42 protein-coding genes and 1 tRNA gene are annotated in these 52,963 nt (G+C 46.8%); 21 read left to right on the top strand and 22 right to left on the bottom strand.

Features of this window, described 5'->3' with window-relative positions; genetic code table 11:
* Positions 1-210: 210 nt before the first annotated feature.
* Positions 211-2,211 carry an OmpA family protein gene (locus tag FHS56_RS11700; protein ID WP_166921054.1) on the bottom strand — a complete coding sequence of 667 codons (2,001 nt, stop codon included), beginning with the start codon at positions 2,209-2,211 and terminating at the stop codon, positions 211-213.
* A 146-nt stretch (positions 2,212-2,357) separates the two neighbouring features.
* On the bottom strand, positions 2,358-4,178 hold the full coding sequence (gene htpG, locus FHS56_RS11695) for a molecular chaperone HtpG (protein WP_166921052.1): 1,821 nt from the start codon (positions 4,176-4,178) through the stop codon (positions 2,358-2,360).
* A gap of 155 nt (positions 4,179-4,333) precedes the next feature.
* Here htpG and nth point away from each other — a divergent pair, with 155 nt between their 5' ends.
* The 4 genes from nth to FHS56_RS11675 are packed head-to-tail and all read left to right on the top strand — an operon-like array spanning position 4,334 to position 9,845.
* On the top strand, positions 4,334-4,996 hold the full coding sequence (gene nth, locus FHS56_RS11690; protein ID WP_166921050.1) for an endonuclease III: 663 nt from the start codon (positions 4,334-4,336) through the stop codon (positions 4,994-4,996).
* A 12-nt stretch (positions 4,997-5,008) separates the two neighbouring features.
* Complete coding sequence (locus FHS56_RS12055) at positions 5,009-9,076, top strand: DUF445 family protein (protein WP_166921048.1); 4,068 nt, start codon at positions 5,009-5,011, stop codon at positions 9,074-9,076.
* Between the two features lie 39 nt (positions 9,077-9,115).
* Positions 9,116-9,508: a hypothetical protein gene (locus FHS56_RS11680; RefSeq protein ID WP_166921046.1), complete on the top strand. Its 393-nt coding sequence runs from the start codon at positions 9,116-9,118 to the stop codon at positions 9,506-9,508.
* Positions 9,483-9,845 (top strand): hypothetical protein, encoded by a 363-nt coding sequence (locus FHS56_RS11675; RefSeq protein ID WP_243844221.1) that lies wholly within the window; start codon positions 9,483-9,485, stop codon positions 9,843-9,845. Before FHS56_RS11680 ends, FHS56_RS11675 begins: the two co-directional genes overlap by 26 nt.
* 3 nt (positions 9,846-9,848) lie before the next feature.
* On the opposite strand, the gene FHS56_RS11670 is transcribed toward FHS56_RS11675, so the two are convergent.
* On the bottom strand, positions 9,849-10,688 hold the full coding sequence (locus FHS56_RS11670) for an alpha/beta hydrolase-fold protein (protein WP_166921044.1): 840 nt from the start codon (positions 10,686-10,688) through the stop codon (positions 9,849-9,851).
* Positions 10,681-11,889, bottom strand: a complete 1,209-nt coding sequence (locus FHS56_RS11665) for an exo-beta-N-acetylmuramidase NamZ family protein (RefSeq protein ID WP_166921042.1) — start codon at positions 11,887-11,889, stop codon at positions 10,681-10,683. Before FHS56_RS11665 ends, FHS56_RS11670 begins: the two co-directional genes overlap by 8 nt.
* A gap of 21 nt (positions 11,890-11,910) precedes the next feature.
* Between FHS56_RS11665 and FHS56_RS12050 the strand changes: the two genes are divergently transcribed.
* Positions 11,911-13,155: an ABC transporter permease gene (locus tag FHS56_RS12050; protein WP_208409688.1), complete on the top strand. Its 1,245-nt coding sequence runs from the start codon at positions 11,911-11,913 to the stop codon at positions 13,153-13,155.
* 13 nt (positions 13,156-13,168) lie between these two features.
* On the opposite strand, the gene FHS56_RS11655 is transcribed toward FHS56_RS12050, so the two are convergent.
* The 3 genes from FHS56_RS11655 to FHS56_RS11645 are packed head-to-tail and all read right to left on the bottom strand — an operon-like array spanning position 13,169 to position 14,492.
* Positions 13,169-13,900 (bottom strand): RluA family pseudouridine synthase, encoded by a 732-nt coding sequence (locus tag FHS56_RS11655; protein ID WP_166921038.1) that lies wholly within the window; start codon positions 13,898-13,900, stop codon positions 13,169-13,171.
* A gap of 28 nt (positions 13,901-13,928) precedes the next feature.
* On the bottom strand, positions 13,929-14,132 hold the full coding sequence (locus FHS56_RS11650; protein WP_166921036.1) for a hypothetical protein: 204 nt from the start codon (positions 14,130-14,132) through the stop codon (positions 13,929-13,931).
* A 36-nt stretch (positions 14,133-14,168) separates the two neighbouring features.
* On the bottom strand, positions 14,169-14,492 hold the full coding sequence (locus FHS56_RS11645) for a tetratricopeptide repeat protein (protein ID WP_166921034.1): 324 nt from the start codon (positions 14,490-14,492) through the stop codon (positions 14,169-14,171).
* 85 nt (positions 14,493-14,577) lie between these two features.
* On the opposite strand from FHS56_RS11645, the gene FHS56_RS11640 reads away from it, so the two are divergent.
* From FHS56_RS11640 to FHS56_RS11630, 3 genes are all read left to right on the top strand, one after another.
* Complete coding sequence (locus FHS56_RS11640) at positions 14,578-15,315, top strand: electron transfer flavoprotein subunit beta/FixA family protein (protein ID WP_166921032.1); 738 nt, start codon at positions 14,578-14,580, stop codon at positions 15,313-15,315.
* A gap of 39 nt (positions 15,316-15,354) precedes the next feature.
* Entirely contained in the window at positions 15,355-16,332 is a 978-nt protein-coding gene (locus FHS56_RS11635; RefSeq protein ID WP_166921031.1) for an electron transfer flavoprotein subunit alpha/FixB family protein, read from the top strand.
* A gap of 155 nt (positions 16,333-16,487) precedes the next feature.
* On the top strand, positions 16,488-17,069 hold the full coding sequence (locus FHS56_RS11630; protein WP_166921030.1) for a bifunctional nuclease family protein: 582 nt from the start codon (positions 16,488-16,490) through the stop codon (positions 17,067-17,069).
* On the opposite strand, the gene FHS56_RS11625 is transcribed toward FHS56_RS11630, so the two are convergent.
* The 3 genes from FHS56_RS11625 to FHS56_RS11615 all read right to left on the bottom strand — a co-directional run bounded on the left by FHS56_RS11625 (position 17,066) and on the right by FHS56_RS11615 (position 20,273).
* Positions 17,066-18,034 carry a site-specific tyrosine recombinase gene (locus FHS56_RS11625; RefSeq protein ID WP_166921029.1) on the bottom strand — a complete coding sequence of 323 codons (969 nt, stop codon included), beginning with the start codon at positions 18,032-18,034 and terminating at the stop codon, positions 17,066-17,068. The two genes, FHS56_RS11630 and FHS56_RS11625, sit on opposite strands and share 4 nt — an antisense overlap.
* Positions 18,031-18,225, bottom strand: a complete 195-nt coding sequence (locus FHS56_RS11620) for a hypothetical protein (RefSeq protein WP_166921027.1) — start codon at positions 18,223-18,225, stop codon at positions 18,031-18,033. Before FHS56_RS11620 ends, FHS56_RS11625 begins: the two co-directional genes overlap by 4 nt.
* An 83-nt stretch (positions 18,226-18,308) precedes the next feature.
* Positions 18,309-20,273: an OmpA family protein gene (locus FHS56_RS11615; protein WP_243844220.1), complete on the bottom strand. Its 1,965-nt coding sequence runs from the start codon at positions 20,271-20,273 to the stop codon at positions 18,309-18,311.
* 200 nt (positions 20,274-20,473) lie between these two features.
* Here FHS56_RS11615 and lon point away from each other — a divergent pair, with 200 nt between their 5' ends.
* The 3 genes from lon to FHS56_RS11600 all read left to right on the top strand — a co-directional run bounded on the left by lon (position 20,474) and on the right by FHS56_RS11600 (position 24,501).
* Positions 20,474-22,867, top strand: a complete 2,394-nt coding sequence (lon, locus tag FHS56_RS11610; protein ID WP_166921025.1) for an endopeptidase La — start codon at positions 20,474-20,476, stop codon at positions 22,865-22,867.
* Positions 22,868-22,981: 114 nt separating this feature from the next.
* Entirely contained in the window at positions 22,982-23,533 is a 552-nt protein-coding gene (locus tag FHS56_RS11605; protein WP_166921023.1) for a YfiR family protein, read from the top strand.
* Positions 23,530-24,501 (top strand): PorV/PorQ family protein, encoded by a 972-nt coding sequence (locus tag FHS56_RS11600; protein ID WP_166921021.1) that lies wholly within the window; start codon positions 23,530-23,532, stop codon positions 24,499-24,501. The genes FHS56_RS11605 and FHS56_RS11600 overlap by 4 nt, the downstream gene beginning before the upstream one ends.
* A 63-nt stretch (positions 24,502-24,564) precedes the next feature.
* On the opposite strand, the gene ald is transcribed toward FHS56_RS11600, so the two are convergent.
* A complete protein-coding gene (ald, locus tag FHS56_RS11595; protein ID WP_166921019.1) occupies positions 24,565-25,677 on the bottom strand; it encodes an alanine dehydrogenase in 1,113 nt (370 codons plus the stop codon).
* Between the two features lie 164 nt (positions 25,678-25,841).
* Complete coding sequence (locus tag FHS56_RS11590) at positions 25,842-27,737, bottom strand: tetratricopeptide repeat protein (protein WP_166921017.1); 1,896 nt, start codon at positions 27,735-27,737, stop codon at positions 25,842-25,844.
* Positions 27,738-27,864: 127 nt separating this feature from the next.
* Here FHS56_RS11590 and FHS56_RS12085 point away from each other — a divergent pair, with 127 nt between their 5' ends.
* Complete coding sequence (locus FHS56_RS12085) at positions 27,865-28,086, top strand: PspC domain-containing protein (protein WP_166921015.1); 222 nt, start codon at positions 27,865-27,867, stop codon at positions 28,084-28,086.
* Here FHS56_RS12085 and FHS56_RS11580 read toward each other — a convergent pair.
* The 5 genes from FHS56_RS11580 to FHS56_RS11560 all read right to left on the bottom strand — a co-directional run bounded on the left by FHS56_RS11580 (position 28,048) and on the right by FHS56_RS11560 (position 34,494).
* On the bottom strand, positions 28,048-29,112 hold the full coding sequence (locus FHS56_RS11580; RefSeq protein ID WP_208409686.1) for a glycosyltransferase family 2 protein: 1,065 nt from the start codon (positions 29,110-29,112) through the stop codon (positions 28,048-28,050). The genes FHS56_RS12085 and FHS56_RS11580 overlap by 39 nt on opposite strands.
* An 8-nt stretch (positions 29,113-29,120) precedes the next feature.
* Positions 29,121-29,498, bottom strand: coding sequence for a YbaB/EbfC family nucleoid-associated protein (locus FHS56_RS11575; protein ID WP_317165662.1), 378 nt, complete (start codon positions 29,496-29,498; stop codon positions 29,121-29,123).
* Entirely contained in the window at positions 29,495-31,555 is a 2,061-nt protein-coding gene (locus FHS56_RS11570) for a GAF domain-containing SpoIIE family protein phosphatase (RefSeq protein WP_166921009.1), read from the bottom strand. Before FHS56_RS11570 ends, FHS56_RS11575 begins: the two co-directional genes overlap by 4 nt.
* 4 nt (positions 31,556-31,559) lie before the next feature.
* Positions 31,560-32,480, bottom strand: a complete 921-nt coding sequence (locus tag FHS56_RS11565) for a ribose-phosphate diphosphokinase (protein ID WP_166921007.1) — start codon at positions 32,478-32,480, stop codon at positions 31,560-31,562.
* Between the two features lie 133 nt (positions 32,481-32,613).
* Entirely contained in the window at positions 32,614-34,494 is a 1,881-nt protein-coding gene (locus FHS56_RS11560) for a T9SS type A sorting domain-containing protein (RefSeq protein WP_166921005.1), read from the bottom strand.
* 334 nt (positions 34,495-34,828) lie between these two features.
* On the opposite strand from FHS56_RS11560, the gene FHS56_RS11555 reads away from it, so the two are divergent.
* On the top strand, positions 34,829-35,425 hold the full coding sequence (locus tag FHS56_RS11555; RefSeq protein ID WP_166921003.1) for a GNAT family N-acetyltransferase: 597 nt from the start codon (positions 34,829-34,831) through the stop codon (positions 35,423-35,425).
* Here FHS56_RS11555 and FHS56_RS11550 read toward each other — a convergent pair.
* On the bottom strand, positions 35,422-37,611 hold the full coding sequence (locus tag FHS56_RS11550; protein WP_166921000.1) for a glutamine synthetase III family protein: 2,190 nt from the start codon (positions 37,609-37,611) through the stop codon (positions 35,422-35,424). The two genes, FHS56_RS11555 and FHS56_RS11550, sit on opposite strands and share 4 nt — an antisense overlap.
* 212 nt (positions 37,612-37,823) lie before the next feature.
* Between FHS56_RS11550 and ruvC the strand changes: the two genes are divergently transcribed.
* The 4 genes from ruvC (at position 37,824) to pyk (ending at position 42,035) form a co-directional block, all read left to right on the top strand.
* Complete coding sequence (gene ruvC, locus FHS56_RS11545; RefSeq protein ID WP_166920998.1) at positions 37,824-38,381, top strand: crossover junction endodeoxyribonuclease RuvC; 558 nt, start codon at positions 37,824-37,826, stop codon at positions 38,379-38,381.
* A 90-nt stretch (positions 38,382-38,471) separates the two neighbouring features.
* A complete protein-coding gene (gene aspS / locus FHS56_RS11540; protein ID WP_166920996.1) occupies positions 38,472-40,226 on the top strand; it encodes an aspartate--tRNA ligase in 1,755 nt (584 codons plus the stop codon).
* Positions 40,227-40,374: 148 nt separating this feature from the next.
* Positions 40,375-40,447, top strand: a tRNA-Thr gene (locus tag FHS56_RS11535).
* Positions 40,448-40,592: 145 nt separating this feature from the next.
* Entirely contained in the window at positions 40,593-42,035 is a 1,443-nt protein-coding gene (gene pyk / locus FHS56_RS11530) for a pyruvate kinase (RefSeq protein ID WP_166920994.1), read from the top strand.
* 123 nt (positions 42,036-42,158) lie between these two features.
* Here the strand turns inward: pyk and clpB are convergent, their stop codons facing one another.
* Positions 42,159-44,774 (bottom strand): ATP-dependent chaperone ClpB, encoded by a 2,616-nt coding sequence (clpB, locus tag FHS56_RS11525; protein WP_166920992.1) that lies wholly within the window; start codon positions 44,772-44,774, stop codon positions 42,159-42,161.
* A 221-nt stretch (positions 44,775-44,995) separates the two neighbouring features.
* Positions 44,996-47,131 (bottom strand): prolyl oligopeptidase family serine peptidase, encoded by a 2,136-nt coding sequence (locus FHS56_RS11520; protein WP_208409685.1) that lies wholly within the window; start codon positions 47,129-47,131, stop codon positions 44,996-44,998.
* Positions 47,132-47,529: 398 nt separating this feature from the next.
* On the opposite strand from FHS56_RS11520, the gene FHS56_RS11515 reads away from it, so the two are divergent.
* Positions 47,530-48,258 carry an MlaE family ABC transporter permease gene (locus FHS56_RS11515; RefSeq protein ID WP_166921056.1) on the top strand — a complete coding sequence of 243 codons (729 nt, stop codon included), beginning with the start codon at positions 47,530-47,532 and terminating at the stop codon, positions 48,256-48,258.
* Here FHS56_RS11515 and FHS56_RS11510 read toward each other — a convergent pair.
* Positions 48,231-50,099: an ABC transporter ATP-binding protein gene (locus FHS56_RS11510; RefSeq protein ID WP_166920990.1), complete on the bottom strand. Its 1,869-nt coding sequence runs from the start codon at positions 50,097-50,099 to the stop codon at positions 48,231-48,233. The two genes, FHS56_RS11515 and FHS56_RS11510, sit on opposite strands and share 28 nt — an antisense overlap.
* A gap of 155 nt (positions 50,100-50,254) precedes the next feature.
* On the opposite strand from FHS56_RS11510, the gene FHS56_RS11505 reads away from it, so the two are divergent.
* From FHS56_RS11505 to FHS56_RS11495, 3 genes are read left to right on the top strand one after another with little or no spacing between them, the layout of a single operon-like run.
* Positions 50,255-51,118, top strand: a complete 864-nt coding sequence (locus FHS56_RS11505) for a TerC family protein (RefSeq protein WP_166920988.1) — start codon at positions 50,255-50,257, stop codon at positions 51,116-51,118.
* Positions 51,119-51,132: 14 nt separating this feature from the next.
* Positions 51,133-51,591 (top strand): hypothetical protein, encoded by a 459-nt coding sequence (locus FHS56_RS11500; RefSeq protein ID WP_166920986.1) that lies wholly within the window; start codon positions 51,133-51,135, stop codon positions 51,589-51,591.
* A gap of 2 nt (positions 51,592-51,593) precedes the next feature.
* A complete protein-coding gene (locus FHS56_RS11495; RefSeq protein WP_166920984.1) occupies positions 51,594-52,670 on the top strand; it encodes an ATP-grasp domain-containing protein in 1,077 nt (358 codons plus the stop codon).
* A 36-nt stretch (positions 52,671-52,706) separates the two neighbouring features.
* Here the strand turns inward: FHS56_RS11495 and FHS56_RS11490 are convergent, their stop codons facing one another.
* Positions 52,707-52,937: a hypothetical protein gene (locus tag FHS56_RS11490; protein WP_166920982.1), complete on the bottom strand. Its 231-nt coding sequence runs from the start codon at positions 52,935-52,937 to the stop codon at positions 52,707-52,709.
* Positions 52,938-52,963 lie beyond the last annotated feature (26 nt).

Genomic DNA, 52,963 nt, shown 5'->3' with positions numbered 1-52,963 from the left:
CCTCGCAAAAGCGGATGCAAATCTAAATACTTTTTTCTTCCCCTCCAAATTCTTGCCTCACTTTTTTTCGAACCGGGCTGCCTGCTGCTGCCCCCCTTCCCCTCATTTGCGACTGCAAAGGTAGAATGCCTCAATATTCTGTGCAAGCGTTTGAAAGAAAAAATTTTTGGATAAATAACAAATTATTGATTGTCAAGTCATTAAAAATGACTAAAAATCAATCACTATACATTCAGTACGACGGTTCAGCTGTCTGCCTTCCTCTGTGTCGTTGGAAGCTATAGGGCGCGACTCGCCATAACCCACTGCCTTTAAGCGGTGAGGTGCGATGCCATTTTCCACTATGTAGTCCACTACGGCTTGTGCCCGCCTATTGGAGAGGTCTAAATTTTTTTCCTCTGTGCCTATGGCATCGGTATGTCCTGCAATTTCGAGCTTCAAAGAAGGATGGTGGCGCAACAACTCTACCAAGCGCTTCAACTCCTGGATAGACTCAGGGCGCAAATCTGCTTTATCGAAGTCAAAAAACACCATCAGGTTGATTTTTGCCCCTTTGCGCAGTGGCTGAAGTGGAATGGTGCGCTCAATGACTTGATATTGCTGACTTTCAGGTATTTCAAAATACTCGCTATGAAACAAATAGCCTTCTTTTTCTGCGGTAATTAAATAACGTTGCCCTGCCCGCATCACTGACTCAAAAACTCCAAGTGGATTGTTTGTTTGAAACTCATCTTCCAAGCGGTCTTCATTTAAATTGAAGAGCTCCACTTTGGCTTGCAGTTTTTGCCCACTCAAGCCATCGATGACCGTCCCTTTCAACACCACCACCGGAGGTAACCCTTTTTGACTGGACAACTCGACCTTTTGAAGGTTCACTTGAATATTAGCCTTCAGGTTTTGATTTTGCTTTTTGATGCGTTCAAGAGAAGGCATCTTGATAGTGTAAATATCTTTCTCGCCATAGCCGCCTTCTTTGGCAGAAGCATAGTAGCCAGTTTTGTTGTCGGCAGAAAGGACAAAGTAAATATCATCGTCTGCGGTATTGATAGGGTAACCCAAGTTAACGGGGGTGGTCCATGCACCATTTTTATAGGTACTCATAAAGATATCAAAGCCGCCCATGGAAGTATGCCCCTGTGAACTGAAGTACAGTGTGGAATCGTCGTGGATAAAGGGAGCATCTTCGTCGTAAGGTGTGTTTATCTTGGAGCCAAGATTGATAGCCGGTCCCCAAGTGCCATCGCTTTGCAGGTGGCTACGGTAGATATCCAAACCACCGTAGCCGCCAGGGCGGTCGCTCGAAAAATAGATAGTTTTGCCGTCGGCTGTAATACTTATAGACGGTTCTCTATACTTGGTATTGATATTTTTGCCTAAATCTACTGGTTCAGACCAAGAGCCGTCTGCTTTTTTTCGAGACATGTAGATGTCGCCAGTTCCTTTTTGTCCAGACTTATAGATAAAAAGCGTGTTGCCATCGGGAGAAAGCGCAATACAGGCGTCATGCGAATTGGTATTGATAGGCGGCGGAAGCTTTTCGGGCGTCGTCCACTGCCCGTCTTTTTTGTAGGATACATAGATGTCTTCGTAATAATGCCCGTCAGTGGGGTCTATGCCTCCGCCAGTGGTGTTGTCGCGGCGCGAGGTGAATATAAGTTCCGACTCATCGGCAGAAATGACGGGCACATAGTCTGGAAAGCGAGAATTGATAACCGGACCGATGTTCTCTATTTTTACAGGCATCGGGTCTTGCATGTATTGTATGCCGTAGTTGCATTCGAGTATTTTTTTCTGTACTACCCGTTGACGTTCGGCGTTTTTTTGGGCTTCTTGCGTTTTCAAGTACTGCTCATACAAAAAAAGAGCTTCTTTGAATTTGTGATTGTATTGGTAGGCTTGTGCCAGATAAAAAGACAAAGACTCTTTATAGTCTGGGCGACGCTCGTACAACTCTTTCAAATAGGGCAGTGCCAAATCTTTATTGGAGGTGTTGAGGTAACATAAGCCTATGCGGAACAACAAGTGGTTTTTTTGTTCTTCGTCCAGCTCTTGCGAGTGTTGTATCAGATTCAAGTATTTGGGCAGCGCCGCAGTGTATTCCCCGTAGGCAAAATCTTCATCTGCTTCTTTCAGCAGGCGCTTCACCGATTGCGCTTGCAAGGAAGCGACTCCAAACAGAAAGGCTATAAGTATGCAAACAAGCTTCTTCATGGTGTTGATACATGGAAGTCAGGCTACAAATTAACAATTTTATTTTAGACTTTCTGAAAAATTTACACCAAACTTAAACGGCAAGACGAAAAGGGCAAGTTGGACATACCTGCCCTTTTGTTGTCATTACTTCAAGCTGCAGCCGCTTACTTTTCAACCAGTGATAGGCTGCGTTCAATAAATTCATGCAATGGCTTGCCTTGTAATTGCCCCTGCGACAGCAATGCCAAATCATAGGCATGACGCAAAAGTAGCTTGCGACGGTCGTTGTCAGTTTCTTGCAACACTTTTTGTATGAAGACATGATTGCCGTTGATGATAATCTGCCAGTCAGAGGGCAGATGCTTGATGGTTTGCCCTTGCAGTTGCGACATTTCTTTCATCCGACGAAGGAATTCGGGGAGTACAATTACTATAGGCAAATCGTGCATGGAAAGCGCCTCTACTTTGACAATCAGCTTGTCATCGTTCAGCGTGTCTTTCAGCAGTTTGATGATATTTTCCTCCTCTTCTTTGGTCAATGCATGCGAGGCAGTGCTGTCTTCTTTTTCAATAAGCTTTTCTGCTGAGTCGGCATCCACACGTTTGAAGCGGAAGTTGTCCAGTTTCATTTCCAATCGTTGAATGAAGTGGGCATCCAGAATGCCGTCCAAGAGCAGCACATCGTAGCCACGTTTCCGGGCTGCCTCTATGTAAGTATATTGCTTGTCGGTATCTTGGGCGTAGAGTACCACCACCACTCCGTGCTTATCTTTTTGCACGGTTTCTATCTTGCTCTTGTACTCGTCAATGGTAAAGTATTGCCCTTCTGTGTTTTTAAGCAAACAGAATTGCTGCGCCTTCTCAAAAAACTTATCGTCGGTAATCATGCCGTATTTTACGAAGAGCCCAAGTCCCTCCCACTTCTCTTCAAAGGCTTTGCGGTCTTTATGGAAGAGCTCCTGCAGCTTTTCAGCTACTTTTTTGGTAATGTACTGATTGATTTTACGCACGTTACTGTCTGACTGCAGATAGCTGCGCGATACGTTGAGCGGGATGTCGGGCGAGTCGATGACACCATGCAGCAGCATCAAAAACTCGGGCACGATGTCACGCACCTCATCGGTAATGAATACCTGACGGGAATAGAGCTGAATACGGCTCTTTTGCATATCGAACTGGTTGGTGATTTTGGGAAAATACAGCACCCCCGTCAAGGTAAAGGGATAATCTACATTCAGGTGTATCCAAAAAAGCGGGTCTTCTGCAAAAGGGAAGAGTTGTTTGTAGAAGTTTAGGTAATCCTCGTCTTTCAGCTCTTGGGGCGGTTTCACCCAAATGGGCTTGGTGTCGTTGATTTGTTTTCCATCGAACCACACGGGCACAGGCAGAAAACGGGCATACTTTTCGAGGATTTCCTGAATACGGAATTTATTCAAAAACTCTTCGCCTTCTTTACCTATATGCAAGATAACTTCGGTGCCGCGCTCTTGCTTTTGAGCTTCTTCTATCTCGAAGCGGGTATCGCCGGCGCAAGACCATTTCACAGCAGGCGCATCTTCGCGAAAAGACTTGGTAACCAGTTCTACCTTATCGGCAACCATAAAGGCAGAGTAAAATCCCAAACCAAACTTACCGATGATGTCGCTGCCTGCTTCTTTGTATCGCTGTACGAATTCGGCTGCCCCCGAAAAAGCCACTTGATTGATGTATTTTTTCACTTCTTCGAGGGTCATGCCTATGCCATTGTCTTTTACTATGATTTTTTTCCCTTCTTTGTCAAGAACAACTTCTACTTTCAGTTCGCCCACTTCTCCTTGAAACTCACCAACCGATGCCAGTCGTTTTAGTTTTTGGCAGGCATCTACGCCATTCGATACCAATTCCCGCAGAAATATTTCGTGGTCGGCATAAAGAAATTTCTTGATAATAGGAAAAATATTTTCCGTACTTACCTGAATGTGTCCCTGTTCTTTTACCTCTGCCATAGTACTTGCATTTTGATTTGGTCTCTGGCTCTGTTGCAAGCAAAGGGCGTTCCATCTGCAACAGGCTGACATTCTGTCATATTTACTCCTTGGCTTGATTATTTTGTATATTTTGGCTTGCTTTTTTGTTAAAAACCCCAAAAACAATAAGCTGCATGAAGCAGGAAGAGCGATACCAAAAAATATTGGAATACTTTCAGAGAACACAGCCCGATGCTCAAACCGAACTACAGTACGAAAATCCCTATCAATTGCTGGTAGCCGTGATTTTAAGTGCTCAATGTACCGATGAGCGCGTAAACAAAGTAACCCCCGCACTTTTTGAGCACTACCCTACCCCACAAGATTTAGCACAAGCCAAAGTAGAAGAGGTATATGAGTTAATAAAAAGCATTTCCTATCCTAACAACAAAGCCAAACACTTGGTAAGCATGGCAAAGATGCTGGTAGAGCAGTATAACGGGCAAGTGCCCAACGATATGAAAGAGCTGATAAAGTTGCCTGGTGTGGGGCGCAAAACTGCCAACGTCATTTTGTCGGTCATTTATGACCAACCCGCTATGGCAGTCGATACCCATGTATTCCGTGTATCTAAACGCATCGGTTTGGTAAACGAAAATGCCAAGACCCCTTTAGAAGTAGAACAAGAGCTGGTGAAACACATACCCCAATCGCTCATTGCACGGGCACACCACTGGCTTATCTTGCATGGGCGTTATGTATGTTTGGCACGCAAACCTAAATGCAATGAGTGCGGCATACGCGCCTACTGTCTCCATTATGAAAAGCGAGTAGCTCCATTTGAAAATCCAGAATAAACGTCTCTTGCCGTGGCTATCGACTGGCTTACGCTCATTTCCCAAAGTATTACAGGCGGTCTTGTGGGTTATTATACCAACGACCTGGCTATAGATATGCTCTTCCGTAAGCGCTTCGGCTTGGGCGGTATTGTACTTAAGACCCATCGCGAGTTTGTGAAGAATATCAGCCAGCTGGTAGAAGAAGACATCATTACCCACCAAGCAATAGGTGCCGCTTTCGACACGCCCCAATTTCGTAGCGAGCTACAAAAGACCATAAGGCAACTTTTGGAACAAGAAATACCAGCATGGATAAACCAAACCCCACGCTTAAACGAAGTACCTGACCTACACATAGCCGTTGAACACATCCTTTTTGACCTAGAACCTGCCATAGAGCTGGCACTCAAACGTATATTCCCGGAAGTAAGCCGTCATCTGGAGCTTTCTACACTCATCAGTGAGCGTCAGGTCAAGCACATGGGGCAACAGCTTGCCGCCATCCTGCAACGTATTCTGGCTAAGCACGAAAACGACACCGAATGGCTCGAGTATGTTTTTACTTCGGCACCCAACGGCATCTTGCATTTGCCGCTCGAAGAGCTGATTCAAAAAGAAATTGTGGCAGAATGGATAGCTGTGTTACGCCAACCGCTTCTGTTCGTGCCGGGCGAACTACGCTACAACTTCTCCAATGCGCTTGAAGAGAGTCTGAGGCAAATAGTAGCTACTTTGCTGCCCCCCAAGACGGTAGAAACGCTGGTCTATCGTTTGGGCGAAGAGCGCATAGCCGATTATATCAGCGAAGAGGAATTTGATGCTCTGTTCAAAGTAGTACGTAACAAGACCCTCCATTTGCTGCACCAGTCCACCGGCAAACGTATTCTCGAAACATTTTTAAAACTTCTTTATGGGCAACTGCTTAAAGTAGATACCACCCTCTTTGAATTGCTAAGTGAGCGCTTGGGCGCACACTTCCAGCAATTTTTATTACAACGCTTGCCCGGTGTGCTCGAAAAACTCATTGCCTTCATTCAAAATGAAAAGTACCTCATCGATGAACTGATTGACGAGACCTTCCGCCGCAATACCCAAACACTCCTTCAAGAGTGGCTCATCGATTTGTTTGTAGGCAGTGTGAGTGCCGAAACGAAGATAGTGGACAAAATCATTCACTATCTCGAAACGTACGATGCCCAAACGCTCGCCCAAGAAGGCGCCAGCTATTTACTCGACTACCTCCAAAAAAACAGCATAGGTAACATTGTAGCGCGTATCCCTAAACACCGCTTTGTAGAGGTGTTGACGCCGCTTGTACAAAAAGGAATTGCCGAAGAGCTAGAAAAACTGCAAAGCAAGCAACTCTATGCCTACTTAAAAGAGCCTTTGCGCAAATGGCTTCCGCTCAAAGAACTTGCCCCGGAAATAGGGCGTCAGGTGCAAAAGCAGCTGCCCCAATACATCCACAGCCTACTGACCAACGAAGCCTTTGAATCTCAATGGCAACAGCTGATAGAGCAGTTGTCGGTCAATCAGCTGTTGAAAAAACCGCTTGCCGCCCTGCTCGCAGAAACACAACAAGCACAGCTCATAGAAGACCTTGCACGATGGTGGTATAAAAGCATTCATTCACCACAACTTGCCTTCGACATAGAGCAGGCTCTTTTGGCAGAAATAAAAAAACGCAACCTTGAAACACTCATTCCCACAAAGCAATGGCTGCAATGGCTGCCCTCCTTGAGCCGCCAAACTACAGCTTTGCTGCGCACAGAATATGAAAAGATAGCCAATCAGCCGCTGCTGCCACTTTACAAACGTATTCAAAAAAACGAGGCAGTCGTGGATAGCCTCACCACCCGCACCCGCCAAGTCTTGGTCAACAATGCCGAACCGCTGCTTAAAGGGCGTATTGAAGAGCTGGTGCGTGGCAACCTCAGCAAGCTGCCCCCTGAGCGCATACGCGACATGGTAGAGCAGTTCATGGGCAAAGAAGTAAAACCCATCACCCGTTTGGGGGCTTTGTTGGGCGGCATGGCTGGTGCCGGTTTATATGCCTTACCCACCCTTCCGAACTGGGGGGGACAAATGGCATTGTCAGCGATTGCTTACGGCATTACCGGATACGGCACCAACTGGCTTGCCCTGAAAATGATATTTCGCCCCTACCGCCCCTATCACATAGGCAAACAACAGCTGCCTTTTACGCCCGGTGTCATTGCCAAAAACCAAGCCCGCTTTGCCGAGAACATGGGGCGCTTTGTAGGCGAACAGCTCCTCAACCAAGACAAGCTAATAGAGCGTTTTCGCGAAAACCGCTCTCTTTTAGAAGACAAGGCGGTACGGCTTATCCAAAAGGACGACTACCAAGTGCTAAGCCGCCTCATAGAAGACAACCGCCCTCAACTCAGCCAGTGGTTAAGCGAAAACACCCTTCAGCTCTTAGAGCAGCACTTTAGCGCTTTGCTGCGCCCCTTGATAAAAGACACAAGCGAGCGCTTGGGCAACACCAACTTAAAAGCATTCGACACGAGCGTCATCCGAAGTAATATTTTGGATTACCTGCAAAGTGAACGTTTTGCCGAGCGACTCAGCAAGCTGGCTATACGGCGGCTTCAGAAAATAGCGCAGTGGAACGAAGAAGATTTCGCACGCTTATATGCTTACCTGTTCCCGTTGCTTGTGCAACAATACAACCATTTTCTAAACAGCGAACAGCTTCAAGGCTTTTTGTTCCGCCTCTGGCAAAAGTGGCACCAAAAGCATCAAGATGCCAAGCTGTATGCAATTGCCCAAAAGATGCCCGGTAAAGACCGGTTGCCTTCTGCCGCCAAACAGCTCATAGGCAATTGGATACAAAATCCCCAATTGGCAAAGCGCGTAAGCATTATTCTACACAGCCGCCTGCAGAAAGAAATAGCCCCTGACCGCCCCATAGAAAGCCTGTTAGGTGGGCGCCTGATGATAGAGGTAGAGCATCTGCTCGAAAACACTTTGCAGAACTTCATGCAAAAGGCTATTCAATGGATGCAGGAAAACAAAAGGCGCCTTGCCGACGACATCTATGCCAAAGCCAAGGAAGAAAATGGCATGGCTGTACTCTATAAACGCACAATTAAGGATACGGTCTATGAGCTTGCCGATGAAGTAATACCTGCTTATCTTGAAAGCCGCCTGCCCGTTTTTCAGCAGCTGCTGCGCCAAGAAATACACCAAATAGGAAAATTGCACATTGGGGAATTGAACGCAAACATCGAGCAACACCGCTTGCAAGAAACCGTACAAGCCTTCTTGCAAAACAAGGATTTCCTGTATATAAGCCAAGAAATAGGTACTCTCTTCATCAGGGAAATAAGCAAGCAAATACAACTGTCGGACCTCGTATCCGATGCATCGCCAAGCCACATTACAAGATACAAGCCACTACTGCAATGGCTCACCCCCCCGCTGATGATTACCGGCAAGCGCCAAACAGAACTGATGCAAAACCTGCAATGGATAAGCCGCTTGCTGTACCGTTTATATGGGCGTGAAGGTCTTGCCGTATGGATAGAACGCCTGCGCCTTGAGAAAACACTGCCTGTTTTGTTGCATCCGCTACTGCGACAAACGCGCCTTCAAAAGCAACAAAAACTCTGGGTAGATGACTTTTTTGTCGTATCGAAAAATGTACCGCTCAAAGACCTGCTTGATACAGAACAACTGCGCCTCGATGCTCAAAATACATTGCAAAAATTATGGCAAACGAACAGTTTCAAAGAAGCGTTGCACAATGTCCTCACAGACATTTATGACAATATTCTTGAAAATTTGATAGACAACCTGCCTTTGGAAACCAAAGCTTTTTTGGTAAAAAAACTTACGCACTATGTCATGAACAGCCTCGAAAGCCACTTGCCTGCCCTGCTACAAAGCATCAATTTCCGCCACATTGTAGTAGAAGAAATCAAGGCAATGAACCCAAAAGAAATAGAAAAGCTGTTTGAAAGTTTTGCCGGGCGGTATTTTCGAGAGCTTATCAACTATGGTTTCAGCTTTGGCATTGTCTTTGGCTTACTACTAGACGCACTACTCCGCCTTGCCTTTTCCCTTAGTCATTGAAAACTACTAACTTTGCACAAAAAACAATAAAATACTGCCATGCAAAACAGCCCGGAATTGCAAATACAAGGAAAATATCTGGGAACCATCACCAAGGATTTTGCCAAAATCAGCCACCTGCTCAAAGAAGCCGCTTATCAAATGAAGAAGCGGGGCATTTCCCAATACCCTATTTTTCCCATATGCAAAGAAAAGCTAAAAGTAGGCAAGCTGTTGCTCGATAAGGAAGAAATAGGCAGCGAATGGAACTTTTACATCTCTTATGCTGAGATTTTTCGCCAACAAGGTTTAATCACCGATGAGCACTTCTCCGATTTCGAGCAAGTGTATAAGCCCATAGATGAGTATTGCTGCCTGTTTGTGGTCGATAAAGAATTCATCAATTTCGTCTTTTTGCCGTATCCCCATGACGAAGAAGAGCCACTGGCTTAAACCACCTTATGTGATTGCATGCCACTGGTTGCTTGCCAAGAACTATTGCGCCATGGCTTTGTATCCGTTCATTATACTGAAAAATGCCCGTTTGCGGCACGACCAGCGCCTTATGCTGCATGAGCGCATACACCTACGCCAGCAGATAGAACTGCTCATCGTCCCTTTTTATGTCCTCTACTTGGCTCATTACTTATATCTTTTATGCCGCCTGCGCAATCACCAGCGAGCCTACCGCAACATATGCTTCGAAAAAGAAGCCTATGCCCACGAAGACAACCCCGACTATCTGAAGCAACGCCCCCTTTGGGCATGGCGGCATTGTTGGCACCGATAAGCTTTAAAGCAGCGATTCCAGAAAATCCAAAATAGGCTTCACCTCGCTGCCCCAGTAAGCATAATCATGTCCGGCACGTGGAAAATGGCACACTATCTTTAGTTGCGGATACACCTTGTGCAGTACCTCGCACAGATGTTTTGACTGCTTAGGCGGCACCACTTTGTCTTCTGTGCCATGACCTATGTACACGGGAGTACGCCACTCCAAAATACGATGTATCACATTATCCACCGTTTTCCAACGCTCGGCAAAATCCTTATAGCTGCCATAATAGCCGCGCATCAGGTTATCGGAAGGCATTTGGGTTTGGTCAAAATCACCTGAAAGCAAGGCAGCTCCTTTCCAGAAATCTGGCATATCCAAACACAAAAGAGCAGCCCCTCGTGCCCCAGTCGATAGCCCCACAACAAAATTGTTTTGCCCCGGCTCCAACAAGCCGAAACGCGCACTTACTTCTTTTATGACCTGCTGTCGCAACCAAGGGCGTGTAGGATATTGGCGCCAGTCGGCGCGTGTTTCAGGGAACAGACGTTCAGCATAGACGCTCTTGCCCATTTCGGGCATCACCAAGGCAAATCCTCGCTCTAAAGCTTGGATGCACATGCTTGAACGCGCACACCAGTCAGTACGTGAGAAGTTCCACCCGGGCAACAGCAAAATACATCCCTTGGGTGGCTGCCCCGGCAACCACACATCTACTTTATGCCCGGCTATTTCCAAAGTGTGTTTTTCGACAGAATCGCTTGACATGATTTTATCCGTATTCACAAAGTCGCAACGCTTCGATGCCGTCGCAATATACAAGATACTACAGCTAAGCAAAAAAACAACCTTATTCATAGAGCATGTATTTTGCACGTAGGCGTTTGTACTTTTCTAAATCCTTTTGCCATGTCTCTCTAATTGCTTCGGCACTCATACCAGCTTGAATCTGCTTGCGCAGCTGGTCTGTTCCACAAAGTGTGTCGAAGTATTCATTGAAGAAACGCTCTTTTTCAGGGAAACGCTTGTAAAAATCAATCACATATTCGATGGCAAGCCCAGCAGGTGGTGGCTGCTGGCGCAAATCCACACCATAACATATCTTGCCTTCATAGAGCGGATGCTTGGCGCCTTCATTAGGCTGCGGGGTAAAGGTGAATTCTCCCATAGCCGGATGCGGATAACCGACCACTTGAAAAGGGAAGTCGGTGCCACGCCCTACGCTCATGACAGTGCCCTCAAACAAGCAGAGCGTAGGATACCACCGAATGGCATGATAGTTTGGCAAATTGGGTGAAGGGCGCACCGGCGGCTCGTAGCGCATACTGTGCTTGTAGTTTTCCATTTCTACCACCGTGAGCTTGCAGCTGTCAGCCCTGTTTATCCACTTTTCACCTACAATCATCTTTGCCAGCTCGCCCACGGTCAAGCCATGCACCACAGGAATAGGGTGCATGCCTACAAAAGAGCGAAAGCCGGGGTCTAAAATAGGACCGTCGATGTAATCGCCATTCGGGTTGGGGCGGTCCAACACAATGATGGATTTTCCATTTTCGGCACAAGCTTCCATCACATAATGCATGGTGCTGATGTAGGTGTAAAAACGCGCGCCTACATCCTGCATGTCGAACACCAGCACGTCGATGTCTTTCAGTTGTGTGGCTTGCGGCTTCTTGCTTTTCCCATAGAGCGAAACTATGGGGATAAGTGTCTGCTTGTCGCGCTCGTTTTGCACATGCTCCCCAGCATCGGCAGTGCCCCGGAAACCATGTTCTGGAGCAAATATTTTTTCTATACGCACTCCTCGGCTAATAAGGGTATCCACCAGATGGGTTTTCCCTATCCTCGAAGTATGGTTGACGACCAAGCCCACTCGCTTGCCTTCCAACAGAGGCAGGTACACGTTCATGCGTTCGGCGCCCAGCTGTAAGCTGTGTTCTATGCTTCGGTTCCTGCCCTTGTCAAGGCGCTGACTATGCCCCTGACAAAAAGTTAAACAAACGCTTACGACCAACAGGTATTTGAACGACAAAGGAAAGATGTGTATTTTTGGCAACATCGATATCATTTTTTAATTACTGTGTTTCCTTCCATACGAACACTTCGCTGGGCAAGTTGGGTAGCTACACGCTTAAGGCAGCGTGCGGCAGACCGTCAAGCATTCAGTCGTACCGCCACGCGCATTGCTACCGCCACCTTAGCCACAGGCATTGCTATTGCCTTGCTTTCTTTCGCAGTATTGTTGGGATTCAAACTTCAAATACAACAAAAGCTGTTTGCTTTTCACGGGCATGCCCGCATCATCAAATTTAGCAATAATCGTTCATTCGAACCGCCGCCGCTCAACACACAACGCCCCTGTCTGGACAGCATACGCCACTTGCCCGGCATCCGCCACCTACAACACTACATAGAAAAGGCTGCCGTATTGCGCGCCAATGACGAAGTATTGGGGGTGGTGCTCAAAGGCATCGGGCAAGACTTCGATAGCACTTATTTCGCCCCGAACCTCGTTGTCGGAAGGCTCCCTACAAGGCATGGTCCCAAAGAAGCATTAGAAGTGGTAGTCAGTCAATACATAGCCAAGGCGCTGCGCGTGCAGATAGGCGACACTTTGTTGGTCGCCTTCATACAACAGCCGCCGCGATTTCGCAAGATGACCATCGTGGGCGTTTACGACACAGGGCTCACACTCTTTGACGAACATTTTCTGCTTGCCGACATACGACTCCTTCAAAAACTTAACGACTGGGACAAACATACTGTAACCGGTATAGAAGTATTTCTTGAAGATTTCGATACTTTCCCCAAGTATTTTCCTGCAATAGACCAGCAGCTTGACCCCGACCTTTATCTGGAAACCACCCAAAACAAGCACTTCGATATGTTCGATTGGCTACTGCTGCTCGATACCAACGTATGGGTATTGTTGGGCATCATCGTAGCGGTTATTGGTTTCAATCTTGTGTCGGTGCTTTTTATCTTGATTATCGAGCGCACCTCCATGATTGGACTGCTCAAAGCCATGGGGGCAAGCAACTGGCAAATAAAAACCATCTTTGTATGGCAAGGGCTGCGCATTGCCTCGGCAGGCTTGCTTTGGGGCAACCTGCTGGGCATTGGACTTGCCGCAGTGCAATACTTCTTCCGCCCCGTGCCCCTTGACCGCAAACACTACTTCATGGACTACGTGCCCATCCAGTGGAACTGGTTGGCTGTGGTGGGGGTCAATGTGGGGGCTTTGTGCATCATCTTCCTGCTGCTGTGGCTTGCTGCTGGGGTCATTGCCCGCATACGCCCTATCAAAGCCATCCGTTTCGATTAGGCAGCTCGCCGTTTCATGAATTCCAATGCTCGAGATGTTTTAGCAACACGGCAAAGTCTTTGGGATAGGGGGCTTCCACTTCCACAAGGGTAGCGTCCATGTTCTGAAATGTTATTTTATGCGCATGCAAAGCAAAGCGCTGAATGACCGGCAGCTCTTCGCTGTCTTTTTTCAAATTGTAGCGTGGTTTCAACTGCGACAAATACAGCCAATGCCCACCGTAGGTCTCGTCGCACACAATGGGGGCACCAATGCTCGCCAAATGAATGCGTATTTGGTGCAAGCGTCCGGTTACGGGGAAGCACTGAACCAACGTGTAGTCGCGGTAATTGCGCAGGGTATTAAAAACAGTAATGGCGGGCTTCCCTTGTGCCCAGTCAATGCGCACGATACCCTTCTGAGGTTTAGGGAAAATAGGTAGGTTCACCACCCGATTTTCAAAAGCATGCACACCTTCTGCTACAGCATGATACTCTTTCTTTACCTCGCGATGCTCAAACTGAATCGCCATATGGCGATAGGCTTCGGGATGCTTGGCAATCACCAAGGCGCCGGATGTCTCTTTGTCTAAACGATGACACAACTGTGCCCCTTTATGATAGTCTCGCACCAAAGACAAAACACTCACCTTGCGGTCAACATCAAAACGCTCGTCCAAGCTGGATAAAAATGGGGGTTTATTGATGACAATATAATGCTCATCTTCAAAGAGAAGCATATCCTCTATTCGAAAGAACTTTCCCATGATTGTGTTTGATTGGTTTTAAGTAGGTTTATTCCACCTCTTCGTAATCGATATACTCGCCTCCTTGAAAAGACTTGCTTTTAGGTGGTATGTAGTCTATGTGCACACCATCTTTTTGCCTACCAGCTGCAAAATCTTTGCTATAATAACCAATAAAAAACTGCATAGCTATCTTGCCCATCCAATAGAGCAGATATCCGATACCGAAAAAAATAATCAAGAGTTTAAGCACAGCTTCCGGGTTTTAGACATCACAAAACTAACAACTTTACTCCTCTTCTAACAAGAAAGAGCGGAAAGCCGTTTGCAATTCTGTCAAAAGTTTGTTCTCCCCTACCCTGCGACATATCTCTATGCCCTGCTCAAATGCGGCACGTGCCCGTGCCGGCTGCCCCATGTTCCAATGCAAATGTGCCAAGGGATAATAAGTAGGTGCATAGTCCGGAAAATTCTGCTGCAAGTGTTCAAGGTATTGAAGCGCTTTTTCGGGCATAGCCTCGTAATATTCCATCGCTAAGGCATAGTAAAGAAAAGGGTCATCGGGCGAGACTTGCAGCATTTCTTCTAATTTTCTTATACGTTCGTCATGCATACTATTTTTGTATTTGAGCCATATTCCGTAACTTCACGGCTGCACAAGGAGTTATGCAAATACAAACAAAATAAAAGGCAAACCTATGAAAATATTAGTGTGTATTACGCATGTTCCGGACACCACCACCAAAATTAAATTCACTCCGGACAATAAGCAACTCGACAAAGCAGGCGTGCAGTTTGTGATTGGTCCTTACGATGATTATGCACTTTCCCGTGCCATAGATTTGAAAAACGAACTGAACGCAACAGTAACCATTCTGAACGTGGGTACTTCTGAAACAGAGCCTACCATCCGCAAGGCTTTGGCACTGGGTGCTGACGATGCCATCCGCATCGATGCCGAGCCCACCGACTCTTACTTCGTAGCCCAACAAATTGCAGCCGTTGCCAAACAAAACAACTACGACCTGATTTTGATGGGACGCGAGTCTATTGACTTCAACGGTGGCGTAGTGCACGGCATCGTGGGTGAAATGCTGGGCATTCCGGCGTTGTCGCCTATCATGAAGCTCGACATTGAAGGGCGGGTAGCCAAGATGGCACGCGAAATAGAAGGGGGTAAAGAATACCTCGAAGCCGAGCTGCCGCTGGTGCTGGGCTGTCAAGAGCCTATTGCCGAGTGGAAAATCCCTAACATGCGCGGCATCATGTCGGCGCGTACCAAGCCCCTGCAAGTATTGCCTCCATTTGCAGAGGATGTACTAACCGAAACCGACCGATTTGAGTTGCCTCCGCCGCGCAAAGAGTGCAAGTTCATCGACCCCGAAAACGTAGAAGAACTTGTTGACCTGCTGCAAAACGAAGCCAAAGTACTCTAATTTGCTTTTCTTTTTTGAACCTCAAAAACGGAACGAAATATGTCAGTTTTAATATTTGTAGAAACCAACGAAGGCAAAGTAAAGCCTTCTTCTTTAGAAGCTGTGGCTTATGGTGCCAAAGTAGCCGACATGCTCGGTAGCAGCGCTACTGCTCTGGTGTTGGGCGAGTTGGCACAAGAAGAGCTGGAATCTATTGGCGGATACGGCGCAAAAAAAGTAATGCATGCAGCCGACAGCCGCCTCAATCAAATCAACCTGCTGGCTTATGCCGAAGCCTTAGCACAAGCCGTAGAAGCCAGTGGTGCAAAAGTGCTTGTCATGGCTAAGTCTTCTTTGGGCGACCCTGTAGCTGCACGTGTAGCCGGTCGTTTCAAAGCTGCCTTTGCCGGTAATGTGATAGAATTGCCCACCAAAGAAGGCGAACACTTGAAAGTAAAACGCAGCGTATATACTGGCAAAGCCTTTGCTTACACCATTCTGAAAGGCGAAAAGCAAATCATTGCCATCAAGAAAAACATTCTGGCTATAGAAAAAACAGATGCCAAAGCAACGGTTGAGGCGTTTACTCCCACCTTAGATGATGCTCTTTTCAGCCGCGTGAAGACGGTAAAAGTAGAAAAAGCCAGCGACGAAATATCGCTGCCCGAAGCCGACATTGTAGTATCGGGTGGTCGTGGTTTGAAAGGTCCCGAAAACTGGGGCATGATTGAAGAGCTGGCGAAAGTGCTGGGTGCAGCCACCGGTTGCTCCAAGCCTGTATCGGACATGGGATGGCGCCCGCACCACGAACACGTAGGGCAAACAGGGGTGAAAGTAAGCCCCAACTTGTATATAGCTGTGGGGATTTCGGGAGCCATTCAGCACCTTGCCGGGGTAAACTCCTCTAAAAACATCGTGGTTATCAACAAAGACCCCGAAGCGCCTTTCTTCAAAGCAGCCGACTATGGCATTGTGGGTGATGCTTTTGAAGTAGTGCCTAAATTGACCGAAGCACTTAAAAAACGCTTGGGCAAGTAATCTGCTCAAGCAATAGCATATTTCCAAGAGGCAGCCTTGTACAAGGCTGCCTCTTTTTGTATTTTTAAGCCTAAAACTGTTAAACTCTTTATATTTGCAAGCCAAGAAGGCTCGGCACAGTTTTTTTGACCACAAACTTAAAAAAGAGGACCACCGTGCAAGTAGAGTTAGAAATATTAGGTTTATCGAACAGTCAGGCGCAAACGGGCTCTTTTGCGCTCATCTTGGGCGAAGTAAACGGCAAGCGTCGTCTGCCCATCATTATCGGCATGTTCGAGGCGCAGGCTATTGCCATAGAAATAGAGAAGATACGCCCCAATCGTCCGATGACCCACGACCTGTTTCGCAGTTTAGCAGAGGCGTTCGATATATCGGTGCAGAAAGTCATCATCTCGGATTTGCGCGAAGGTGTTTTTTATGCCCAACTCATTTGTGAGCGCGACGGACAAATGGAAGTAATAGATGCTCGTCCGTCTGATGCCATTGCCATTGCCATACGCTTCGACGCCCCCATATTTGCTGAAGAATCGGTAATGGACGAAGCTGGCATCGTGATTCATGATGAAAGTGAAGAAAGCATGGAAGAAGTAGCTGCCGGTCAGCGCTCCGAGAGCTTCGAAGAACAGCTGAAACACACCCCCACCGACCAGCTCCAAAAGATGCTCGAAGAAGCCTTAGAAAAAGAAGACTACGAGCGGGCTGCCAAGATAAGAGACGAGCTGAACCGTCGCAACTAATCGTTCGCTTTTTGGGGCTGGCTGTTGGTTGACTCTTTGATGTGGTTGCGTGGGTGAAAACGCTGAACTGTATCGCGCAGGTAGTCCATATCTAAGTGGATATACACCTCGGTGGTGGTGATAGATTGGTGCCCCAACATTTCTTGCACCGCACGCAAGTCGGCACCTCCTTCGATAAGATGGGTAGCAAAAGAATGGCGAAAGGTATGTGGGCTTACTTTTTTTTGAATGCCAACCGCCTTTGCCAATTCTTTGATGAGCGTGAAAACATACACGCGGGTCAGCTTGCGCCCCCAGCGATTCAAGAAAACATATTCTTCATGTCCCTTTGTTTCTTTTACATGGCGGCGCACCGTGTCTAGATAAATTTGCAAGTGCTTGCGTGCACTGCTGCCTATAGGCACAAAGCGCTCTTTATCGCCTTTACCAACCACTTTCAGAAAGCCTATTTCCCAGTAGATGTTTCTTATTTTCAGCTCGGTAAGTTCTGATACCCGCAAGCCACAACTATAAAGCACTTCCAGCATGGCTCTGTTGCGCACGCCCTCATCGGTAGAAAGGTCTATTGCTCCAAGAATAGCATCGATTTCTTTCACACTAAGCGTATCGGGCAGGCGCCGCCCCAACTTGGGGGTTTCAAGTAATACTGCTGGGTCCTCAATAATTAAGTCTTCGAGCTGCAAAAAACGGTAAAAAGCTTTGATGCCTGATAGAATACGCGCTTGCGAGCGCTCTGCTATCTGTTGGTCGCGGTTGAGGTAATACAAAAAACCAGACAGTTGCTCGGTGTTCAAATGAAAAGGGTCGGCAGGAGGCGTCAGCACTTCCAATGCATATTCTTTCAACTTACGCACATCGCGCACATAGGCTTGCACCGAGTGAGCTGAAAAAGAACGCTCTGCCGACAGGTAGTTTTTAAAGCGTTCTATGTACACATCCCATTTTTTGGCAAGCTTTTCCGTCATAGGTCTTCGTTTCCTGCCTTTTTCTGCGATTCACCGCTGCTGTCCTGCAGCAGGCTATATATCAAAAAGAAAACAAAGCCAAGTCCTGCAAGGACAATAATTATTTTCAAAAGCCCCCAAATAAAGCGAAAAGCAAGCAATATGACCAATACTGCCGCAAGCAAGTAAATGATTCTTTCTATTTTTCCCATGACCCAACGTGTTTTTGGTTTTGCTTGTTAGTGCTTTTGGTCGGGTAAAGGTAGCAACAAGCACAGCCAATGGATACTTATTTTTAATTGATGATTTCAAACTCCACCCGTCGGTTGCGGCGCTTGTCTTCTTCGGTTACCTCTGGCACCAAAGGGCGACTGCTTCCATAACCTACTGCCTCTATGCGTTCAGGCGGAAAACCTCCCTTTTGTAATATGTAATTACGAATAGCTTCGGCACGCCGCCTCGACAATTCGAGGTTAAATTGTTCGTTACCGTCCGAGTCGGTATGTCCGGAAATACGCAAGCGCACTGTAGGGTTGTCTGCCAAGAAAAGAACGACCTTGTTCAAATCGGGCTCCATCTCGGGCAAAATTTCCGCCTTGCTCGGCTCAAACTCTATAGAAGCAAACTGGAACTTCCGGAATTTGAGTGAGGTAGCTTTCAGGGTAATGGTCGTGTCTCCTTCCAAATAGAAGCGTTGCTGTATGCGAAAGAAGTCTTCACCGGTAATAATGACTAAGTAGTTGTTATTCTTTATCAAATCAAACTCATAAGAACCATCAGGACGTAGATATTTGGGAGCAATTTCAATGCCGTTATCCAAGTCTATGACTGCTACAATCCCTTGGAAGGGGTTGCCTGTTTCGGAGTCCACCACATAACCTTTAAACAAAGTGGTGGCTTCGGGCTGCGCTTCCATAGGTAAAGGAAAAGAGTAGAGGTCCAGGTTATCGATGTCGTCGGTTTCGGAACGAGCATAGTATAAATACTCAGCCTTGGGGTCTATGGCAAAGTAGTATTCACTGCCAGCACCATTTACCAAAGGACCTACGTTGATGGGCTCTTGCCAACGCCCGCCTACGCGATAAGCCTTGTATATGTCAAAGCTGCCAAAATTGACTAAATGACCATCGGAGCTGAAATACAGCACATCATAAACAGGGTGCATAAAAGGGCTCACTTCATTGCGGCGGGTATTGATGGTAGGTCCCAGATTCTGCGCCGGTGCCCAGCTGCCATCTGGGCGTTTGTAGGTAAAATAAATATCGGAGAGACCAAAGCCACCAATGCGGTCAGAAGCGAAATAGAGTGTATCTTCGTTACGGGACAAAGAGGGGTGTGAGTCCCAAGCCACACTGTTCACATTAGGACCCAAGTTTTCCACTCGCCAAGTGCTGTCGGCTTGCAGAGACGCCACATACAAATCGCAGCTGCCATAGCCATCGGGGGCTTCACAACGCGAAAAGTAAATGGTCTTACCGTCTTTGGATATGTGCGCCGAACCTTCGTTGTAAATCGTATTTAAACCTTTGAATTCTTCCGCCATGGTCCAATAATCCTCCACCTTTCGACAGAAGAAAATATCCTCGTTGGGTAGCTCATCGCCAGCAGCAGTTTTCCGTTTGTTTCGCTTGGAAGTAAAAATGAGCAAATCGCCCGAAGGGCTAATGGCAGGCGCATAATCCGGCGCCAATGAGTTCACCCAAGCGCCCATATTGAGCAGCACACCTTGTGGGGGGCGCAAGGTGTCAATCAGCTTACGGTACTCTACCAACTCATAGTAGTATTCTAAAGGCACGTAGTAGTCCTTATCGTTGACCGTAAGCGAATCGTAGTAGAGTTCCATTTGGCGCACATTGGGTCCACGATGGTGCTTCAATACAATGCGATACATGCTCTTGGCAAGCTCTATGTCATCGAATAGCTCCATGAGCCTACCCAACTGCCACAGCAGGTCGGTATCGCGGTAAAAGTTTTCTACCCCAAAGTTCATGACATAGCGATAAAGAAGCTTATATGCCTCTTCGAACTCGCGCTTGCGGAAAGCCTGCCGGATGTTTTCCAATTCCTTCGCGTTATAGTAATAAGTTCGCTTATTGATATAGGGGAAAACAAAGGTACTTCCTTTGTAGCGCGCCAGCACACTATCGGACTTCATGACAAAGGACTCTTTCTTCACTTTGTCGATTTGTGCAAGCCCCTGTCCCCCCAATAGACTAAGCATAAAAAAAGCCGCTCCAAAGCGTAAAAAGAAACTGCTCATAGTATATACCGAATTCAATGAGAAGTTACAGTCGCTTAGTTTTTATTACTTTTGCAAACTGCATAAAATAAACAAGTAAAAACACTCATTCTATTGGTTAAGTAAAGGATTTTTGAGCAATAAGCCAAGCGTTGCATGTTTTTACTATACGCAATAAACACCCTTTTGGATACTTAGAATTACACAACTTTGTAACCTTTATGATAAGACATATGCAAGCAGACGAAGGATTTGAAATGCTTCTATTACTCAACGAAGAAGAAGAAGCACGCCTTCGTAAGCGCCCTATACCTTCCCCTCTTCCTATATTGGCTGTACGCAATACGGTTTTATTTCCCGGCGTCATTATTCCAGTGACGGTGGGGCGCGAAAAGTCCATGCAGCTCATTCGTCAATATGAGAAACAAGGCGCTATTATCGGCGTTGTGGCACAAAAGGAAGAGAACATCGAGGAGCCCGGAAGCAACGACCTTTTTGAAATAGGCACAGCTGCCCAGATTCTAAAAAAAGTGAACCTTCCCAACGGACAGGTAACCATTGTTCTGCAAGGGTTGGGGCGCTTTCGTGTTCTTGAGTATGTACAAGATACACCTTACTTCATGGCGGAGGTGGCTCCTTTGCCAGAATCGGAAGTCAATACCCACAGCGACGAAGCCAAAGCACTGAAGGAAAACTTGCTGGATGCTGCCCAACGCGTGATACAATTGCACCCAGAATTGTCGGAAGATGCCTATGCCACTCTTTCCAACATAGAAAGCTTTCATTTTTTGGTCAACTTTTTGTCAGTTCAATTGCAAATCAGCTTGTCCGAAAAGCAGCGTCTGCTTGAAGAAGACGACATCATTCACCGCGGCATGGCACTACTCGAGCAGTTGCTGAAAAACATTCAACTGCTGGAGCTGAAAAATGAAATTCAGAAGAAAGTACACAGCGACTTAGACAAGCAACAACGCGACTATTACCTGCGCCAACAAATTAAAGTGCTACAGCACGAGCTGGGCTATGAGCACGAGGGCGCCTTGGTGGAGGAGTTTAAAGAGAAAGCTGCTCAAATGAAGTGGTCCAAAGAGATGGCTCAGCACTTTGACAAAGAGGTAAATAAATTGTTGCGCTTAGCCCCCGGTATGCCCGAATATGGCATTCAAGTCAATTATTTAGAGTTGTTGCTTGACTTGCCTTGGGGACGCCTCTCGCAAGATAAAATCGACCTACAATACGCCAAGAAAATACTGGACCAAGACCATTACGGGTTGGAAAAAGTAAAAGAACGGATTTTAGAGTTTCTGGCAGTGATGAAACTCAAATCCTCGCTGCAAGGTCCTATCCTCTGCTTATATGGTCCTCCCGGGGTAGGCAAAACATCTCTGGGTAAGTCTATAGCCAAAGCCTTGGGGCGCGAATACGTGCGTATGTCGTTGGGGGGCTTACACGATGAAGCCGAAATACGAGGGCACCGCAAAACCTATATCGGTGCCATGCCCGGAAAAATCATACAATTGTTGCGACGCGCTGGCACTTCAAACCCTGTGTTTGTACTGGATGAAATAGACAAGATAGGAAGTGATTTCCGTGGTGACCCGGCATCTGCTCTGTTGGAAGTACTGGACCCCGAGCAAAACAATGCCTTTGTAGATAATTTTCTGGAGGTGCCTTTCGATTTATCGAAAGTGCTTTTTATAGCCACTGCCAACACCTTGGACACCTTGCATCCCGCCTTGCGCGACCGCATGGAAATCATAGAGCTGACGGGGTACACCATAGACGAAAAGCTGGAAATTGCCAAGCAGTATCTGGTTCCCAAGCAGAGGGAAGCCAACGGGCTTAGCGGCAAGCAAGTGCGTGTACAAGAGAATGCCCTGCTTACACTTATAGAAGAATATACGCGGGAGTCGGGTGTACGGCAATTGGAGCGTCAAGTCGGGAGTCTCATGCGCAAGGTAGCCAAAGCCGTGGCTATGGAAGAAGAATACCCCAAGCTTATTAAAAGCAAAGACGTGTACCAGTTGCTTGGCAAGCCTCCCTACCACAAAGAGCTAAGCGAAGAAAATCTACCTCATGGGGTAGCTATAGGCTTGGCATGGACACCCGTGGGCGGCGACATCCTTTATATTGAATCCCTACTGACTCGGGGCAAAGGGAAACTTACCTTATCGGGGCGCTTAGGCGAAGTCATGAAAGAATCGGCAAGCACCGCCTTTACCCTTTTAAAGTCGCAGGCAGAGACATTAAATATTGACTATCGCCTTTTCGAGGAATACGACCTGCATATACATGTCCCAGAAGGTGCTATACCCAAAGACGGACCTTCTGCCGGCATTACCATATTTACTTCTTTGGCATCGCTGTATCTTAAAAAGCCGGTACGCAGCAATTTGGCAATGACTGCTGAAATCACCCTGCGCGGCAGAGTGCTGCCGGTAGGTGGTATCAAAGAAAAACTACTGGCGGCTCAACGTGCCGGCATCGAAGAGGTAATTTTGTGCGAAGCCAATCAAAAAGATGTCGAAGAAATCAAATCGCCACTTATCAAAAAACTAAAAATAACCTATGTTCGCACCGCCCAAGAGGTGCTTAAGCATGCTTTGCAGCTTTAAATCAAGAGCCGCCTTTTGGCGGCTCTTTTGTTTGTAAAAAACCTTCGTTTTTTTCAATATTTCATTATATTGAGGCAATGAATGAATGCTTTTACCTACTAATCAGATGAAATCATGAAAGCCTCTCGCGCCAGTTTATTGATGCTACATCTTATTTTATTTTGCTTGCTGGCAATTCCGCGTGGCTATGGTCAGAGTAGAACCGATATACACTATCTCTATCATTCTGTGTTTATTTACAACTTTTGTAAATACATACAGTGGCCCGAAGACAACCGTCTGCACATCATCGGGGTGCTTGGCGACTCTCCCATTCTGCAAGGACTTTACCGGATGGCACGTGCCAAAAGCTCGCCTTACATGCGCTTTATCATCCGTAAGTATGAAGACATAGAAGACATAGAAAGCAACTGCCATATTTTGTTTATTCCTAATACGTTTGCGCTCACTCCCTACCGCAAAGCAAAACTACTTCAAAAAATTGCCGGCATGCCTTTGTTGGTTCTCACCGAGAACGAGGAATATATCCAAGAGTTCAGCAGTATCAATTTTATTGTAAAAGACAGCAAGTTGATTTTTCAAATTAATCCGCAAAACATAGAAAAGACAGGATTAAAGGTCTCTTATCAGTTGTTGCGCTTAGGCATTATTGTTCAAAACAAATGAAATACTGCTTTTTTTGGATTGTTTTTGTGGCATGTATCTTGTCGGACGCCCTTCACTGCACAGCACAAGTGTATGGAAAACAGTCGTTTCAAGTCTTGAACCTTGCCCCGCATCCACGAGGGGCAGCCTTGGGCGAAGCTCAAGCCGTTTTTGACAGCACCGACCTCTTTGCTTGGATGACTGCCCCTGCAGCACTAAGCATAAATGACACACACAGGGCTGCCGTCAGCTTTCAAAGCCTGCGTGAAGGCATGAGTTATAGCAATGCGACGATGGTATTTCCTTTCTTGAATAGACAAATGCCACTGGGCATAGGCATCCGCTATTTAAACTATGGCAAAATGCAAGAAACAGACCCTACAGGGCAAGTACTGGGTACCTTTCGTGCTGCCGACTATGCCATAGAAGCCGGCTGGGGACACCGCTTGGGCAATTACCATGTGGGTGGAGCCATCAAGTGGGTAAGCAGTAACATCGCCGAATACAGTGCCCATGGCTTTGCCTTAGACCTCAATGCTGTTTTTGTTCACCCCACTGCAGATTTCCGCTTCGGCATATTGTTGAAAAACATGGGGTTTGCCACGGCATCACTACCTCAAAGCACGCCAATACTACCTTTCGATGCACGCATAAACAGCGTTTTTAAACCTGTACACATGCCCCTTCGCTTTTATCTTACCTTATCGCGCCTTCATGACTGGCGACAAACTCGGAACAACCCAAGTGCAGCGGAGTGGCTTACTCACACAGGAATAGGTGCAGATATTTTGCTACACAGAGCCTTTCAAGTGCAAGTAGGCTTCGACGGGCAACGCAACCAATCATTGCGTTACCGTGATTTCTCGCATCGTGCTGGCTGGTCTTTGGGATTTCGCCTTTTGTTAAAAAGACTACAGCTGTCATATGCCCTGAGTGGCTACCAAGCAAACTATCCACGTCATTTTTGGGGCTTGCAAGTTCATTGGTGATGAGATAAAAAAGGGGCAAAAGCCCCTTTTTCATAAATGCTGCAATTTTGCATGGGATTACTTTTAAAGTACCTCTTCTACAGGCACATAAGGCAAGTTGAAAGCTTCTGCCACCGCTTTGTACACAACTTTACCATGCACTACGTTCAAACCAAGCTTCAGCTCGTTGCTTCGCAAGCAAGCTTCGCGCCATCCCAAATCTGCCAAACGCAAAGCATAGGGTAAAGTAGCATTAGTGAGCGCCAAAGTAGAGGTATAAGGCACAGCCCCCGGCATGTTGGCTACGCAGTAATGCAGCACGCCATCAATCACAAAAGTGGGGTTTTCGTGCGTAGTGGGTGTGCAGGTCTCAATGCATCCGCCTTGGTCTACGGCAACATCTACCACTACTGCACCGGGGCGCATGGTTTTGAGCATATCACGGGTAATCAGTTTGGGCGCTTTGGCACCGGGAATCAGAACAGCCCCAATGACCAAATCTGCCGTTTTCACGGCTTCACGGATATTGTATTCGTTCGACATCATGGTGCGCACGTTGGCAGGCATGATATCAGCCAAATAACGCAGGCGACTCAGATTTACGTCCATAATGGTTACATTAGCCCCCAAGCCTGCCGCCATTTTGGCTGCCTGCGTACCTACCACCCCACCGCCGATAATCAACACATTGGCGGGCATTACACCGGGCACCCCTCCCAGCAAAATACCTCTGCCACCTACGGGCTTTTCAAGATACTTGGCACCTTCTTGCACTGCCATACGTCCGGCTACTTCCGACATCGGGATGAGTAAAGGCAAGCTGCCGTCTGCTTTTTCCACGGTCTCGTAAGCAAGGCATACGCCTTTTTGCTCAATCATGGCTTGGGTCAGTGCTTCGGAAGAAGCAAAGTGAAAATAAGTGAAAACAAGTTGCCCCTCTCGAATCAGCTTATATTCTGGCTCGATGGGTTCTTTTACTTTCACTATCATCTCTGCTTTGGCATACACCTCTTCAATAGAGTCAAGCAGGATAGCCCCTGCTTTCTCATAGGATTCATCGGCAAAGCCACTGCCCTCGCCAGCACTTTTTTGCACATACACCGTGTGCCCACGTTTTACAAACTCAGTAACTCCGGCAGGGGTTACCGCCACGCGATTTTCATTATTCTTGATTTCCTTAGGTACACCAACTATCATGATATTGACTGTTTTAAAAAACCGTGAGCAAATATAGGTATTTGAATAAAAGAAAGAAAAAGTTAAACTAAATAAACATACCCCTTTGCTTGTAAGCTTTACGACATAGAACAAAAAAACAGCGCTACGATTGGTAGCGCTGTTGCATATGATATTTAAAAAGCTTAGCGAATAGCGTCTTGAAACTCAGTAGAGTTGAAGTAATTGATGAATTCCAAGTCTTTGGCAGCACGTGCACGCAAATCGCCATTCAGCTCAATAGCCTTCTTGAGGGCTTTCAGCATTTCCGCAGCGTTGCCTTTGCGGGCAGCGGTGATAGCTTTACCATAGTAGCTCAAGCCATCGTTCGGTGCCGAGTTGATGGCAGCATCGAAGCTTACCATAGCTTTGTCATAGTCTCTGTGCAGCAACTGAGCCAAAGCTTTGTTGAAGAGCACTTTGTGACCATTGCCGGCAGCAGCAAATGCTTGCTCAGCTTCCACATATTTTTTGTCGTCGTAAGACTTGGCTTGCTTCATCAACATGATACCTTTAGCACCGTTCAGTTTGCGCAGAGTAGCGGGGTTGTCGCTACCTATTTCAATGGCACGGTTGATGGCTTGCTCTCCTTTGCCTTTGTCGCCTTTCATGGCATATGCCAAGCCAAGATTGTAGTTTACTTCGGCAGTTTCTTTTCTGTTTTTGGCAATTTCCAAATGGGTAATGGCATCTGAAACGAGTTTTTCGCGCTTAGCTTTATCGGTTTCTTTCAATGCCATTTCAAGTTGTACAGCAGCCAAGTTGTTATGTGCTACATAGCTGTCGTTCTTCTTGATGGCGGCTCCATAGATAGCCACTTTTTCCTCCATATCAGGCGTCATAGAAGCAGCATACAGCAATTCTGCTTCGGTAAGCTCTTGAGTTGATTTTTCGCCTTTGGCAATTTGGCGAGCCAAAGAAGCGATTTCAGCATCGGTTTTTTGTTTGGGACCTTGCAGTACGTCGGTACGAGCATAACGCAACTTGGGATACACCTCGTCCATCAGCACCTTGTAATAAGGTTTGCTTTGCAGAGATTTTTCGCGCTCTACAAAGCCCTCTTTGCCTTGCATGATGTTTTTGATTTCTTTCTTTTGCTCAGCAGTCAAGGTAGTATTGGCATCTAACAAGCTGAAAAATTCGGGCAGGGTTTCATCCAGCGTTTGAGTCGTGATGTCGAAGTTTACCTTCGCGAGTTCTTCCTTGGCATAATTGTACTTCTTCATTTGGTCAAGGTAGTATTGCTTCATCACTGCAGCACGCTGGTCAGCCAAGTTGCGGTTGATGGTTTCACGACCTTCGGGCGAGTGAGAACCTTTGATGTTTACTGTTGACTTCCCATCTTTTCCTACGAGCATTTTAGAAGCCACGAAAGCATCGATGGCAGCTCCTTTATCACGTACTTCGGCGCTTCGCAGTTTAGCGCTTCCTTGCTCGAAGTTGAAGTCCACATAGACTTGTTTTACTTCTTCTTTGCCATAGCCATGGTCCAGCACAGCAAAAGTACCCTCTCCTTCGTTACCCAAGCCATAAGGCTCATCCAAGATGTCCTTTATCAAGGTGGAAGTAGTAATCACACCTTTGGCAATCGGCATCTGGACAGTAGATTTTTCTTTGCTTTTTTTGGTACTACGAGCAAAGCCTTTTACTGCGAGTTCACCACGCTCGAACTGTTCCTCGTAGTCGAAGCTCATGGCTTTTTCAATGCGAGGCTCTTCTTTGTTGCTTTGCGGCAAGTAGTCGTTCGAGACAAAGGTGATAGCCCCCACCTCTTTTTTGAAGGTCTCTTGTCCTTCTTTTGCTCCATCGTTCACAAAGAACACCTTCAATTCATATTCGGTATTCTTTTTCAGCATTTTCACGGGGAGCTTGGCAGACATTTTGAAGCTTACCACACCGCCATGCAGTTCCAGTGGATTGGGGTCAACTTTCAGGTCCTGTTGTTTTGCCATTTTGGTCATTTGACTTAAGCTGTTGCAGCCAGCTAAGCCCACCGACCCAGCAATGGCAAGGGCAATAAGAGCGTTGCTATAATGTTTCATAACTCGTTTTGTTTGTTTAAGTTGTTCAAATTTTGCGAAATATAAACAATTTTACTAAATTAAATCAAGACCTTTTGAAAAAAAGGTCTGTAGCCTTTGATACTCGCAAAGTTAAACGAAAGGACTTATGGAAAGGTTACGGGATTTTATAGAGTGTCGTTTTTTTGGGGTATGCACACTGCTTGCTGAGCATATAGGCGTATCGATTTCAAGTGTACGCCTCTTCTTTATTTATTCAACCTTTTTAACCTTCGGTTCTCCCATTTTCATTTACCTTTCCATTGCTTTCATCACACGCATACGTCAATTTTTACGCTGGCGCCGAGCATTGCTCTTCCGAGAGGGATAGACGCCAACCCAAATCTTGAAAGCGTTTTTTCTTTTGAAAGAAGTAATTCCATACGATGCTGCCCGGGTAAGTGATTTTTTGCCACACTATGGACTGTGATACTTTCAACTTTTTTCTGCTGGCATAAAAAGCGGCATGTGCTCTAATGACTGCCCACAGGTGGCGAGCGTCACCGGTTTGAAGTAACAACATGCATGCTGCCGGCGCATCGGCTAACAAACGCAGAAAAATGGTCCAGAATTTATTGGGAGTAGGCAAGTGCTTGTAAAGTAAAAACAGGCTGTTACGGAAGTTGAGGTAGGTTTTACGAGGACTTTGTTTGTGCAGGGTACCACCTCCCACATGATAAACCACCGAAGCGGGCACACAATAGACCGTCCGTCCTGCTGCCCATAGGCGTAAACAGAGGTCAATTTCTTCCATATGGGCAAAAAAGAGGGAGTCGAAGCCGCCCGCTTGTTGCCAGTCAGTGATGCGAATACAAAAGCAAGCCCCACTTGCCCAAGCAATAGGTACAGGCGCGTCATATTGTCCGTGGTCAGCTTCGCAGGTATTGAACAAACGCCCCCGACAAAAAGGATAGCCATAGCGGTCGATGAAGCCGCCGGCAGCCCCCGCATATTCAAATTCCTGTGTATAAGGATTTTCTGCTTGCGGGTCGTAACGCATCACTTTGGGCTGACAAGCAGCCACCTGCGGATGGGCATCCATAAAATCAAGCAGAGGGCTTAACCAGTCGGGTGCCGGGCAGGCATCTGAGTTGAGCAACACCAAAAAATCATAATATTTGGGCAAAGCCTCAATGCCCCGATTGTATCCTTCGCAAAAACCGTAGTTTTTTTCTAAAGCCACACAATGGACTGCCGGCTGATGCTGTTGCACCCATGACAAACTGCCATCGGAAGAGGCATTGTCTATGACCCAGCAGTCAGCTTGAGGCGAGCGCTCTTGCACCAAAGGCAGAAATGCCTCCAGCCAACGACGCCCGTTGTAGTTCAATATGACTACTGCTACTCGTTTTTGCACGGCTGTCATTAGCGGTTCAACAGAAAATCCAAGCCCGGAATATTGGGCATGCTCTCTTTCATGGTCTTTTGAAGATACTCCTGAGCTGCTTCTTCTGCCTTCGCCATTGCGACATTAACAGCTGCCACTATAAGGTCTTGAAGTACCTCTTTTTGGTCTTCTGCAAGCAAAGAAGCATCTACCTCTACTTTCAGCACTTGCTTTAGCCCATTGACATGCGCTTTCACCAAGCCGGCACCGGCTTCCCCTTCTGCTTTTACTTCCTGTAAATGCGCTTGGGCTTGTTTCATTTTTTCTTGCATTTCTTTGAGCTTGCCCATGATATTGAATAAATCCATAGCTATGCTTTGTTTAAATTTTACAAGGTATAAAAGTACAAAACTCACGGTTTAAACTTAACGACAAGCAAGGTATAATCATCACGCAACGGTGAGTCCTGTAAGAAATGATTGACGGCACGGTTGATTTCAAGCATAATCTGCTCTGCACTTTCGGCTGCATGCAGTTGTATCAGTTGCATTAAGCGCTCTACACCAAATTCTTCACCTTCTTTATTTCTTGCTTCAGTGATACCATCACTGTATAAAAGCAGCACATCGCCCGGGCGGTAGGTGAGCGTAACGGCTTTGCTTAGCTGCAAAAATCGGTCGTTGTTCACTATGCCCATGCCTATGCTGGGTTGTTTGATAAAATGTGCCCGGTGCTGGGCAGCTTCGTAGTAAATGGGAAAACAATGCCCTCCCCGCAATAGGTCTATGGTATGCCGAGTGGTATTGATATAAAGCAAAGAAAGGGCTACAAAAGTACCTTTCGGCATACAGGCATTCACTGCCTGGTTCATTTGCTTTGCCAGCATCTCAAGAGGCAGTTCGAGCGGTGCCAAGCCTTGAAAAATACCTTTCACTTCTGCCATATGAAAGGCAGCACTGGTTCCTTTACCGGACACGTCACCCAGTGCTAAATAGAGCCTGTCGGGAGCAGCAAGATAAAAATCGTAGTAGTCGCCCCCTACTTCATTAGCCGCTGTAGATACTGCTTGTATCGATAATTTATCAGAAACAGGGAAGTGAGCTGGCAAAAGGCTCTGCTGCACACGCTTGGCAATCTCCAGCTCTTTTTTATACTTCTCTGTATTGATGATTTCTTGTATTAAGCGCTTGTTTTCAATAGCTACGCCCACTTGTTTCACAAAAGTATCTATCATTTCGATTTGCTCTTGTTGAAAGGGCTCGTCGGTATAGCGCAAAATCAGCAACTCGCCCAACTTATGACTGCGGCTTACTATGGCGAAGCTATGGTGTGTTTTAAAAAAGACAGAAGAGAAAACCTCTTTTTGAGGTAAAGATGCGCTGGGCAAAGCCTCCAGCAAGGCGTTGTATAGTTTTTGGTTTTGAATGTGAGCTTTCACCCTGCGTGCTTCCTCAACTGGTATGTTTTTGGTAAACCAGCGTGTAGTCATTCCATCGGTAGCTATTGCCTCCAATATGACGGCATCGGCTTGAGCTGTGCGGTATGCCTGCTGCAGTAAACTCTCGAAGAGCGCCTCTTCTGTATCGCTTATTTGAAGAGACTGTGTCAATTCCTGAAATGCCAATATATCTTTTAGTTTGCTTTCAAAGATTCGGCTAATAGGAATATTAAACAACAGCACCAGCATAGCTAGTAGGCTATACAGCAGCACGAAGCCGGCTACTGCCAACAAGTAAACATTATAAACAATATTGAACTCGAGCAGCTCACGCACATGATAGTTATAGAAATAGAGTACGAAATAAGCATAAGCAAAGAGCGCAAGGGCTATCATGGCAATAGCCCTTCCTTTTTCGTTGATGTCAAGATAAGCCACCCAGCGCAAGTTCATCGAGAGCATCAAAGCCATCACACCCAACAACAGCAGTGAAACCCATACTGGTGGAGCACTTAGAGGCAAACGAAAATAGTTGAAAATAAGCGTAGATAGAAGTAAATAGGCAAATACCGTCCAATAACGGTGTACGCGTTTCGGGGCTTTCTTGAGCAACAGGCTGTGGTAAGTAAACAGCATCACATGGCTAACCAGTGCGAAAAGAAGTATATGTGCCAGATAGCTGATATATACATAGCGCGCTGCCCAAGCGAGCAATGGACGGTGCCAGAGTGTAAGACATAATTGCACAAATACCCCCAAGAGCATTGCCAGCAGCAGATAGCGCGCCTGACGATTCAGATGAAAGAGCGTCGAAGCTTCCCTGTATTTTTCGGCTTTGTAGTCTGCCCAAAAGTAGCAGGCTATCAAAAAAATATTGATAAAAGCCCCTTGCAAATAGATATCTACATGCACCAGCCAATTTTCGCCTACACTCAAAAGGATATAGGCTGTAGTGTTGGCTGTGAATAACAGCAACCAGCCTAATATATTGGCATACAGATAAGATTTCAAAGCTTCTTTTCCCGGCTGCCACATGACGTTATACACTTAAATGGCGGGCAATCAATGCTGCCACACTTCGAATCTCTACAAGCGGATGTTGGGCATATCGCAATGCATTGGGGTGCGTATTGGTTGCTATTACTTTTTCAAAAAGCCTTGAAGCCTCGAGGCGTTTCATACACTCTCCTACAAAAAGCCCATGGGTGGTGATGGCGATGATTCGACGCGCACCTGCGTTCTTGTATGCCTGCGCCGCTTTCACCAACGACCCGCCCGTACGAATCATATCGTCATAAATAATCACTGTTTTGCCCTCTACATCGGCATTTACACCGGTAATAGCCGTTTGGTCTGCGCCAAGGCGTTTTTTAAAGACAAAAGCGGCTTCCACTCCCATATCGTTGGCAAGCGATTCTACCCACTTGGCACGCCCAGCATCGGTACAAGCCAGTACAAACTGCTCACCGCCAAAGTGACGTGCTGCCTCTATAATTACCGGCTTGGCATAAATATGTATTGCCGTTACGCTGCCTTCAAAGTAATGGGGAATGCCCTCGGTGTGCAAGTCAAGCAAATAATACTTTACCAAGGTGCCTGTATTGGGAATTGCCGAAAGCAGACGGGCACGCGTTTTGGCTGTTACCACCTCGCCTTTGCGCACGGCACGCTCCATGGTCGAATAACCGAAAAAAGGGACTACTATCCGCAATGACTTGGCGCCGTATTTGGCAATAGCATACGCCAAGTCATAAAGCTCGAGCGTATCCACATCGGAAATAGTTCCTCCAATCAACATCACATCGCGCCCCTCCACGTCGGAAAGCAAGCACTGATAACGCTCACCGTCGGGAAATAAGCGCCGCTCTACACTCCCCTTTTCTACGGAATTCATTAAAGCAGCTACCTCTTCATAGAGGTATGTGTAGTTTTCTGTACAAAATAGCAAAGGTGCAGACATAGTGAGGAAAGACAAGTATGCTCATTGAAAAGGCAATATAAAAAAAATAGGCTATGGCTGTTCACAAGTAGCCTACATAAAAAAGTGGTGCAGCCACACTGCACCACTTTTCTATTGTTGAGCCTTGACAGACTTATTGAATCACCAAACGCTCAATGAAGCTCTTTCCTGCCCTTGTGTTCAATTTTACTATATAAACTCCTTTGGGAAAGGTCTCCACGTTTAAGATTGCAGTGCGAGCATTCTCTGGAATCTGCAAGTTGAGTTGCAAATTTCCATAGACATCATATACGTAAACGCTTTGTATTTCCTGCGAGCAACGCAAGGCAACGTTTATGTCAGTAGCGGGATTGGGGCTCATGCTAAAGAAAGCAGACGAATGGCTGTCGGCAACTTCTACGGCTTCCCAAGCCGAGTAACTGATGCTTCCATCACGGTCTTCTATACGCAGACGGTAATAGAGTGTACCACTCTGCCAAGGGATGTCCACGAAATAGTAGCTGCGCAGGCTTTGGCTTTCACCGGCTGCTTCCACTTCACCCACTATTTCCAGCTGCTTCATATCGCCGCTACGCTCAATTAAAAATTTGCGGGTATTCACCTCTTTGGTAGTAAACCATTGTATTTCGACTTGCTGCTTTTTAGCCACATACGAGGCTTTAAAACCATACAGTTCTACCGGCAAAGGCACAAACGCTCCCGGTATTGCCCACCCAGTGCTTGTGCAGTTTCCTGCAGGGCAAGGGCTGCCCGGTATTGAGGTACTGTTGGTGCAAGTGTTGCAATCGCGTCCATTTTGTCCAGGAACAGCTATCACATTCGTGACAGCAGAAAAATCTCTATTGCTGAGGAAAGCGCCTACGCCACCACCGCCCCCACCGCCGTGAGGATCGCTATGATTCACATTACCGCCATTGCCACCACTCACATCAACGGTCAGCAAACAAGGCATTGTGATATTGACAGCTTCTAAAAGAATAGTTCCACCGGCACCACCGCCACCTGCACCATCGTTGCCGGTAGTGTTCGGGGCATTCTCTCCCTTGGCTCGCAGGGCAGGTACTCCCGCGCAGTTGGTAGAAGTAATAGTTCCCGCTCGTAGGATGATGATGCCACCTCCCCTGCCTCCGCGGCTGGCTACATTGTTATTTTGCTGCCCGGCACCACCGCCACCACCCATAAATATTCTATTCACTATGGGGCTATACGTCAAAGCTTGACCACCAATACCACCAGCTGGATTCGTCCCTCCGGCATCAGGCCAGCCGTTTCCACCTTGGCCACCACTCCCCAAGTTGCCACCACCCCCACCACCGGCATTGTGCGGATTACCGCCGCCACCACCATTGGCTATCTTACCACGTCCATTGGGTTGATTAGGCAAGGCAATCCCTTCGCCCTTTGCTGCATAGCCATCGTTATTAGTGCTGTAGTTATTCGAATTATTGGCAGCATTAATAGGGTTTGTATTTGGGTTTCCACCCACAAAACCCTGAGCACTTACATCGATAGAAGCATTCAGCGTTAAGACATTTTGCACCTCCAATACTACCACGCCACCGGTACCGTCTTGGGCACTCCAAGGCTTGGCAGTAACATTGCCTGTAATTGTTACGTTGTTGTAAGAAGGCACAGACACCAGCTGCACCGCTCCAGCGGCATCATAGGTGCGTGCCACAGAGTGGAAAACTACACGGTAATCGCCTCCTCCTAAGTTGGTGAGACTACTTACTGTGGCAAATTCATAGTTACCTGCATTGTTGTAGGATGTAATTGTGCCATAAGTATTGTTATTGGCAGTTGTAACAGTCGCGCCTTTCATCTGAATGATGAGTACCGTACGCCCTGCTGCAAAATCAGCAACATTGCCATACACATTGTTTATGTCAAATTGATTAGCGCTAATGTTGGTCACACGCGCATAACTGTTGATGATGCCACCCGTAATAGTCTGGGCAAGCACTTGCCCTATCCATAAAGTAGTGAAAACTAAGGTCAAAATTGACGTTTTCATCGCTATTGTTGCTTTGTATTTTATTCCGAATAATAATAAGTTATTGTTTATCAATAAATAACATTTCGACAGAAGCAATGCCTGTCTCGATAAAAGCAAAACTTTGCTCGATGAAGTGTAATCGATTAAGTACTTTAAATACTCCCCTGTAAACCAACAAATACTTTTATTACAATCCTTAAAAATTACTATATTTGTACACGCATTCAACATTCATAGCTGGTTGAAGGATTGGGAGACTTGCAGCATCTATATGCTGTAAGTCTTTTTTTTGTTTTGAAAAAACAGCTTATTTTTCACACAAATACAGTAGCTACCTATATTGGTAACTTACATGAGCAACACGCCTCAAGTATTTTTTCGCCCTCTCATGCCTCACGACGAAAACCGGCTCATAGCGCTTTACCAAGCGCTTTCGCCTGAGTCTCGCTTTTACCGCTTTCAAACCCATACAGAACACTTGGATGAAAGCACCATACAGGAATATGCGCATCGCTTTGCACATATAGACTACCGGCACGATTATGCCTTAGCTGCCTGCATCAAGCAGCAAGCGCAGGAGGAAATTATTGGCGTGGCTCGCTACATGCGCCCATCAGAAAAGGTAACAACTGCTGAATTTGCCATTGTCGTACGTGACGACTGGCATGGCAAAGGCGTAGGCAGCGCACTCATGCTGCGCCTGTGTGTGTATGCATACAAGCAAGGGGTTTGCCGCCTCTATGGCACCTTTGTAGGACACAACGAAGGGATTGTGCGTCTGTTGGTGCGCTTAGTTCCTCAAGACCATTTGAAGATAAAAATAGAAGACGGCGAAGGGCATGTGTGTATTCATTTGAAGAAGGCTTGGTTGTTGCCCTACAGCAAAAAAATAGGGGAAGGTGAGCTACTGCCCCCCTCCCACCATAACTATGAACAAGATAGCAATTAGCGCACAAACAGCAGCTCACGGTATTTGACAAGAGGCCAAAGTTCATCATCTACCATGAGCTCGAGCTTATCGCCCCGATAGCGGATTTCATCGAACAAAGGCTTCACCTTGTCTGTATAGTACTCTGCACGGCGGCGTATATCTTCAATTTTGTTAGCTTCTTTGCGAGCATCTATCATCTCTTTCACCTTTTTTTGCAGCATATTTACATGCTCAGCTATTTTACGAATGGTGATTTTGATAGACTCGAGGTGCGCCTCTTCGATGCCCGCACGCTGCATGCCTTCAAAGGCTTCCAACAAACGGTTTTGGTAGTTGATGGCTGCCGGTATGATGTGGTTCAGCGCCAGCTCGCCCATCATGCGCGATTCAATCTGGATGCGTTTCACATAGGCTTCCAGCATGATTTCATAGCGTGCCTCTACTTCTCGCTTGGTAAACACAGCTTGGCTTTCAAAAAGGGCAATGGATTCAGGCTTTACAAAGGCTTCTAAGGCACGCACGCAGGACTTAATGTTGGTCAAACCGCGTTTTTCAGCTTCTTTTGCCCATTCTTCAGAATAGTTGTTTCCTTCAAAGAGGATGCGCTTCGATGCCTTTATATAATCGCGCAAAACGCGCACGATAGCCACTTCTTTCTTTTCGCCTTTGTCGATGAGGGCGTCCACGTCCTTTTTGAATTGCTGCAGCTGGGCTGCCACGGCGGTGTTCAATACTATCATATTTGAAGCGCAGTTGGCAGAAGCGCCCACAGCCCGGAACTCGAATTTATTTCCAGTAAAAGCAAAAGGAGAGGTACGGTTGCGGTCGGTGTTGTCGCGCAAAACAGGAGGAATCTTGCTGATGCCCACCTTCATGTAAAGGTTATCGCCTTTGTTTATTTTAACGGTAGCTTTTTGCTCCAGTTCTTCAAGCACTCTGGTCAGCTCTTCACCAATGAATATAGACATAATAGCCGGAGGCGCTTCGTTAGCACCTAAACGATGCTCATTGCCTGCCGACATAATGCTGGCACGCAGCAGGTCGGCATGGTCATGTACTGCTTTTATGACGTTCACAAAGAAGGTCAGGAAACGCAGGTTTTCCTTGGCTTTAGTACTGGGCGCCAACAGGTTCACCCCTGTGTTGGTCATCATTGACCAGTTATTGTGCTTGCCGCTGCCGTTCACCCCTGCAAAAGGCTTTTCATGGAAGAGCACTTTCAAATTATGGCGGTCAGCTACTTTTTCCATGATGTCCATGAGCAGGAGATTGTGGTCTACTGCCACACTGGCTTCTTCGAAAGTGGCAGCACATTCAAACTGCGCTGGCGCCACTTCGTTGTGGCGAGTACGGATAGGAATCCCCAGCTTGAGGGCTTCGGTTTCAAAGTCTATCATAAAAACACGCACACGTGGAGGGATAGACCCAAAGTAGTGGTCTTCAAGCTGCTGCCCACGCGCAGGCGTGTGTCCGAAGAGTGTGCGTCCACAGGCTACCAAGTCGGGACGGGCATAATACAGCGCCTTATCCACAACAAAATACTCTTGCTCGGGTCCCAAAGTAGCCATCACGTGGGTTACATCCCGCTCAAAATATTGACAAACAGCCGTGGCTGCCTTGTCGAGAGCATGCAAAGACTTTAACAGAGGGGTTTTATAGTCGAGCGATTCGCCGGTATAGGATATAAATATGGTGGGAATGCAAAGGGTTTTGCTGCCGTTAATTTCCATGATGAACGCCGGCGAGCTGGGGTCCCATGCCGTGTAGCCACGGGCTTCGAAAGTAGAACGAATGCCGCCACTCGGCAAGGAAGAGGCATCGGGCTCTTGCTGTGCCAACTCAGAACCTTTCAATTTTTCGATGGCGCGTCCTTCACTGTCGATATCGAAGAGCGCATCGTGCTTTTCTGCGGTCAAGCCGGTCAAAGGCTGAAACCAGTGGGTAAAGTGGGTAGCCCCTTTGCTCATAGCCCAGCTTTTCATGCCGGCAGCCACAGCATCTGCCAGCTCAAGGTCTATGGTTTCACCATGCTCTATGGCATACATAAGCTTCTTGTAAGTCTCATGGCTAAGGTATTTGCGCATGGCTTCCTTGTTGAAAACCTGCGTAGCAAAATAGCGGGTTATGCTTTCTTCTGGCTCTTGCGCTTGTACAGCCGGGCGATTTTGAGCTTCCTGGAGGGCACGAAAACGGAGCGTTGGCATAGTTTTTTGATTTTTTTGGTTTAATTCGATACCGCAAAATTAAAAAAATAAACGCTTTCACCAGAAAATGGTTAAAAATTTAACCAGCTTTTGATAAAAAATGCAGTTTTCGAAAAAATCATGTTCAAAAAAAGACCTATAAAACAAAAAGAAAGGTTTAGGTGTATCGATACAAAATAATGTATCTTTGAAAAGCAGTAAATGGCAAGCCTTTGGCAAAAGAGCGCATCATTTTAGGTATAGACCCGGGCACCCAAGTCATGGGGTATGGATTGATACGGGTAGAAGGCAATCATTTGGAAGTTATACATTACGGCGTCATAGAACTACATAAGCTCAATGGGCAAGCGCTCAAACTGAAACGCATTTACGAGCGTGTCAGTCAACTCATAGAACACTATGCGCCGGACGAAATAGCATTGGAAGCGCCTTTTTATGGAAAGAACGTGCAGTCTATGTTGAAGTTAGGACGGGCACAAGGCGTAGCCATGGCAGCTGCGCTAACACGCGAAATCCCCGTGATGGAATATGCCCCCCGCAAGATAAAGCAATCCATCACGGGCAACGGCAACGCCTCGAAGGAGCAAGTAGCCGCTATGCTCGAAAAGCTGCTCAATATACGTTTCGAAAACAATACCCTCTTGGATGCGACCGATGCACTGGGGGTAGCGGTTTGTCATTACCTGCAAAGCGGTTTGCAAATCAACAAATCGAAAAGTTGGGATGCTTTTGTAAAAGAAAACCCTCACCGTATAAAAAAAAGTCGTTGAGCCCTTTGTCTTCTTAGACAGTAACTAATACTTTTGCCTTTCGACTAAAAAGGCTTGTAGTCATTCAACTTCTTAAAAAGGAGCTTACTTATGTTACGAACCCACACCTGCGGCGAACTTCGAATAAATCATTTAGGACAAAAAGTAACCCTAAGCGGCTGGGTACGTGCTATCCGCGACAAAGGACACTTGCTTTGGATAGACCTGCGCGACCGCTACGGCATCACGCAACTGCTCATCGAAGAGGGCAAAGCCCCCAGCGAGCTGCTCAAAACAGCCCGCACTTTAGGACGCGAATATGTGATACAAGTTACCGGAACAGTCATCGAGCGGGCGTCGAAGAACGATAAAATACCAACTGGCGACATAGAGATAGCCGTAGAAGCCCTGCGCGTGCTGAACCCTGCCGAGGTGCCCCCTTTCTTGATAGAAGACGAAACCGACGGAGGCGAAGATTTGCGCATGAAATACCGCTATTTGGACTTGCGCCGCGACATCATGCGTCGCCGTTTAGAGCTGCGCCATCGGGCAGCACGGGCTACCCGCGAATATCTCGATGCCCAACAATTCATTGAAGTAGAAACCCCCGTGCTCATCAAATCAACCCCAGAAGGAGCACGCGATTTTGTAGTGCCTTCTCGCCTACATCCCGGGCAATTCTATGCCTTGCCACAATCACCGCAAACCTTCAAGCAAATACTGATGGTTGCCGGCTTTGACCGTTATTACCAGATTGTGAAGTGCTTCCGCGACGAAGACCTGCGCGCCGACCGGCAACCCGAATTCACACAAATAGACTGTGAGATGTCGTTTGTAGAACAAGAAGATATTCTGCAAACCTTTGAAGGCTTGGTGAAGCACATATTCAAAAGCGTGAAAGGCATAGAACTGGGCGACTTCCCGCGTATAAGCTACGACGAAGCCATGCGCCTGTATGGCAGCGACAAGCCCGATATACGCTTCGGCATGACCTTCGTTGAACTGACCCCGCTGGCTCAAGGCAAAGGCTTTGAGGTGTTCGACAAAAGCGAGCTGGTGGTAGGCATTTGCGCAACCGGCTGCGCCGGCTACACCCGCAAACAACTGGATGAGCTTACCGACTTTGTGCGTCGTCCGCAAATAGGTGCCAAGGGATTGGTTTACGTAAAATGCCAAGAAGACGGCACCTTCAAATCGTCGGTAGATAAATTTTTCTCACAAGAAGACCTCAAGCAATGGGCAGAAGCCATGGGTGCCCAAGCTGGCGACTTGCTGCTTATTCTTGCCGGCGAAGCCAACAAAACCCGCAAACAACTATGCGAACTGCGTTTGGAAATGGGCAACCGCCTGGGCTTACGCCCCGAAGGAGTTTACAAACCACTATGGGTAGTTGACTTCCCTCTGTTGGAGTGGGACGAGCAAACCCAGCGCTATTACGCCATGCACCACCCCTTCACCTCCCCCAAGCCAGAAGACATCCTGCTGCTCGACAGCGCACCGGGCAAGGTGCGTGCCAACGCTTACGATATGGTTATCAACGGGGTGGAGGTAGGCGGCGGCTCTATCCGTATCCACGACCAAAAGCTTCAGAAAAAGATGTTCCAAATTTTAGGGTTTAGTGATGAAGAGGCAGAAGCGCAGTTCGGTTTTCTGATGAATGCCTTCCGTTATGGTGCGCCTCCGCATGGTGGCATAGCCTTTGGTTTTGACCGCCTGTGTGCTTTGATGGGAGGCAGCGAATCCATCCGAGATTTTATTGCCTTCCCGAAAAATACTTCCGGTAGGGACGTGATGATAGAATCACCTTCGCCCATTGCCCCCGAACAACTCGAAGAACTAGGACTTTGCTTGAAAAACAACAACTAAACAAGGCATCTCTTTGAAGAGCACCTCTACCAAAGCAGCCTTCCACCGGGCTGCTTTCTTCTTCAGGAAGCAGGTTCGATTTTTTTTATCGAAGGTATTGCATGGTATTTTCTGGCTTTTTATATTTGCAACGTCGAAAAAGCAACAAGCCTCCCTAGCTCAATTGGTAGAGCAACTGACTTGTAATCAGTAGGTTGCAGGTTCGAGTCCTGTGGGGGGCTCTCACAAGAGCCGCATCATCCCAAGGTGCGGCTTTCTTTTTTTGCTTTCTGTTCTCTTTCTTTTTACACAAAATTCGTTTCCTGCACTTTTTTATACCGGGCGGTTTTGCTAAACTGCTTTTGTTTTTCAAACCATCATTGACTTATGACCACATTCAATAAAACCAAAATAGTAGCCACGGTGGGTCCGGCATCTCGCAGTCCCGAGATGCTGTTGGCGCTGGCACGCGAGGGGGTCGATGTATTCCGCTTGAATTTCTCTCACGGCTCACACGAAGAACATGCCGAGGTAATTCGTCATATTCGAGAAATCAACCAGCGGTATGGCTTCAACTTGGCTATATTGCAAGACCTGCAAGGACCCAAAATACGCATCGGCGAAATAGAAAACGGCGCAGTAGAACTAAAGAAAGGGCAACGTTTTGTGCTAACCATAGAAGAAACTGTTGGCAACGCAGAACGCGCCTCGACTACCTATCAAAGCCTTCCCGAAGATGTAAAAGAAGGGGAAATCATCCTGCTCGACGACGGCAACATTCAGCTGAAAGTAGTGGAACGCCATGAGAAAGAAGTTATTACGGAAGTGCTTTATGGCGGAGTGCTCAAATCAAGGAAGGGCATCAACCTGCCGTTTAGTCAGTTGTCCACCCCTTGCCTGACCGAAAAAGACACCGAAGACCTTTACTTCGGCTTGGAGATGGGGGTCGATTGGATAGCTCTCTCTTTTGTGCGCACTGCCACCGACGTGCATCTGCTGCGCCACCTGATTCGCCAAAAGGGGAAAAATACCCGCATCATTGCCAAGATAGAAAAGCCAGAGGCAGTCAAAAATATCGAAAGTATCATAGAAGCCGCCGACGGCATCATGGTAGCACGCGGTGACTTGGGAGTAGAAACCTACGCCGAGGAAGTGCCCGTCATTCAAAAGATGATTGTGGATAAATGCAAACGGGCAGCCAAACCCGTAATTATTGCCACACAGATGATGGAAAGCATGATACACAACCCCCGCCCCACCCGTGCCGAAACCAATGATGTAGCCAATGCCGTGATTGACGGAGCCGATGCCATTATGCTTAGTGGCGAGACTGCTGTGGGGCAATACCCTGTGGAGGTCATCAGAAGCATGGTGCGCACCATTCACTTCACCGAAACCCATATACAAAGCATCTATCATCAAAACTTAGAAGTAGCCAATCAAGGCTCGCCTGACTTCATTCACCACAGCTTGGTGGCTGCGGCATGTACCTTAGCCAAACACACCAATGCCAAAGCCATCGTAGGCATGACCCATTCGGGCTTTACCGCCTTCCGCATCGCAAGCCACCGCCCCGAAGCCGATATTTTCATCTTCACAAGCAACCGGCAACTGCTTACTGCAATCAACTTGGTGTGGGGCGTACGGGCTTTCTATTACGATAAATACGAAAGCACCGACACCACTTTTCAGGACATTGAAGATATTTTACAAGAACGGGGTTTCATTAAAGAAGGAGATGTTATCATCAAGATGGCAAGTATGCCCATCAAAGCACGCAAGAGAACCAACACCGTCAAAATCAACATAGTGGAAAAATCCAAATCTTAATTTTTGAGACCAAAGCAGGGCATTGAATAGACTTTATGCACTTCTGTGCAGATTCAAAAAAAAAGAGGCAACTTCCACAGGAAGTCGCCTCTTTCAGCTATTTTGAAGAGCTTAGGGCTATGATTACGCTTCTATTTTATCCACTACTTCAAACTTCACTCTTTCGGTGTTGCTGTCGAAGGAAACGTGTACCACATCGCCTTCTTTGACTTTACCGGCAATGATTTCCTTGGACAACTCATTGAGGATGAGCTGTTGGATAGCACGCTTCAAAGGACGTGCACCGAATTGCGGGTCAAAACCTACATCTGCCAAGAGGTCGTAGATGCTTTCATCGACTACCAACTCTATATTTTCGGCTTCGAGACGACGGTTCACTTGTCTGAGTTGTATTTCCACAATCCTACGTATGTCTTGCTTCGACAACGGACGGAACATGATGATTTCGTCCACACGGTTCAGAAACTCGGGGCGCAGGTTACGTTTGAGCAAGTCAAATACTTGTTCTTTAGTTTGTGCCACTATCTCCTCTTCATTTTCGGGGGTAATGTTCTCGAAATTGGCTTGTATGAGCTCAGCCCCCATGTTCGAGGTCATGATGATGATGGTATTTTTGAAGTTGGCGATGCGTCCTTTGTTGTCGGTTAGGCGTCCGTCATCCAGCACTTGCAACAAGATGTTGAAGACATCGGGGTGTGCTTTTTCGATTTCGTCTAAAAGAACCACTGAATAAGGACGCCGGCGAATGGCTTCGGTCAATTGCCCACCTTCATCGTAGCCTACATATCCGGGAGGCGCACCGATGAGACGGCTCACCGAATGGCGCTCTTGGTACTCCGACATGTCGATACGCACCATAGCGTTTTCGTCGTTAAAGAGGTAGTCGGCAAGAGCTTTTGCCAGTTCGGTTTTACCCACACCGGTAGGACCCAAGAATATAAACGAACCAATGGGGCGGTTGGGGTCTTGCAAACCGGCACGGCTGCGACGAATGGCATCGGATACCGCCCGGATGGCTTCGTCCTGCCCTACCACGCGCTTATGTAGCTCGTCTTCGAGATGCAAGAGTTTTTCGCGCTCGCTTTGCAGCATTTTCGATACGGGTATGCCAGTCCAACGCGACACGATTTGGGCGATGTCTTCAGCGGTAATTTCTTCTTTGAGCATGGGTTTATCGCCCTGTATCTCATGCAGTTGCTTGCGCAGTTCTTCGAGCCGCTTTTCGGCTTCAAGGATGCGTCCATAGCGTATTTCAGCTACACGCCCATAGTTGCCTTCACGCTCGGCTTGTTCGGCTTCTATGCGCAAGTTTTCGATTTCAGCCTTGATGCTTTGGATTTGATGTACCAGCTCTTTTTCTTGCTTCCAACGTGCTTTGAGTGCGTCGCGCTGTTCCGATAGCTCGGCTATCTGCTTGGAAAGCACCGCTTCTTTTTCCTTATCTTTTTCACGGCGAATAGCCTCCCGCTCAATTTCCAACTGCATAATGCGACGTTCCAACTCGTCGAGTTCTTCGGGCATCGAGTCTATTTCTATGCGCAGGCGTGCAGCAGCCTCGTCGATAAGGTCGATGGCTTTGTCGGGCAGGTGGCGGTCGGTGATGTAACGTACCGACAGCTCGACGGCAGCAATGATGGCGTCGTCTTGAATGCGCACGCCATGGTGTACTTCATAACGTTCCTTTAAGCCCCGCAAGATAGAAATGGCGTCTTCGATACTGGGCTCATCGACCATGACGGGTTGAAAGCGACGCTCCAGCGCCTTGTCTTTTTCAATGTACTTTTGATATTCTTTGAGTGTGGTAGCACCGATACAACGCAGCTCGCCACGTGCTAAAGCCGGTTTTAGTAGGTTGGCGGCATCCATAGCACTATCGCCACCGGCACCAGCACCTATTAAGGTATGAATTTCGTCGATAAACAGGATGACTTGCCCATTCGATTCGCTTACTTCTTTAATGACCGACTTCAAGCGCTCTTCGAATTCACCTTTGTATTTGGCGCCAGCCACCAATAAGCCCATATCCAAAGCTACCAGCTGTTTTTCTTTCAGGTTTTCGGGCACGTCCCCCGCCACAATGCGCTGTGCCAAGCCTTCGACGATGGCGGTTTTACCCACACCGGGTTCACCCAACAAGATGGGGTTGTTCTTGGTGCGTCGTGAAAGGATTTGCATCACCCGGCGTATTTCTTCGTCGCGCCCGATGACGGGGTCCAGCTTGCCTTCTTTTGCCAGCTTGGTCAGGTTTTTCGAATAGCGCTCCAGAGAACGGTACTTAGCTTCTGCGTTTTGGTCGGTTACGCGTCCGCCGCCACGCAGCTCTTTGATAGCCTGAATGAGTTGCTTCTCAGCAACCCCCATGTCTTTCAGCAGTTGGGCGACTCGGTCTTTACCGCTTAAAATACCCAACAGGATATGCTCGACGGCAACAAATTCGTCATTGAAGTTTTTCAGGTAATCCTCGGCTCGTTTGAGGGCTTGCGCCGCATCGTTGGACAAGTGCGGGCTGCCACCACTTACTTTGCCATATGAGTTGATGATTTCCTCTACTTTGTTTTTGAGATAGTTCAGGTTTACATTCAGTTTCTTGAACAGAAAACCTGTTACGTTTTCATCGCTTTCGAGCACTGCTTTGAGCAAGTGTCCGGTTTCTACTACAGAGGTTTGGCGAGCCTGTGCAATAGAGACCGCCTGTTGAATCACCTCCTGCGATTTAATGGTATACTTGTCGAAGTTCATAGTCTTATCCTCCTTTTTAATTGTTATTTTTGCCTTTTTTTTACACAAAGGGCAAGCCAAAAGACAAGCTAAGGACATAGTGGCAGTTTTTGTCAGAAAAACATTGTAAAACAAAGACAAAGTGTCTGATTTTGAGACAATCGAAGCACGTTTTCGTTTGCAGGAAATAAAAAACACGGGCGAGTGTGCCCGTGCCTGTGCTTGTCTGTTGCTTATGTAGGCTACTGCTGGGTCGGGAAGGTCATGTTCAAGTTATAGAAGGTAAATGCCCAGATGTCGGTCCACTCCTCGATGAGTTTGCTGACTGGCTTGCCGGCGCCATGCCCTGCCTTGGTGTCGATACGTATAAGTATCGGACGTTCTCCTTTTTGGTGGGCTTGCAGTGCCGCCACAAATTTAAAAGAATGAATAGGCACCACACGGTCGTCATATTCGGCAGTGTAAACCAAAGTAGCCGGATAGTCAGCCTCTTTCACGTTATGTACCGGTGAGTACTTAATCAAATATTGAAACTGTGTGGAATCCTCGCTACTACCGTATTCGTTGACCCATGCCCAGCCAATGGTAAACTTATGGAAGCGCAGCATATCCAAAACCCCTACGCCGGGCAAAGCCACTTGAAACAGGTCAGGGCGCTGGGTCATGCAAGCCCCCACGAGTAAACCTCCATTGGAACGTCCAGAAATGGCAATTTTTTTGGGGCTGGTGTATTTTTCCTGAATCAAGTATTCGGCAGCGGCAATGAAATCGTCAAATACGTTTTGTTTGTTTTCGAGCATACCTGCTTTGTGCCACTCCTCGCCATATTCGCCACCACCGCGCAGGTTAGCCACGGCGTAAATGCCGCCGGCTTCCAAGAAAGGAAGGATGCGCGGGTCAAAAGAGGGCAAGAGGCTAATATTAAACCCACCGTAGCCATAAAGATAAACGGGGTTGTTGCCGTCTTTTTTCAGCCCTTTTTTATGGGTTAAGAACATATGCACGGAGGTGCCGTCTTTGCTTTTATAGAACACCTCGCGTGTTTGATACTGCTTGCTGTCGAAGGTGGTTTTGGGACGGAAAAACTCCTCCACTTGGCGTGTTTTTATATCGTAGCGATAAACAGTAGGCGGGTAGAGATATGAGTTGAATACAAAAAAGGTTTCCTTGTCTTCTTCCTTTCCATCAAAACCGCTCACAGTACCTAAGGTAGGCAGCTGTATTTCGTTTTCAAACTCCCCGTTGATATTATACACACGCACTCTGTGGCTTGCGTCTTTCATAAAGATGGCAATCAGACGCCCGCCCACATGACTTACACTGCTCAATACTTCCTCTTTGGGTTCAGGGATGATGGTTTTCCATTGTGCAGGTTCAGGCTTGCGGGGATCTACCAGCACCAAGCGGTATTTTGGGGCGCCGGCATTGGTGAGCAGCAAAATTTTGTTGTTCAAAGTGCCCACAATGCTGTTTTCATATTCGGTAGTATTGATAAGCGGTTTAAAAGCAGCTTGCGGTTGTGCCAAAGGACGCCACCAGATGGCATTGCCGCCGGTGCCTTCGGGCATATGAATAAACAAATACTGCTCATCGTCGGTGGTTTGGGTATAGAAGTTTTGCAAGGGGCGCCCGGGGTCTTCGTACACCAACTGGTCATCACTTTGTCGTGTGCCCACCTTATGATAATACACCTTGTGGTATTCGTTTTTAGCTTCGTACTCTTTGCCTTTGGGTGGGGCGTCATAGCGGCTGTAGAAGAAGCCATCGCGATACCAAGAAATGCCCGAAAACTTCACCCATCGTAAATGGTCATCAAGTGTTTTTTTAGTTTGCAAATCAATGATTTTTATTTCCTGCCAATCGGAACCGCCTGCAGAGGTAGAGTAAGCAAAATAACGCCCATCGTTCGAGATGCTCCAATTGCCTACTGCCACTGTCCCGTCGTCGGAAAGGGTATTGGGGTCAAGCACCACTTCTTCGGTGCCATTTATTCCTTCACGCCGGTAAATCACGCTTTGGTTTTGAAGTCCATCGTTTTTGGTGTAATAATAGTATCCCCCTTTGAGTAAGGGTGCGCTCATGCGCTCAAAGTTCCACACTTCTTCAAGGCGTTTTTTGATGCTCTCACGAAACGGAATTTTTTCTAAATAAGAGAAAGTGAGTTTGTTTTGTGCAGCAATCCATGCTTGCACTGCCGCCGAGTCGGTATTTTCGAGCCAGCGGTAGGGGTCGGCTACTGTTGTACCAAAATAGTTGTCGAGTTGTTGAACGGTGGGCGTCTCCGGATAGATGAGCTTTTCCATTGAGTTTTGGGTAGTTTCCTGCGTTTGACAAGCCCCCAAAAATAAACATCCGAGCCAGTAGATATATTTTTTCATAGGCTTTGGTGAATTTAGTTTTATCTTAATGTACTAACGCCCAAAAAATCAAAGAAGTATAGCCATTTTGGGTTTGAACAAGTTTTTTAATATGTAGCCTTTTGATTTTGCCATCGATGAGTCGGAAAGCGGGGGTAATCTTAACAGAAATGCAATGCAGTTACTTAGAAGCAGTTTATCAAAAGTTGCCTTAAAGAGGCAAAAGTGGAAAGCGGTAGCGAAGACCGCAAAAATCTTAAAAACTTTTGCTTGACTGCATCACTTATGCTGTCAAAGAGCATCGCGTGATGCTCGAATGGGGCAATACTGATTTTTTGCAGTTTCCTTCCTGAGGTTTGTCGTTGTGCGAATTTTTTCTTTTTTTTCGACTGAAATTATTCATAAAACAGAAAAGCATGCTGGCACTGGTCGGTCGTTATTTTATTTTTTTGGGCAAGATGTTGTTTCTGCGCGAACGTCCGCGCATTTATTTGCAAGCCATCTTAGACGAGTGCATATATATTGGCATCAGTTCGGTGTTTATTGTAGTCATTGTATCTTCATTCATTGGCGCCGTTACCGCCATCCAAACAGCATACAACCTGGTGAGCCCACTTGTTCCGAAGTATGTCATCGGTTTGCTGGTGCGTGATACTACCTTGCTGGAACTTGCCCCCACCATCATCAGCATTATTTTGGCAGGTAAGGTAGGGTCTAATATAGCTGGCAACCTGGGCACCATGCGCATTACCGAACAAATCGATGCTTTGGAGGTGATGGGCATCAACTCGGTGTCTTATCTGGTGTTTCCTAAAGTGATTGCCGCCTTGCTTACCTTCCCCTTACTGGTGATTATGGCGGGTTTCTTGTCTATTTTGGGCGGTTATCTTGCCGGCGTACTTACGGGGGTGATTACCGAATATGAATATGTAAAAGGGCTGCGTGAGAAATTTGTTCCTTACAATATCACTTTTGCACTCGTCAAGACAGTCGTTTTTTCTTTTCTCATCACCACCATCTCTTCGTTCAAAGGGTACTACACACGAGGCGGGGCGCTCGAAGTGGGTTTGTCGAGCACCCAAGCCGTAACCAGCAGCTGTATTGCCATCTTAGTTGCCGATTATGCTTTGGCGGAACTGCTGTTGTAGTTCTCTTCCAATTGCAGGCGCACCAGGTTGTAATAGATACCCTCCGGGCGGGCAAGCAGTTCTTCGTGAGTACCTGCCTCGGCAATGCGCCCGTTTTTCAAAACGAGTATTTTATCCATATTACGCACGGTAGCCAGACGGTGCGCAATGACGATGGTTGTGCGCCCCTGCATAAGGGTCTCCAAGGCTTGTTGCACTGCCTGCTCCGATTCGGCATCTAACGAGCTGGTTGCTTCGTCCAAAATCAAGATAGAGGGGTTTTTCAAAATGGCACGAGCAATAGCTATGCGCTGACGTTGCCCACCAGAGAGCTTTACGCCCCTTTCGCCTACCACGGTGTCGAGTGCGTCGGGGAATTGAGCGATGAAATCCCAAGCATTGGCTTGGCGAGCCGCCTCGATGATTTCTTCTTCGGTGGCGCCGGGCTTGCCGTAGGCTATATTTTCACGAATGGTACCACCAAACAAAATCACTTCCTGCGGCACAATGGCTATGTGACTGCGCCATGCCCGGGTGTCGATGGCTTGCAGGTCCAGACCGTCTGCCAAGATACGTCCTTTCAGAGGAGTATAAAATTTCAATAGCAACTGGATGATGGTGGATTTTCCGGCGCCGCTGTGCCCCACCAAAGCTATCTTTTCGCCTGCCTGTATCTCAAAGCCAATACCCTGGAGCACCTCCACCTCTGGGCGGGTAGGATACGCAAAGTGTACATCTTCAAATTGTATGTTGCCTTTTACCTGCAAAGCAGGAAGTTCTTTCTGCAAAGCAGGTACTTCGCCTTGCTCTTCCAGTATTTCTAAAATACGCTCCGAGGCACCTATGCTTTTCTGCAACTGAGCATACAGGTCGCTCATGCCGCCCAAGGAGCCGCCAATAAAAACAGTATAAAGAATAAAGGAGAAGAGTTCACCCACTTGTAATTCACCGGCTTCTACCAACCTAGCACCATACCAAAGTACCAAAACAATACCGCCGAACAAAGCAAAGATGATAAAGGATATAAAGAAGCCACGGTAGCGAGCGGAATGCAAGCCGCTATGCACCACTTCATCGAGGCGGCGGCGGTAGCGCCCCAACTCGAACAACTCATTTACAAAGGACTTCACCACCTGAATTGCCTGAAGAGTTTCTTCCAAAACCACGTTGGCTTGTGCCAAAGCATCCTGTCGGCGGCGTGACAACTTCCTAATGAAACGCCCAAAGAGAATAGCCATCCCAATCATCACGGGGAAAGTAGCCAACATCACCAAAGCCAAGCGAGCAGAAGTAAAGAAGATGACTATCACACCAATCAAGAGGGTCATCAATTGGCGGAATAACTCAGCCAAGTTGAAAGAAAAGAGGCTTTCGAGCTGAGTGATGTCGGCACTCAAGCGACTGCTAAGGTCGCCAGCGCGGTTCTTTTCAAAAAAAGACAGGGGCAATCCCAGCATCTTTTCATATAAGGTAGCGCGTATATCAGCAATGGAACGCTCGGTAACAATGGCAAACAACCAAATGCGAAAATAGGAAGCCACCGACTGTATGAGTAATATCACTAAAAAAGCCATTGCCACCCGGTCCACAGAATTAAACCACTGCGCCCAGGCGTCTCCCTCTATGTCTTGCTTTATCTTGCCAAACAAAGAGGTGTTTGCCGCATCGGTGATTTTGCCCGCCAGCATAGGAAATGCCAAGGCTGTGAGCGTAGAAACCACCAAAAAAAACATGCCTGTGATAAAGTAACTTTTATAGGGTGCGGCAAAACGAGCAATACGCCACAGTTTTTTTAAGCTCTCTTTACTTAATCGCTTATTTTTCAAAGATTTATCTTTTTTTTGCTCTTGGTTACTTTTCATCACTTATTCAAATCAAACCAACACGCAATTTACAATATTTTCTATTAAGCATTGAAGGCGAGGTATTGGGAATTAGCCCTCGCTTTAAACACAAAAAGATGAGTTTGCAAGTTGGTGTTTTCTTTGTATTTTTATAACAACTGTAAATAACAATTATGGAAATTTTAGAACACTTACTCACTACTGAATCACTCATCAGCCTGCTTACTCTTACCTTCATGGAAGTTGTGCTGGGTATTGATAACATTATTTTTATCTCCATTGTTGCCAGCAAGCTCCCTAAACATCAACAAAAAAAAAGTACTAACTGGGGTTTACTCATCGCTTTGATTCCTCGTGTTGTGTTATTATTTGCTCTTTCTTGGATGATAGGACTCAATCAACAACTTGTTAGTATTGTAGATTTCCACCTGAGTGGACGCGATTTGATTCTCTTCTGCGGTGGTATATTCCTCATTTATAAAGCCACTACCGAAATCCATCAAAAGCTCGAAGGGAATGAGGAAATAATATATAAAGAAGAAGAAAGTGGCAAGTCGGCATTTTTCAGGGTAATTGCACAGATAACCCTTATCAATGTCGTTTTCTCGTTCGACTCCATCCTTACCGCCATCGGCTTAGTAGATGCTGACAAAGCCGAGAACCTGTGGATTATGATTATTGCTGTTGTCCTGTCTATGTTCGTCATGATGCTGTTTGCTTACCCCATTGCCCGCTTTGTGGAAGAACACCCCACCATCAAAATGCTGGCTCTGGCATTCTTGCTTATGATTGGTACTTTGCTCATTGTGGAAGCACTACACTATGAAGTGCCCAAAGGATACATCTACTTCTCCATTGCTTTCTCTCTGTTTGTAGAATTGCTAAATCTGAAACTCATCAAGCGTTCACAAAAACCCGTGCATTTGCACCAGCGCTATGTGACAATACAAGACGACCAAAGTGCTCCGACAATTCATCCGCCGGCTCCTTATCAAAACAACCAATATCAGAAAGAAAAAGCTAATTTTAATAAATAAAAACACATCTAATCATGCCCACCTTCAAAAGCCTGAAAGAATTTTACCTGTATTACAAGGAAAAAAATCCTACCAAGCTCAACTACGAACAGTTTGAGGCGCTCACTGCCTTTTTTCCCACCTTGTTGCTTATCTACAGCGATGGTATCATCGATAAACAAGAAGCTATTTATATTGACAAACTAAGCATCAGCCTGAGCCATCTGTTCCGGGAAGAAAACCTTTCAGAAGGTGCCCTCAAAGCACTGCAAGCCGAGTTTAAAACACAACTTGAATACCTGCTCGCGCACATGGAGGAGTGGCAAGAGGCTTTCCTCGATACGCTTAAAATGCATCTGACGCAAAAGCCTGAAAACAAGGACTTGATTGCCAATGCTGTTGAGATATTTGCCATAGCAGCACACAAAAACAAAGCCGAAGAAGTGAATATGTTGCAGCACATACGCGAACGCCTTGAGTTGAAAGATGAATAAAGATGAAGTTTTTTCAATGGTGGAAGTATCTTAAATGGGAGTTTTGGTCCTTCTGGTTGTTTTACATCCCCATTTATTTTTACTGGTTTTATTTAAGCCTGCGAGCACGCTCCTTCACCTTTTTTACTGCTGCCAATCCTTGCATGTTTCTCGGAGGCTTTACTATGTATTCCAAGTACGACATCTTGCGCCGTATTCCGGCTAAATACATTCCCAAAAGCATATGGATAGCTGAAGACTCTTCCATTGAACAAGTCATTGAAAAAATAAAAAAACACAAACTGAACTACCCGCTGGCTGTGAAACCGAACCGGGGCGAGCGAGGCTTTGCAGTGGAACGCATCAACAACGAAGCGGAACTGCGTAATTTTCTCAGCTCCTACCCTGCTTGGGAGTGGATAATTCAAGAGTGGTGCTACAGTCCCCTCGAACTGGGCATCATGTACTGTCGCATGCCAGATAGTACGCAAGGCAAAATCACCTCCATTGTCATAAAGGAACCGCTTCAAGTAAAAGGTGATGGCGTCCATACCCTCGGCGAGCTTGTTACAAGAGACGAACGCTGTCGTTATCACCTTGATTTTCTAAAAAAACAACACGCTCTGCAGTGGAATCAAGTGCCGGAAGCAGAAACAGTCATCCAGCTCACACACATAGGTAACCACAGCCGTGGAGCTACTTTTCGTAATGCCAATGAGCTTTTGACACCCCAACTACAAAAGGTCATAGACAATATCGCGCGCCACATTGACGGCTTCTATTTCGGTCGCTTTGATTTGAAAGTACCATCTATAGAAGAGCTATATGCCGGTCGCAATATTTGTATTTTAGAATTGAACGGCGCCAACTCAGAGCCTGCTCATATCTATGACCCCGATATGCCTCTATGGAAAGCTTACAGAGATTTGCTTAGACACTGGCAGATACTTTACCGCATCAGTGTAGCCAACCATAAGCGGGGTGTGCAATATGCTCCTTTTTCATTGCTGTTAAAAGCTATCAAAAACAATCTGCAACAGCGCAAAATATATGGACAAAAGCAAACAGCAGCAGAGCTAAAATGGCTTTCCTCTTACTAAAGAGCAGCCGATAAATAAGCCCTCCCCCGCATTATCCTAAAAAACAGGGCAACGCTCTAAAAAAATAGCTTCAATCTTCACGCCACCCCAACGATAAGCAAATGGTTTGCAAAGAAAAAATGTATCTATTTTCACACTTGCATACTCTAAAAATCGCAACAAGAGGAAGAGGTTAATCGCTTTTATAGCGAATAGCGCAAGCCTACCATTGTAAAGCAAGACAAAGGGGTTGCCCTTTTCATCCGAAACGCAAACGTAGTTTGCCATATCAAAGTTCAGGCAGTTGAGGCGCT

This window comes from Thermonema lapsum (assembly GCF_011761635.1).
In the GTDB taxonomy this organism is placed as follows: Bacteria; Bacteroidota; Bacteroidia; order Cytophagales; family Thermonemataceae; genus Thermonema; species Thermonema lapsum.
The sequence above is the reverse complement of the archived record's forward strand: the minus strand, read 5'-3'. Positions and strand labels throughout refer to the sequence as shown.

Excerpts from the sequence above, each read along its gene's own strand:
- FHS56_RS11700 (WP_166921054.1), bottom strand. The coding sequence starts at position 2,211 with ATGAAGAAGCTTGTTTGCATACTTATAGCCTTTCTGTTTGGAGTCGCT.
- htpG (WP_166921052.1), bottom strand. The coding sequence starts at position 4,178 with ATGGCAGAGGTAAAAGAACAGGGACACATTCAGGTAAGTACGGAAAAT.
- nth (WP_166921050.1), top strand. The coding sequence starts at position 4,334 with ATGAAGCAGGAAGAGCGATACCAAAAAATATTGGAATACTTTCAGAGA.
- FHS56_RS11680 (WP_166921046.1), top strand. The coding sequence starts at position 9,116 with ATGCAAAACAGCCCGGAATTGCAAATACAAGGAAAATATCTGGGAACC.
- FHS56_RS11675 (WP_243844221.1), top strand. The coding sequence starts at position 9,483 with ATGACGAAGAAGAGCCACTGGCTTAAACCACCTTATGTGATTGCATGC.
- FHS56_RS11670 (WP_166921044.1), bottom strand. The coding sequence starts at position 10,688 with ATGAATAAGGTTGTTTTTTTGCTTAGCTGTAGTATCTTGTATATTGCG.
- FHS56_RS11665 (WP_166921042.1), bottom strand. The coding sequence starts at position 11,889 with ATGTTGCCAAAAATACACATCTTTCCTTTGTCGTTCAAATACCTGTTG.
- FHS56_RS11655 (WP_166921038.1), bottom strand. The coding sequence starts at position 13,900 with ATGGGAAAGTTCTTTCGAATAGAGGATATGCTTCTCTTTGAAGATGAG.
- FHS56_RS11645 (WP_166921034.1), bottom strand. The coding sequence starts at position 14,492 with ATGCATGACGAACGTATAAGAAAATTAGAAGAAATGCTGCAAGTCTCG.
- FHS56_RS11640 (WP_166921032.1), top strand. The coding sequence starts at position 14,578 with ATGAAAATATTAGTGTGTATTACGCATGTTCCGGACACCACCACCAAA.
- FHS56_RS11635 (WP_166921031.1), top strand. The coding sequence starts at position 15,355 with ATGTCAGTTTTAATATTTGTAGAAACCAACGAAGGCAAAGTAAAGCCT.
- FHS56_RS11625 (WP_166921029.1), bottom strand. The coding sequence starts at position 18,034 with ATGACGGAAAAGCTTGCCAAAAAATGGGATGTGTACATAGAACGCTTT.
- FHS56_RS11620 (WP_166921027.1), bottom strand. The coding sequence starts at position 18,225 with ATGGGAAAAATAGAAAGAATCATTTACTTGCTTGCGGCAGTATTGGTC.
- FHS56_RS11615 (WP_243844220.1), bottom strand. The coding sequence starts at position 20,273 with ATGAGCAGTTTCTTTTTACGCTTTGGAGCGGCTTTTTTTATGCTTAGT.
- lon (WP_166921025.1), top strand. The coding sequence starts at position 20,474 with ATGATAAGACATATGCAAGCAGACGAAGGATTTGAAATGCTTCTATTA.
- FHS56_RS11605 (WP_166921023.1), top strand. The coding sequence starts at position 22,982 with ATGAAAGCCTCTCGCGCCAGTTTATTGATGCTACATCTTATTTTATTT.
- FHS56_RS11600 (WP_166921021.1), top strand. The coding sequence starts at position 23,530 with ATGAAATACTGCTTTTTTTGGATTGTTTTTGTGGCATGTATCTTGTCG.
- ald (WP_166921019.1), bottom strand. The coding sequence starts at position 25,677 with ATGATAGTTGGTGTACCTAAGGAAATCAAGAATAATGAAAATCGCGTG.
- FHS56_RS11590 (WP_166921017.1), bottom strand. The coding sequence starts at position 27,737 with ATGAAACATTATAGCAACGCTCTTATTGCCCTTGCCATTGCTGGGTCG.
- FHS56_RS12085 (WP_166921015.1), top strand. The coding sequence starts at position 27,865 with ATGGAAAGGTTACGGGATTTTATAGAGTGTCGTTTTTTTGGGGTATGC.
- FHS56_RS11570 (WP_166921009.1), bottom strand. The coding sequence starts at position 31,555 with ATGTGGCAGCCGGGAAAAGAAGCTTTGAAATCTTATCTGTATGCCAAT.
- FHS56_RS11565 (WP_166921007.1), bottom strand. The coding sequence starts at position 32,480 with ATGTCTGCACCTTTGCTATTTTGTACAGAAAACTACACATACCTCTAT.
- FHS56_RS11560 (WP_166921005.1), bottom strand. The coding sequence starts at position 34,494 with ATGAAAACGTCAATTTTGACCTTAGTTTTCACTACTTTATGGATAGGG.
- FHS56_RS11555 (WP_166921003.1), top strand. The coding sequence starts at position 34,829 with ATGAGCAACACGCCTCAAGTATTTTTTCGCCCTCTCATGCCTCACGAC.
- FHS56_RS11550 (WP_166921000.1), bottom strand. The coding sequence starts at position 37,611 with ATGCCAACGCTCCGTTTTCGTGCCCTCCAGGAAGCTCAAAATCGCCCG.
- aspS (WP_166920996.1), top strand. The coding sequence starts at position 38,472 with ATGTTACGAACCCACACCTGCGGCGAACTTCGAATAAATCATTTAGGA.
- pyk (WP_166920994.1), top strand. The coding sequence starts at position 40,593 with ATGACCACATTCAATAAAACCAAAATAGTAGCCACGGTGGGTCCGGCA.
- clpB (WP_166920992.1), bottom strand. The coding sequence starts at position 44,774 with ATGAACTTCGACAAGTATACCATTAAATCGCAGGAGGTGATTCAACAG.
- FHS56_RS11520 (WP_208409685.1), bottom strand. The coding sequence starts at position 47,131 with ATGAAAAAATATATCTACTGGCTCGGATGTTTATTTTTGGGGGCTTGT.
- FHS56_RS11510 (WP_166920990.1), bottom strand. The coding sequence starts at position 50,099 with ATGAAAAGTAACCAAGAGCAAAAAAAAGATAAATCTTTGAAAAATAAG.
- FHS56_RS11505 (WP_166920988.1), top strand. The coding sequence starts at position 50,255 with ATGGAAATTTTAGAACACTTACTCACTACTGAATCACTCATCAGCCTG.
- FHS56_RS11500 (WP_166920986.1), top strand. The coding sequence starts at position 51,133 with ATGCCCACCTTCAAAAGCCTGAAAGAATTTTACCTGTATTACAAGGAA.
- FHS56_RS11495 (WP_166920984.1), top strand. The coding sequence starts at position 51,594 with ATGAAGTTTTTTCAATGGTGGAAGTATCTTAAATGGGAGTTTTGGTCC.
- FHS56_RS11490 (WP_166920982.1), bottom strand. The coding sequence starts at position 52,937 with ATGGCAAACTACGTTTGCGTTTCGGATGAAAAGGGCAACCCCTTTGTC.